Raw genomic sequence first — 56,140 nt, forward strand, 5'->3', positions numbered from 1 at the left:
TACCCACCCGCACACCGACCTGACCAAGCACTACTAGTGCCCCGGCAGGCAACGTTCGCCCCGTCGCGGGGCAGGCGGGACTTTGCGGACACCCCCTAGGGACGTCAGTCGCCTCCGAGGGAGTCCAGGAACGGCTCGATCGCCGCGCGCCAGGCCTCCGGCTGGTCGTAGTGGACCAGGTGGCCGGCGTCGGCGACCTCCGCGTACTGGCCGCGGGGCAGGACGCGGACCATCTCCTGGGCCTCGGCCCTGCCCAGCTCGCCGTCGAGGCCGCGCACCACCAGGGCCGGGCACCGGACCTGGGCCAGCTCCTCCCAGTGCGCGTCGTACACCCACGTCTCGCGGGAGCGGAGCATCTGCTCCGGGTCGAAGACCGGGCGCCAGCCGTCGGGGGACTCGGCCATCACCTCGGCGTAGAACTCGCCGCGGGCCGGGTTGGGCCGCTCCACCCAGGGGTCGTCCTCGCCGAACCACTTGCGGACGTCGGCGAGCGTGGCGAAAGGCAGCGGCCAGGACTTGAACCACTGGTCCCACTCGCGCTGCGAGGCGACACCGAGCGCGGAGGCCCGCATGTCGCAGATGATCAGGCCCCGGACCAGATCGGGGCGCTTGGCGGCGAGCTGCCAGGCGGTCAGCGCGCCCATGGCGTGGCCGATGAGGACGACCGGGGCGAGGCCGAGCTGTTCGAGGGCGGCCTCGGCGTCGTCGACGTAGGCGTCACGCGTGAAGGAGCCCTGGGGGGGCTTGTCGCTGCGGCCGTGGCCGCGCTGGTCCAGGGCGACCGCCCGGTACCGGCCGGACAGCCAGCGGGCGGTGGACGCCCAGTGCGAGGCGCGGCCCATCAGGCCGTGGAGTAACAGCACGCCCGGGGAGCCGTCCGGTACGTCCCGCGCCGGATCGGATCCTGCCGGATCGGTCTTGGGCGGGTCGCCGAACTCCCAGGCCGCGAGGCGTACGCCTCCCCTCCCGGTCACGTCGATGCGTCGCGCCATGTCCTGGCACCCCCCAAGCTTCGCGCGGACCGTGCCCTCTCGGGCCGGTCGGTCCTGTGAACCGTGTTCTGCCTGTTGTGCCTGTCGCCGTTCCTTGTGGTTCCTGTCGGTGTGCACATCCCTGTAGCGCACATTCCGGTTCGTTCGTCACCGCAGGTTATCGAATAGCCATTCGATGAGGCCGTTCTCGCGGACAACACCCCTCGTTCGAGTGACCGCCCTCAAGGATTGATCGCCTGGACCGAGGGGAGATCTTCAACGGGAGGCGGACCGCTCGGGGAAACCGGTCCGAAGGGGATGACCCTGAGAGCTCGGGGCTCCGGGTCAGCACAGGGGAGGACAGGCCCCGGCGCCACACGGCGCCGGGGCTCTCCCCATCTGAACGGCACATCCTTCCGCCCCCTCCCCGGCCGGGTGACATCGCTGTCAGGCCACGGCCAAGAGCCCTCAGGTCATATGCCTTACGCGACAGCGTCGCACGGGAAACGGGCGAGCGCTGCCATTCGACGGACTGAATCCAGGATTCGACGGGATCACGCCAACACCACAACGGCCCCACGCACCACGCGAGTTGGCGACCACCCCGGGACCGGGTTCGCGGCCGGGCCCCCCGGGCTCAGGGCTTGGCGACGAACACGTGGGAGGCGACGTCCGACTCCAGCTCGGCCGCCTCGCCACCGCTGCCGACCAGCACACCGCCGGCCGACTCCGTCACGCTCACCACCGAGCCGGGCTGCACGCCCGCCCGCCGCAGCGTGTACATCAGCTGCGCATCCGTCTGGATCGGCTCGCCGATACGGCGCACCACGACCGTCTTGCCCTCCGCGCCCGGGTCGAGGCTGGCCAGCGACACCATGCCCTCGTCCAGGAACGGGTCGGCACCGTCCTTCTCGCCGAGCTCCTCCAGACCCGGGATCGGGTTGCCGTACGGCGACTCCGTCGGGTGCCGCAGCAGCTCCAGGACGCGACGCTCCACGGCCTCGCTCATCACGTGCTCCCAGCGGCACGCCTCGGCGTGGACCTGCTCCCACTCCAGACCGATCACGTCGACGAGCAGACACTCGGCGAGGCGGTGCTTGCGCATCACGCGCGTGGCGAGCCGGCGGCCCTCGTCGGTGAGCTCCAGGTGCCGGTCGCTGGCGACGGACACCAGGCCGTCGCGCTCCATCCGCGCCACGGTCTGGCTCACCGTCGGCCCGCTCTGGTCCAGCCGCTCGGCGATACGGGCGCGCATGGGGACCACACCCTCTTCCTCCAGCTCGAGGATGGTGCGGAGATACATCTCCGTGGTGTCGATCAGTCCGGACATACGTGCCCCTCGAATGAGATCTGCCGGAGGCTGGACGGCTCACCGGCGTGTGCGCTGGCCCTGCACCCAATTCTGCCGGATACCACCGACAACCGTGCCGCGGGAGGGAAAGCGGGGGTTACCCGGGCCCGCGGAGGGGTACAGCAGAGCCTTTCACAACCGTACGGAGCCCGCTCGCGGCCCTGCCGAGCATTTCCCGGCCGTATTGACACCGCGCTGGTCCAGACCGCACCGTGATGCGCGACACAAGCCGCCGAGGCCAGCCCGAAGGGACCCCGTATGAGCCACCGCGCGCCGGCCGGCCAGTTCCTCGACGCCGCGATCGGCCTGCTGCGGCGGGTCCGCGACGAGGAGGCCGACAGCATCGCGGCGGCCGGGACGCTCCTCGCCGACACCGTCGAGAACGGCGGCCGCCTCTTCGCCTTCGGCGCCGGGCACTCCTCCCTCGCCGCGCAGGACCTCGTCTACCGCGCCGGCGGTCTGGCCCTGATGAACCTGCTCGCCGTGCCGGGTGTCGTCGGCGTCGACGTCATGCCCGCACCGCTCGGCTCCGCCCTGGAACGCGTCGACGGCCTCGCGAGCGCCGTCCTGGACAACTCCCCGCTGCGCGAGGGCGACGCCCTGCTGATCATCTCCCTCTCGGGGCGCAACGCCCTTCCCGTGGAGATGGCCATGAGCGCGCGCGTCCTGGGAGTGAAGGTCATCGGCGTGACGTCGGTGGCGTACGCCTCGGAGACGAAGTCCCGGCACGCCTCGGGGACGTACCTCAAGGACCACTGCGATCTCGTCCTCGACTCGAAGATCGCGGTCGGCGACGCGGAACTCACCCTCGACAACGTGCCCGCCCCCTTCGCCCCCGCCTCCACGGTCGTCACCTCGGCCCTCCTCCAGGCCGTCATGGCGACGACGGCCGCCACCCTCGCCGACCGCGGCGTCGAGCCCCCGCTCCTGCGCTCCGGGAACGTCGACGGGGGCCACGACTGGAACGGGCGGGTGATGGAGCGGTACCGGGACCGGATCTTCTACCGGCACTGACAGTCGCTCACTCCTCGTCCGACAACCCCGCGAGATCCAGCGCCGCGGCGATCCGTACCGCCACGTCCTCCGCGTACATCGCGTCGGACCGCTCGAAGGCACTGCGCCCCGCGCCCCGCAGGAACGTCACGACACCCAGCGTCCGCCCCCGGCTGCGCAGCACCGCGCACAGGGCGTGCACGGCGTCCGGCGGCCACTGGCGGACCAGGGCCCACTCCCGGGCCTGCTCGGGCGAGGCGGCGCCCGCACTCGCCCGCAGCGCGCCGACCCGCTCCACGCACTGCAGGGCCGGATGCCCCTCGGCGTACCGCACGGGCAGCCCCGCGCGGTCGGCGAGCTTGCTCGGACCCGGCGCCCCGGAGGGCGTCGCGGCGACCCGCACCAGCCGTACCGGCCCCTCGGTCTCCGTGTCGGTGAGCGCGCCGCCGGCCACCCGGTCGATCAGCGCGTGGTCGGCGAAACCGGCCAGGGCGAAGTCCAGGTGGACGGTCGCGGCCTCCGCGGGGTCCTCGCACTCGGCGGCGGCCCGCGACGCCCGGTGCAGCTGCTGCGTACGGAACCGCAGCAGCGACGCCTCCTGCTCGGCCTGCTTGGCCTCCGTCACGTCCTGGAACAGCCAGCCCACGCCCAGCGGAACCGGCTCCTCCGCCAGCGGCGAGGCCAGCCGCAGGAAACCGCTGCGCCAGCAGCGCCGCCGCTCCCCCTCGGACGTACGCACCGTCACCCACACCTCGGCGGGCGCGGGCGGCGCGCCCTCCGCCAGCACATGCTGAAGCGCGCTCTCCAGCTCCTCCACGCCCTGCGCGAGCAGTTCCCCGAGCGGCCGCCCGAGCACGGACGTACGCCCCGTGCCCAGCGCCTTGGCCGCGTGCGCGTTCACCACGGCGGGCCGCAGGTCGACGTCCACCAGCACGACACCCCAGCTGGCGTCCTCGAACAGCGCCTCGCTCAACGCGATCGACCGCTCCAGATCGATCTGCGCGTGCACCTCGCTGAAGGCGCAGTACACACCCGCGGGCTTTCCGTCCGGACCCCGCACAGCCGCCGACTGCGTCCGTACGAGCACCCTCCCGCCGTCCTTCGTCAGCAGCGCGAACTCGTGCACCTGGCGGCCCGGCGCGTCCATGGCGGACAGCAGCCGCCCCTCGACCTCCTCGGCGTCCGCGCTGCGCACGGCCCAACCGGCAAGGCCCCGCCGCCCCACGGCCTCGTCCGCGCTCCATCCCAGGATCCGCTCGGCCTCGCGGTTCCAGTGCGTCACGACCCCGTCGGCGTCGAAGGCGCACAGCGCCGCGTCCATGCCGTCCAGCAGCGCGGCAAGGAGATCCGAACCATCCGAATTGTCCCGCTCGGGCTCGTCCGGCCCCAGCTCGTCGGTGGTCCCACTACGCCGGGAAGCACTCACCTGGACCCCCTGCAGGCTGCGTCCGCACGTACGGCACGCCGGTTCGCTACTTGCAATCATTCAACTGGAACGTGACCCAGCGCACACCGAGTTCCCGCAACATTGCAGGAATCGTTGTACGGCGGCGATCCCCACGTCAACGCCCGGAGAGCGGTCTGCCGCGGACTCAGTCGATCAACGACAAGGCCCCAGTACCACTCCCGCGCCGCGCGTACACCTCGATCTCGATCTTCATCCGCGGATCCGCGAGACCGCACACCAACATCGTCGCGGCCGGCCGCACCTCACCGAAGCACTTGCGCAGCACCGGCCAGCACGGTTCGAAGTCCTCCCGCTCCGGCAGCAGGTACCGCACCCGCACGACGTCCGCGAACGAACACCCCGCCTTCTCCAGCGCGGCCCCTATGTTCCGCAGACACTGCTCGGCCTGCTCCACGACGTCGTCGGAGATCGTCATGTCCGAGTAGTCGAACCCGGTCGTGCCCGACACATGCACCCAGTCCCCGTCCACCACGGCCCGGGCGTACCCGATCCGCTCCTCGAACACCGAGCCGCTGAGAATCGCCTGTCGCTGCGTCATGGGCGGAACGGTAGGTGGCCTTCGGTCATACGTCTAACGGCGTCATGGGCTCAGCGTCACGTCACACACCGAAAGGAGGTCACTCGCTCCCCGACCGAGAGGTCGCCGAGTGACCAGCCCCAGTCATCACGATCGGCAAGATCAGGGAGATGCACCCGATGACTACGTTTCCTGTGGGCGAGCAGACCCACCAGGCTGTGCTTCCTCAGCAGCCCGCTCTGGAATCCGTGGGAGCAGACACCCCTGGGAGCAGGGACGAAACGGCTCACGGACATCCCGCCGCCGGGCGGGACACCGGCAGGGAACATGGGCGAGGGGAGACCGGCGGGCGAGGCATCCCAGCCCGTCGGCGTCACGCCGAGAGCGCCGTTCCGGCGGCGCGGGCGGCAGACGGGAGTGGTGACGCTCGCGCATTGGACCAGAGCTGTCGGTCGCGTGCAGGCGGGGCGGGCGTGTGCAGGGTCTTCGTGCTGTCCAGGGACGGGAAGCCTCTCATGCCCTGTCATCCCGCCCGTGCTCGCGAACTGTTGGGCAAGGGACGGGCCGTGGTCGTCCGGCAGGTGCCCTTCGTGATCCGCCCGAGCAGTCGGCGGTGTCCTCTCGGAAAAACAGTTGAGCGGCCGAGAGCGGCTGCCTAGGGTAGCTACCACTTCAGAAGGGAGGTGGTTCGGCAGATGTATGCATACCGGACGGAAGAGGTGGCTGCGGGCTAGCAGCCCGACACCACACACAGTGCGGTGCCGGACCAGCACGTGAGCGAAACGTGCAGCCGGCCCAATCTCCAGCAGTCACCCGACCCGCGAGCCGCCGGTACGTCCGGCCGGCCCTCCTCTGGAGGACCAGGCTCGCGGGTCGTCTGCGTTTTCGGGGGGCGACGGTGGTGCGTGAGTGGCGCGACGATCGGATCGGCAGCGCTCTGCGAGGTGAGAATCCGGCCGTGATGCGGAGGCTGGACGCCGGGTTCGCGGTGATCGGCGATGTGCAGTTTCTGCCCGGCTACTCCGTGTTGCTGACCGATGATCCCTCGGTGGAGCGGCTGTCGGAACTGCCGCAGAGCAGGCGGCTGGCGTTCCTGCGGGACATGGAGCGGCTGGGGGAAGCCGTCGAGCGGGCCTGTCGGCGGGTGGAGTCGGGGTTTCGGCGGGTCAATCTGGAGATTCTCGGGAACGCCGACGCGTTCCTGCACGCGCATGTGTGGCCGCGTTACGACTGGGAGCCCGAGGATCTCGTGCGGCTGCCCGTGTGGCTGTATCCGCGGGAGATGTGGGGCGAGGAGCGGTACGCGCTCGGGGCGCGGCACGCACCGATGCGGGAGGCGATCGGTGAGGAGCTGGACCGGCTCACGGGGTGAGACGTGCGGACGGCCTCACCCGGAGCCGGGTGAGGCCGTGTGTGGGACGGATCAGCGGACGATGTCCTCGTAGCCCTCGATCTCGCGGGGGTCGCGGGAGCCGGGGCCGGTGTAGCGGGCCGAGGGGCGGACCAGGCGGCCCGTGCGCTTCTGTTCGAGGATGTGGGCGGACCAGCCGGCCGTGCGGGCGCAGGTGAACATGGACGTGAACATGTGGGCCGGGACCTCGGCGAAGTCCAGGACGATGGCTGCCCAGAACTCGACGTTGGTGGCCAGGACCCGGTCGGGGCGGCGGGCGTGGAGTTCCGCCAGGGCCGCCTTCTCCAGGGCCTCGGCGACCTCGAAGCGGGGGGCGCCCAGTTCGCGGGCCGTGCGGCGCAGCACCCTCGCCCTGGGGTCCTCGGCGCGGTAGACGCGGTGGCCGAAGCCCATGAGGCGTTCGCCCTTGTCGAGGGTTTGCTTGACGTAGGCCTCGGCGTCGCCCGTGCGCTCGATCTCCTCGATCATGTGCAGGACGCGGGAGGGGGCGCCGCCGTGCAGCGGGCCGGACATCGCGCCCACCGCGCCGGAGAGCGCGGCCGCGACGTCCGCGCCGGTCGACGCGATGACCCTCGCCGTGAACGTGGACGCGTTCATGCCGTGTTCCGCGGCGCTCGTCCAGTACGCGTCCACCGCCGCCACGTGCTTGGGGTCCGGCTCGCCGCGCCAGCGGATCATGAAGCGTTCGACGACGGAGTGGGCCTTGTCGATCTCGCGCTGCGGGACCATCGGCAGGCCTTGGCCGCGGGCCGACTGGGCGACGTAGGACAGGGCCATGACGGCCGCCCGGGCCAGGTCCTCGCGGGCCTGTTCGGCGTCGATGTCCAGGAGGGGTTTCAGGCCCCAGACGGGCGCGAGCATGGCCAGGGCCGACTGGACGTCGACGCGGATGTCGCCGGAGTGGACGGGGATGGGGAACGGCTCGGCGGGAGGCAGGCCCGGATTGAAGGCGCCGTCGACGAGCAGGCCCCAGACGTTGCCGAAGGAGACGTGCCCGACCAGATCCTCGATGTCGACGCCCCGGTACCGGAGTGCGCCGCCCTCCTTATCCGGTTCGGCGATCTCCGTCTCGAACGCGACGACTCCCTCGAGCCCGGGTACGAAGTCGGACATCAGGCGGCTCCTCGTGATGTAAGCGACAGATGGTGTGATGTGGGGTGGGACGAACGAACCATGTGTCAGTCAGCTTGCGAAGCGGGCGGCCGTCCGGTGGATCCACGGTCGTGCGCGGCGACTCGCGGTCCCGGCCGGTCTCCCCTGTGATGCCCCGTGCGGCTGACGGTCACCCAACCGGAACGGCACGGAAACGATATCCCCGAGTGCCACCGTTGGGGAGAGTTCACGGCACTCAGTGCCAGTCAGTGACGAAGGACACCGTCCGTACGGCAAGATGACCGGGTGACCGACCGCGACGCCGTCCCCTTCGACCTGGCCTCGATGCGCAAGCAGTACCGGGCCGAGGGCCTCTCCGAGACCGAGCTGGCCGCCACCCCCGTCGAGCAGTTCGCGCGCTGGTTCAAGCAGGCCGCGACGGACGGCGGGCTGTTCGAGCCGAACGCCATGGTCGTCTCGACGGCCGACGCCGAGGGGCGGCCCAGCGCCCGCACGGTGCTGCTGAAGCACTTCGACGAGCAGGGCTTCGTCTTCTACACGAACTACGACTCCCGCAAGGCACGTGACCTGGCGGAGAACCCGTACGTCTCGCTGCTGTTCCCCTGGCATCCGATGGCCCGGCAGGTCATCGTGACCGGGGTCGCGCGGCGTACCGGGCGGGACGAGACGGCGGCGTACTTCCGCACCCGGCCGCACGGCTCGCAGCTGGGTGCCTGGGCCAGCGCGCAGTCCTCGGTGATCGCCACCCGCGCGGACATCGACGGGGCGTACGCCGAGCTGGCGGCCCGCTATCCCGAGGGTGAGCAGGTGCCCGTGCCGCCGAACTGGGGCGGTTTCCGGGTGGCCCCGCAGACGGTGGAGTTCTGGCAGGGCCGCGAGAACCGGCTGCACGACCGGTTGCGGTACGTGGAGCGGGCCGACGGGAGCTGGCGGGTGGAGCGGCTCAGTCCCTGACCCTGCCGAGCGCCTGCTCCAGCAGCCCCGCCCACTGCTCGACCACCCGCTCCCGGCGCGCCGCGTCGTCGGTGAGGAGGTTGGCCAGGCCCAGGCCCCGGGCCATGTCGAGGAGGCCCTGGACGGTTTCGCGGACGCCGGGGACGGATTCGTCGACGGCCAGGAGGTCGACGGCTATGCGGTGGGTCTCGCGGCCCACGCGGGATTCGAGTTCGGTGACGCGGGGGCGGAGCTGGTCCTCGTTGGAGGCGGCCACCCAGAGGTGGAGGGCCGCGCGGAACAGCGGTCCCGTGTAGAGGTCGACCAGGGCCGCGACGACCGCGTGGCGGTCTCCGGCCGCGCCCTCCGGGAAGAGGGCGCGCAGGGCCGTGGAGCGTTCCTCGGCGACGTACTCGACGGCCGCCGTGAAGAGGTCCTCGCGGGTCGGGAAGTGGTGCTGGGCGGCGCCGCGGGAGACGCCGGCGCGTTCGGCCACGACGGAGACGGTGGAACCGGCCCAGCCGTGTTCGGCGAGGCAGGCCACGGCGGCTTCCAGGAGCCGCTGCCGGGTGGCCCGGCTGCGGTCCTGCTTGGGGACTCGCTCCGCGCGGTCGACCGTGCTCACACCGCCCATGTCCTCACACCACCCATGCCGGATCCCGTCGTTCGAGCAAGGCCGTCATCCCCTCGCGGGCCTGCGGGGAGGAGAACAGCCGGGCCGAGAGCGCGGTCAGGCCGGCCGCGTCCCGGTCGAAGGCTTCCAGCACCCTAGCCGTGAGCAGCCGTTTCGTCTCGGTCAGGGCGTCGGGGGCTGACTTGCGCAGGCCGTCCAGGATGGGAGCCAGTGCGGTGTCGACGTCGTCGGCGTGAGTGGTGAGCAGGCCCGTACGGGCTGCCTCCGCCGCGTCGAACCGTTCGCCGGTGAGGTAGTAGCGGGCCAGCGCGCGCGGGTCGGTGCGCGGAAGCAGCGGCAGGGAGATGACGGCGGGGGCGACGCCGATGCGGACCTCCGTGAAGGCGAAGGTCGCCTCGGTGGAGGCGACGGCGATGTCGCAGGCGGCCAGCAGGCCGAGGCCGCCCGCGCGGACGTGGCCGGTGACCCGGGCGACGACCGGCTTGGGCAGTTCGACGATCTGCCGCACCAGACCGACCAGGGCTTCCGGGGGCGGGGGGTCGCGGAGGTCGGCGCCCGAGCTGAAGGTGTTGCCGGTGTGGGTGAGGGCGACCGCGCGGACGCCGGTGTCCTGGCCGGCGTCCGTGAGCGCGTCGGCCAGTTCACCGACGAGGGCCGCCGACAGGGCGTTGCGGTTGTGGGGTGAGTCGAGGGTGAGGGTCTCGACGGCACGCGCGAGTGCCCGGCTGACCAGGGTCATGCGCGCTCCCTGAGCTGTCGGCGCCGGATCTTGCCGGGGGCCGCCCGGGGGACGCCGTCGATGAAGGTGACGTGCCGGATCCGCTTGTAGGGGGCCACGCGCTCGGCGACGTACATCATGATCTCCGCCTCGGAGAGGTCGGTGCGGGCCGGCTGGCGGACGACGTACGCGTGCGGGATCTCGTTGCCGTCGTCGTCGCACGTGCCGATGACGGCGGCGTCGGCGATGCCCGGGTGGGTGAGCAGCGGCGCCTCCAGCCCGGCGGGGGCCAGGGCGGCGTCGTGGATGGGCAGTTCGACGAGCGGGACGTCTGCGTACTCGCTGCGGAACATGGTTCCTCCTCGCGCACGGGCCGTCTCAGTACGATGAGCAACTGGAACCCGGGCGGACAGCCGCCGTACGACCCGCACGGCGGGCAGCCGTACCCGCCGCCCCCGCCGGGGCCCTACCCGCCGCCTCCGCCCGGCCCTACCCGCCGCCTCCGCCCGGCCCTACTCGCCCTCGCCCGGCCCCTTCACACGGCTGCGGCGGCTGCGGCGGCTGCGGGCGCATTACGGGATCACGGCGCGGGGGGTATCGGTGTGCTAGTGCCCCGGCACTAGGTCTGTTCGGGCCTAGCCGTCGATGTCGAGCGCCGTCCCGTACAACCGGTCCACGTACAACCGGACGACCACCCGCCGTTCGGCCACCTGCTGCTCCAGGAACGCGTCATCGTCCTCCGGCCTCGCCCCCTTCGGGATGATCCCGAGCAGCTCCCGACCGACCTCGTCGCCGGGAACCGTCGTAACCTCGGAAACCTCCGCCTCGCCCTCCGCGACGGCGAACGACCACACGTCACCGCCCTGCACATGCAGCGCCGCGCGCGGATTGTGCCGCAGCTGCCTGACCTTGACGCGGCCGGCCGTCGTCGAGAAGCGCACGATCCGGGCGTCGGGGTCCCAGCTGTAGACCATGGTGGTCAGATGGGGCCGACCGTTGCGCTTGACGGTGGCGAGAGTGCCGAACTGCTGCTTGCCGAGAAGGCCGGAGAGGGCTTCGTCGGACAGCGGGCGGGGTGCGGGACCTTGAGTCACGATCAGGTCAACTTCGCCTCCCCGCGAGGAAATTTCGCGGTCGGCGTCCGAGCGCCAGCAGCACTCGGACCGAGGCATAGGGTGGCTCGGCAGGGGGTGGCGTGAACATGGAGAACGCGATGGTGGCCGTCCCGTCAGGGCGGGTGACGCTGTCGGACCGGCGGACGCAGCGGAGTTGGGCCGTCGAGGTCGCCGCCTTCCGCATGTCGGCGTTCCCGGTCACTCAGGCCTGGTACGCCCAGGTCACCGGTGCGCGGCCGAGTGCGGCTCGCGGTGACCGGCTGCCCGTCGAGAGGGTGTCGTGGTGGGACGCGGTGCGGTTCTGCAACGCGCTGTCCCGGGCGGAAGGGCTGACGCCCGTGTATCGCCTGTGCGGTGAGTCCGAGTCGGTCGACCGGGACGTCTCCGGTGACGGGTACCGGCTGCCGAGCGAGGCCGAGTGGGAGCACGCCTGCCGGGCCGGCAGCGGTGGGCCGCGGTACGGGGGGCTCGATGAGATCGCCTGGTATCGCGGCAACTCCGAGGAGCGGATCCATCCCGTGGGCGGCAGGCAGCCCAACGCGTGGGGCCTCTACGACATGCTGGGCAACGTCTGGGAGTGGTGCTGGGACGTCTACGACGCCGAGGTCTACGGCACCTACCGGGTGCTGCGGGGCGGCGGCTGGGCCGACGAGCACTGGAGTTGCCGTGCTTCGGTCCGGCGCCGTAGTCATCCGACGTTCCGGATCGACGACGTGGGATTTCGTGTGGCGCGGGCATACCAGCCGCGGTGAACGCGTCCCGTCGCCCTAGCCCTCCAGCCCCGTACCCTCCAGCGCCGCCGTCTTCCGGCGGCCGCGGCCGACCTGGGTCCGTACCGCTCCCATGCTCGCCGCGATGACGAGGGCGATCGCGGCGGCCTGCATGGCGATGAGGGCCTGGCCGAGGAGGAGGAAGCCGGCCGTCGCAGCGATGGCCGGTTCCAGGCTCATCAGGATCGCGAAGGCGGAGGCGGGCAGGCGGCGCAGGGCGAGCAGTTCGAGGGTGTAGGGCAGGACCGAGGAGAGCAGGGCCACCGCCGCGCCCAGGCCCAGCGTCACCGGGTCGACCAGCTTCGTGCCCGACTCGGCGATGCCGAGGGGCAGGAACAGCACCGCCCCCACCGCCATCGCCAGCGCCAGGCCGTCCGCCTGCGGGAAGCGGCGGCCCGTACGGGCGCTGAAGATGATGTAGGCCGCCCACATGGCGCCGGCACCCAGGGCGAAGGCCACTCCTGTGGGGTCGAGGCCGCTGAAGCCGCCCCCGCCGAGGAGGAAGACGCCGGCGAGGGCGAGTGCCGCCCAGACGACGTTGATCGCGCGGCGGGACGCCAGGACCGAGAGGGCGAGTGGGCCGAGGACCTCCAGGGTGACCGCGGGGCCCAGCGGGATACGGGCGACGGCCTGGTAGAAGAGGCCGTTCATGGCGGCCATGGTGATGCCGAAGACGACGACCGTGCCCCAGTCGGTGCGCGAGTGTCCGCGCAGCCGCGGGCGGCAGACCAGCAGCAGGACGACCGCCGCCACGAGCAGCCGCAGCGCCACCACCCCGAGGGCGCCCGCCCTCGGCATCAGCATCACGGCCAGCGCGCCGCCGAACTGCACGGAGATCCCGCCCGCGAGCACCAGGCCCACCGGCCCGAGGGAGCCCAGCCGGCCCGGCCCGGCGGCCGGTGCGGCGGCAGCGGCGGTTGTCGCGGGCTGGGGCGTGGTGACGCTGTCAGGGGTGGTCACGGGGCGGTCCTGTGCTCGGCTCGGCTGCGCACTCGGGCTGCGTACGTGCACCGTCTTGCACGTTCGCGTACATCCCGATGCACTGTCCAGTCCAGAGTAATGGACTCGGTCAGGCGCGTAAACCGCTTATGCCACTGTCTCGGAATGCGGGCTCTCAGCGGCGGGCGAGGTACAGGTTCAGCGCCTTGTACAGCAGCCGGTTGAGCGGGAAGTCCCACTCGCCGAGGTACTCGACGGCCTCGCCGCCGGTGCCCACCTTGAACCGGAGCAGACCCAGCAGGTGGCTGGACTCGTCCAGCGTGTCGGTGATGCCGCGCAGGTCGTAGACGGCGGCGCCCAGTTCATGGGCGTCCGTCATCATGCGCCACTGCACGGCGCTGCTCGGCTGGACCTCGCGCCGCCGGCTGGTGGAGGCGCCGTAGGAGTACCAGACGTGGTCGCCGACGGTCAGCATCGTCGCGGCGGCCAGCACCTCTCCGTCGTGGTACGCGAGGTAGAGCCGCATCCGGTCCGGGTGCTCGGCCGTGAGCGCGCTCCACATGCGCTGGAAGTAGGGCAGCGGGCGGGGGATGAAGCGGTCCCGCTCGGCGGTCTCGGAGTACAGCTCGTGGAAGGCCGGCAGATCCTCGTAACCACCGCGCACGACCTTCACGCCGGCCTTGTCCGCCTTGGTGATGTTGCGCCGCCACTGCTGGTTCAGGCCGCCGCGGATGTCGTCCAGCGACCGTCCGGCGAACGGCACCTGGAAGACGTACCGGGGCTGTCCTGCGGCGAAGCCCTCCTCGCCGCCGGGTTCGGTCTGCCGCCAGCCCATGCGGCGCAGGGTGTTCGCGACCTGGTGGGCACGCGGTTCGAACGACGTCGCCCGCACGTCGCGCAGCCGCCGGGCGGCCGGGTCCGCGATCGCCGCCTTGACCGCCTCGGCGCTCCAGCGGCGCACCACGACCGGCGGGCCCATCCGCACAGCGAAGGCGCCCCGTAGCCGGAGGTGGGCGACCATCGGCTCCAGCAGACGTTCGAGGCCGGGCTCGTGCCAGTCGATGAGCGGGCCCTCGGGCAGGTACGCCAGGTACCGGGGCAGCCCGGGCAGCTTCGGCCCGGGCAGCGGGCGCAGCAGCACCAGTCCGGCTCCGACGAGCTGCCCGGCCTCGAACCAGCCGAGGCTCTCCGCCCGCCAGTCGGGCTTCACCTCACCCCAGGACGGGATCTGCGTGTGACTGGCGGAAGGGCGGGCCGCGACGAACGCGAGATGCTCGTCACGGGTGATCGGCTGGACGCGGACGCTCATGCGCGGGCTCCTTCGAGTGGCTGGTGCCGCGAGCCTAGGAGCGGCTCCGCCCCTCCCCCGGCTCAGACACTCGGTTTGCGGCCGTCCCGTGGCCCGAACGCCTCAAGCGCGTCCACATCGCTCGCGCGGGCGTTGAGGTAGTAGTCGGCCCAGGCTGCGGTGTCCGGATACGCGCACTCGGCGATCAGCCGCGCGGTCGCCGTGGGGATGTCGTACGGCGTGACGCGGAGATCGGTGCCCGGGCCCAGCAGGCACCAGTGCGCGCCGGGGCGGCCGTACGGCATGCCGACGCTGCCCGGGTTGACCACCAGGCGGCCGTGGGCCAGACGGGCGTAGGGCATGTGGGTGTGACCGCACACCACCGTGCGGATGTCGTCGTCCAGGCCGGTGAACACCTCCGTCCAGCGGGCCGGGCGGGAGTCGACCAGGACGATCTCCTCGTCGTCGCGGGGTGTGGCGTGGCAGAAGAGGACCTTGCCGTGGCCGGGGACGGTGAGGGTCAAGGACGTGGGCAGGGAGCCGAGGAAATCGACCTGGTCGGCAGTCAGTCGGTGTGCCGCGTACGGGGTGATCGCGACGGGGAAACGGTCCTGCTCGCCCCTGGCGATCTCGACCAGCTCGCGGTCGGCGTTCCCCGCGACCCACAGCACACGGTCGCCCTGCGCCCGCAGCAGCTCGATGGCCTCCCCCGGTTGCGGGCCGGCCGCGATGTCGCCGGTGAGCACGATGTGCTCGGCGGCGGCGACGTCCGGCTCGGCGAGCACGGCCTCCAGGGCGGGGAGGACGCCGTGGATGTCGGACAGTACGGCCACTCGCCCCGCTTCAGCGCTCGACCCCCGGGTCATTGCCTGCTCCTTCCTCCAGTGCCGCCGCCAGCACCTCCGCCAGGTGCCTCCCCCGCACGCCCGCCAGCTGCTCCAGCTGCGTGCGGCAGGAGAAGCCGTCCGCCAGGACCACCGTGCCGTCCGGGACGTCCCGCACCGACGGCAGGAGCTGTTCCTCCGCGCACGCGGTGGACACCTCGTAGTGGCCCTTCTCGAAGCCGAAGTTTCCCGCGAGACCGCAGCAGCCGCCGCTCAGTTCGCCGGAGAGCAGAGCGGCTTGACGCAACCGGCGGTCGGCGGCGTCGCCCAGCACCGCGTGCTGGTGGCAGTGGGTCTGGCCGGCCACCGGGCGGTCCACGCGCGGCGGTGCCCAGTCGGGGGCGTGGCGTTCGAGCGTCTCCGCGAAGGTGAGGACCTTGGCGGCGAGGCGGGCCGCGCGCGGGTCGTCGTGCAGCAGCTCGGGGACGTCCGTGCGGAGCGCCGCGGCGCAGCTCGGCTCCAGGACCACGACCGGGGCGTCGGTCTCCAGCACCGGTTCCATCAGGTCGAGCGTGCGGCGCATGACCGCTCGGGCGCGGTCCAGCTGCCCCGTCGACACGTACGTCAGTCCGCAGCAGACACGGCCACGGCCCCGCAGCAGGGACAGCGGGTCGAGCGCGACCGTCCTGCCGTCGCCCACCGGCGGTTTCGCCAGATGCACGGTCGGCGGAAGCGCCACGCGCAACCCGGCCGCCTCCAGCACGCGGACGGCGGCCTGCCCGACGGACGGCGAGAGGTACTCGGTGAAGGTGTCGGGCCACAACACGACGAGATCGCCGCGCCCGGCGGCGGAGCCATCCCCGGCGGACGCGTCGGGCCTGCCGGACCCACCACCGCCGGCAAGCGGGCCGGACTCGGCGCCCGGGCCGGACTCGACAGCCGAGTCACCCCCGACGGCAGCCCTCTCCCCCCGCCGCCGCTCCCACCACCGGCTGAACGTCCGTGTCGCCAGCCGCGGGATCTCCCGCTCCGGGGCGATGCCGCCCAGCCGTTTCGCCGCCCAGGCGAAGGGGCGCATCCGGGCGAGGATGTTGACCAGCGGTGCCGTGCGCGTACGGGTCACGGCCCGGAGCCACACCGGCAGCCGGCCCATCGCGTAGTGCGCGGCCGGGCGGCGTCGGCCGGCGTAGTGGTGGTGGAGGAACTCCGCCTTGTACGTGGCCATGTCGACCTCCACCGGGCAGTCCGACCGGCAGCCCTTGCAGGACAGGCACAGGTCCAGCGCGTCCCGCACCTCCGTGGAACGCCAGCCGTCGGTCACCACCTCACCCGCGAGCATCTCGTGCAGCAGCCGGGCACGCCCGCGCGTGGAGTGCTCCTCCGCGCCGGTCGCCCGGAAGGACGGGCACATGACGGAGGAGCCGGACACTGATGTCGTACGGCACTTGGCGACGCCCACGCAGCGCCGCACCGCCGCCGAGAAGTCACCGCCGTCCAAGGGGTAGCCGAAGGCGACGTCGACGGGCTCACGGGGCAGGACGGAGAAGCGCAGGCCGGCGTCCAGGGGCGCGGGGCGGACCAGCATGCCGGGATTGAGGAGGTCGTCGGGGTCCCACACCCCTTTCACCCGCTCGAACAGACCCACCATCTCCCGCCCGTACATCTTCGGCAGCAGCTCGGCCCGCGCCTGCCCGTCCCCGTGCTCCCCGGACAGCGAACCGCCGTGCGCCACCACCAGCTCCGCGAGCTCCTCCGAGAAGCGCCGGAAACGGGCGATGCCGGGCTCCGTCAGCAGGTCGAAGTCGATACGGACGTGAATGCAGCCGTCCCCGAAGTGCCCGTACGGCGTGCCGCGCAGCCCGTGCGCGCCGAGCAGCGCGCGGAAGTCCCGCAGATACGCCCCGAGCCGGGCGGGCGGCACCGCGCAGTCCTCCCACCCGGGCCACGCCTCCCTCCCGTCCGGCATCCGGGTCGCCGTACCGCTCGCGTCCTCCCGGATCCGCCACAGCGCGCGCTGCCCCGCCGGGTCGGTGACCACCAGGGCGTCCACGACATCGGCCGCCCGCACGATCGCCTCGGCACGCGCGCGTGCCTCCCCGTCCGACTCCCCGCCGGTCTCCACGAACAGCCAGGCGCTGCCCCGCGGCAGCGCGGCCGCGGACGGCACCAGGTCCGCCGCCATGCCCTCCACCGTCAGCGGGCCGAAGGGCAGCAGCCCGGCCGCCGCCTGGGCCGCCGCGCTCTCGTCGGCGTAGCCCAGCACGGCCAGCGCACGCGCGCGTGGTGCTTCGACCAGTCGTACGACCGCCTCCGTCAGCACGCCCAGCGTGCCCTCCGAACCGCAGAACGAGCGGGCCACGTCGGCGCCCCGCTCGGGCAGCAGGGCGTCCAGCGCGTACCCGGAGATGCGGCGGGGCAGCTCCGGGAAGCCCGTGCGCAACCGGGCCAGTTCGCCGTCCACGAGCTCCCGCAGGCCGTCCGGCGCGCCGGCCCAGCCCTGCCCGAGCCGCAGCCGCCGCCCGAACGCGGTGACCACGTCCAGCTCGCGCACGCTGTCCGCGGTCGTCCCCCACGCCACGGAGTGCGAGCCGCAGGAGTTGTTGCCGATCATGCCGCCGAGCGTGCACCGGCTGTGCGTGGACGGATCCGGCCCGAACCGCAGCCCGTGCGGAGCCGCCGCCTCCTGGAGCCGGTCGAGCACCAGCCCCGGCTGCACGACGGCCGTACGCGCCTCGGGCTCCAGAGCGACCAGCCGGTTCATGTGCCGGGTGAAGTCCAGCACGACACCGGTGCCGGTGGCCTGCCCGGCGATGGACGTGCCCGCGCCGCGGGCGACGACGGGTACGCCGTGCTCCCGGCAGACGGCCAGCACGGCGGCCACGTCGTCGGCGTCCACGGGCGCGACGACCCCACGAGGGACCCTGCGGTAGTTGGACGCGTCCATGGTGACCAGCGCCCGGGAGGTGACATCGAACCCGACCTCGCCCCGGACGGCCGCCCGCAACTCCGTCTCAAGTTTGGACATGCCTCCACTCAACACCGTCTCACCCGACGGACGACGTTTCGCCCGTGTTTCTGTGAACGGCTACGCTCCCCTTCGTGGCTGAGATCCGGATTCCCTCTGACATCAAGCCCGCGGACGGTCGTTTCGGCGCGGGTCCCTCCAAGGTGCGGACGGAGGCGCTGGACGCCCTCGCCGCCAGTGGTACCTCCCTCATGGGCACCTCCCACCGCCAGGCCCCCGTCAAGAACCTGGTCGGCAAGGTGCGCGAGGGCATCCGCGAGCTGTTCCAGCTCCCCGACGGTTACGAGGTGGTCCTCGGCAACGGTGGCTCCACCGCGTTCTGGGACATCGCGACGCACGGTCTGATCGAGAACAAGTCGCAGCACCTCAGCTTCGGCGAGTTCTCCTCCAAGTTCGCCAAGGCCGCGGGGCTCGCGCCCTGGCTGGCCGAGCCGGACGTCATCTCCAGCGACCCGGGCACGCACCCCGAGCCGGTCGCCGAGGCGGGTGTCGACGTCTACGCGTTCACCCACAACGAGACCTCGACCGGTGTCGCCATGCCGATCAAGCGCGTGGCCGGTGCCGACGAGGGCGCCCTGGTCCTGGTGGACGCCACCTCCGGCGCCGGCGGCCTCCCGGTCGACATCGCCGAGACGGACGTCTACTACTTCGCCCCGCAGAAGTCCTTCGCCTCCGACGGCGGCCTGTGGATCGGCGTGTTCTCCCCGGCCGCGATCGAGCGCGCGGAGCGCGTCCACGCGTCCGGCCGGCACGTCCCCGAGTTCTTCTCGCTGCCGACGGCGATCGACAACTCCCGCAAGAACCAGACGTACAACACCCCGGCCCTCGCCACCCTGTTCCTCCTCAACGAGCAGCTGGAGTGGATCAACGGCCAGGGCGGCCTGGACTGGTCGGTCCGCCGCACCGCCACGTCCGCGCGGACGCTGTACGGCTGGGCCGAGGACGTCAAGTTCGCGAACCCGTTCGTCACCGACCCGGCCAAGCGCTCCCAGGTCATCGGCACGATCGACTTCACGGACGAGGTCGACGCCGCCGCCGTCGCCAAGGTCCTGCGCGCCAACGGCATCGTCGACACCGAGCCCTACCGCAAGCTCGGCCGCAACCAGCTGCGCGTCGCGATGTTCCCGGCGATCGACCCGGCGGACGTCGAGGCCCTCACGAAGTGCGTCGACTACGTGATCGAGAAGCTCTGACCTCTCTCGCGTACGTGACCGAGGGCGCCCCGCCTGTGCGGGGCGCCCTCGCTCGTACTCAGGCAGCCGTTCCCCTCCCGAACACCTCGAACAGCCGGGTCAGGCTGTCCTCCGCGTAGCCTTCCGCCGACGCGCGCCGGAACGCGCCCAGCACCGCGGCGGGCAGGGCGGGGTCCACGCCCGCGTCCCGCGCCGTGTGCACGACGTGCTCCATGCTCGCCACGGCCATCGAGATCCGCTCGACGTCGCCCGAGTGCCGCCCCGCCTCGATCCGCGGCGTGTAGAAGTCGAGGAACTGGCCCATCCCGCCCAGCGTCTGCGCCGCGTACGGCGTGATCTCCGAGGCGCTGATGCCGTTCGCGTCCGCCAGCGCCAGTGTGTGCAGCCAGGCGGTCAGGGCGGTCCAGAAGAGGTCCATCTGGAGCTGGTAGTAGAGCGCGGCCAGGCCCGGGTCCTCCCCGCGGTAGTCGGTGCCCGTGATGACCTTCAGAACGTCCTCGTACCGCTCGAAGAGGTCCCGCGGGCCGCTGTAGAAGGTGTCGAAATCCGGCGAGCCGATGCCGGACGGCGGTGTCTGGACTCCGCCGGTGAGGTGACGCGCCCCGTGCTTGACCGCCCAGGCCGCTCCCTCGCGGGCCCTCTCCGGGGTGTCCGAGCTGAGGTTGACCAGGACGCGGCCCGCCAGGGCCGGTGCGGCGGGCTCCAGGATGGCGTACATCGCGGCGTAGTCGGTGAGGCTGAGCACCACCACCTCGCCTGCCGCCAGCGCCTCCTCGACGGTGGTGGCGCGCACCGCGCCCCTGGCCACCAGCTCGTCGGCGCGGCTCGCGGTGCGGTTCCAGACGGTGACGTCGTAGCCGGCGTCCAGGTAGGCACCGGCCATCGCGCGACCCATGGGGCCGAGACCGATGACGGTGACGGACGACACGCCGGACGAGGGCTGCACAGCAGAGGAATTCACAGAGGACGGACTCACAGAAATCTCCCCGAGGATCACTGAAACGATGACTAGAACGAACGCTCTATCCAGAGAGGAACCTAGCACGACGACTAGAGCGATCGCTCTAGCTCGGTAGAGTGGTGGCGTGAAGACCAAGGCCCCGCACGACCTCGAGACCGCCGGCACCCGCGAGCGGATCGTCCGTACGGCCTCACGCCTGATGCAGCGCCAGGGCTACGAGGGCACCGGCATCAAGCAGATCTCCCGCGAGGCCGGGGCGACGCTCGGCTCGGTCTACCACTTCTTCCCCGGCGGCAAGCAGGAGCTCGGCACGGCCGCGGTGCGGCTCGGCGACGAGGAGTTCACCGAGCTGTTGCGCGAGTCGCTCGACGCGGAGCCGGACCCGGCGAAGGCCCTCGTCGCGCTCACCGCCTCACTCGCCCAGGGGCTGCGCGAATCCGACTGGCTCGACGGCTGCCCGGTCACCTCGACCGTCGTCGGCACGGCGGTCGGCGCCCCCGGCATTCACCAGGCGGCGGCCGAGGCGTTCGCCCGCTGGCGGGCCGTGGTCGCCGAGAAGCTGGTCGCCGCGGGGTTCGCCGAAGCGGACGCGGAGGATCTGGCCCACACGGTGATCGCCACGCTGGAGGGAGCCGAACTGGCGTCCCAGGTCGCCCGCAGCGAGACCCCGCTGGAGGCGGCGGGACGGCATCTGGCGCGTTTGGTCGCCTCGTACGGAGGCAGCGTCCGCACGTGACCACGCAAGGGGCGCCCGGCATGTACCGGGCGCCCCTCATGTCACGTCAGACGATGCTCACGCAGGCACGCTCAGACCACGGACCCCAGGATCCCGCGCAGGGTGTCGCCGACCGCCGCGACGGCCGACTGGGGTGTGCTCGGCGTCTTCTGCGCCGAAGCCTGCGGCTTCGGGTCGGGCAGCTTCTTGCAGACCGCGTCGGCCACGCCGCTGCCGTGCGGCACCTTGCCGCTGGTGAGGTACGTCGCCAGGTGCTTGTCGAGGCAGGCGTTGCCGCTCAGCGTGATGCCGTGGTTGCCGCCGCCCTGCTCCACGACCAGGCTGGAGCCGCGCAGCAGCCGGTGCATGGTGACACCGCCCTGGTACGGGGTGGCCGCGTCGTCCGTCGCCTGGAACAGCAGCGCCGGCGGGAGCTTGGTGTTGGAGACGTTCACCGGCTTCAGCGACTTCGTCGGCCAGAACGCGCACGGCGCGTTGTACCAGGCGTTGTTCCAGGCCATGAACGGCGCCTTCTCGTACACCGCCCAGTTGTCCTTGCGCCACTGCTTCCAGTCGCGCGGCCAGGACGCGTCACGGCACTGCACCGCGGCGTAGACGCTGTAGCCGTTGTCGCCGGAGGCGTCGATGGCGGCGATGTTGTCGTACGCCTTGACCAGCGCAGCGGTGTCGTGCTTGTTGACGTACGCCGCGAACGTCTGGGCGAGGGTGGGCCAGTAGGCGTTGTTGTAGCCGCCGGGTATGAAGATGTCCTCCAGTTCGGAGGCGCCCGCCTTGCCGCCCGCCGGCTTCTTGGCCAGGGCCGCCCGCATGGCGTACCACTTGGCCTCGATCTTCGCCGGGTCGGTGCCGAGCTTGTACGTGGAGTTGTACTTCGCGATCCACGCCATCAGCGCCTTGTGGCGCTTGTCGAAGGCGTAGTCCTGCTTGATGTTGGCGTCGTACCAGACCCCGGTCGGGTCGACGATCGAGTCCAGCACCAGGCGCCGCACCCGCTCGGGGTACAGCTTGGAGTAGACCGCGCCGAGGTAGGTGCCGTACGAGTAGCCGAAGTAGTTGATCTTCTTGGCGCCGAGGGCCTTGCGGATCGAGTCCATGTCCTTCACGGCGCTGACCGTGTTGATGTACGGCAGGACGTCGGCGTACTTCCTGCCGCAGGCCTGGGCGAAGGACTTGGCGCGGTCGAGGTTGGCCTTCTCGATCGCCGGGGTGCTCGGTACGGAGTCGGGTCGCACGGGGTCGAAGTGGCCCGGCTTGCAGTCCAGGGCGGGCTGGCTCTTGCCCACGCCGCGCGGGTCGAAGCCGACGACGTCGTACTGGGCGGCGACCTCCTTGGGCAGGGAGGACGCGACGAAACCGGCCAGCGTCAGGCCACTGCCACCGGGGCCGCCGGGGTTGACCAGCAGCGGGCCCTGGTACTTCTTCGCGGTGTGCGGCACGCGGGACAGCGCCAGCGTGATCTGCTTCCCCTGCGGCTTCGCGTAGTCGAGCGGCACCTTCACCGACGCGCACTGGAGCGTCGGGTAGTCCTCCGTGCCGCACTTCTTCCAAGCGACCTTCGCGGCCTGGGCGGTGTTCGCGGAGGGCGACGCGCTGGCGTTGGCGGGGACGGCGGTGAGTGTCCCGGCCAGTACGACAGTCGCGCCGCACAGGACGGCTGCGCTTCTTCTCATGGAGTTCTCTCAAAACGGTGAGGGGGGTCAGGAACGTGTGTCACACGGTCCGTGCCGCATCGTTTCGGAAGAGCACGCCATGCCAGTACGTAATCGACAAAGATTTGACCAAATCGAGTCATCCCCTGCGCCCAAATCCTCTGAAAGGAAGGGTAGTTGGACTATCCCGTCCCTAGCAGGCCATGAGCCCGAGAGGGGGGCCGCATGAGGCCTGCGGTCCGGTCCTGCCCTCCCTCCGCCGCCTCGCCGGCGCACCGGGTCTCCGTCTTGGTGTTCTGGGGCCCTGACAGGACAGTCCAGACGATCCCTTGGAGCCCCTGCCGCTCAGTGCGGGACGTGTAGCACGAGGAACTTTGGCCATCGCGAAGCTGACGGCCCCTCGGCCGGGCACGTGCGATTCACCGAGGAGGCTCGAACAGGTGGAAGTGGAACAGGGTCACGTCAGAACGCGTCAGGGGCCTCGATGAACGGGATGAGCCATTCCGCGCAGGGCTCGCGGCAGGGGAGTTCACGTCCGGCGGGTGGAGGGCTGGGGAGGCAGCATCACGTCTCCACTGCGTTTGAGTCGCTGCCAGGGAAGTCGGTAGCCGTTGATCGCGGTCAGGCAGGCCTGGGTGAGGACCAGATACATCACCTGGCGGTAGACGACCTGCTGAAGAGGAAGCGCCCACAGGTGCCGGAGCCTCTCGCCGTCGAGATGGAAGGCGTACACGGCGCAGACGGCCTGCACCGCCAGCACACCGCTCCAGGCCAGCACGGTGGTGCGCGGGTTCCCGAACACCAGGCCGTAGAGGGCCAGTAGGTCGATCAGCGGGGCGAGCAGGGGGGTGAAGATCTGGAAGACGGCCAGCAAGGGCAGACCGAGGCGGCCGAAGTGGCCGGCATGGCCACGCTCGAGCAGCGCGTGACGGTGCTTCCACGTGGCCTGCATCGTGCCGTAGCTCCATCGGTAGCGCTGGCGCCACAGTTCCCGCAACGAGGACGGTGCCTCGGTCCAGGCGAGTGCGTCCGGCGCGTAGCGGACCTCCCACCCGGCCCGGTGCAGGGCCATGGTGATGTCGGTGTCCTCGGCGAGGGTGTCCGCACTCATCATTCCGGCGTCCCGCAGGGCCTCGGCGCGGAATGCCCCCACAGCACCGGGGACGGTGGGCAGACAGCGCAGCAGGTCGTACATGCGGCGGTCGAGGTTGAAGCCCATGACGTACTCGATGTGCTGCCACCGGCCGAGCAGCCGCCGGCGGTTGCCGACCTTGGCGTTGCCTGCGACGGCGCCGACGCGGGGGTCGGCGAACGGCTGGACGAGGCGGCCGACGGTCGAGGGGGCGAAGACGGTGTCGGCGTCCAGCATGACGACCAGGTCGTGGGAGGCCCGCAGGAGGCCGGTGTTGAGGGCGGAGGGTTTGCCGCCGTTGGGCCGGCGGATGACGGTGACGTTCGCGAGGGCGAGTGACTGCGCGATGCCGGCGGTGCCGTCGCGGGACCCGTCGTCCACGACGATGATCTCGACGGGGTGGTCGCTCGCAGCGAGGGAGCGGAGCGTCTTGGCGATGCACAGCTCCTCGTTGCAGGCGGGTATCACGACGCTGACGGGCTGGGTGACGGGCCCGCGTCGGCCGCTGTGGGAGCGCCGTTGACGGCGGGCGTGGTGACGGGCCAGGACGAGCAGGAGCACACATCGTGCGAGGACGAGCGAACCGACCACCAGCAGCAGCACGCCGACGGCCGACACCGCTGCCCCCGACACCGCCACAGCGGCCACGAAGATGCGGCCACTCCACCGGTCCGCCGTATCGACGGGGCTGGTGAAACTGTCGGTGCCGACGAGATCGGCGAGAGTGGTGAAGCGATAGCCCTGTGCCTTCAGCCGGGGGATCAGGGTCTTGAGGGCTTCGACGGTCTGTGATCTGTCCCCTCCCGCGTCGTGCAGGAGGAGGACCGCACCCCTGCCCGGCGCGCTCGGTGTGGCAGCATCGGCGATCGCCCGGGCGCCCGGCCGACGCCAGTCGTTGGTGTCCTGGTCGATGAACGCCAGGACGTAGCCCTTCTCGCCCAGGCGCTGGGCCACGGACCACGCCCTGGCGTCGAGGGCGGAAGGGGTCGAGGAGTAGGGCATCCGCATCAGTGACGTGTTGATGCCTGCGGCCCCTGCGAGGGCGAGTTGGGTCAGCGCCAGCTCACGGTCGACGGCGCTCGCGGACTGGGTGGTCAGGTCCCGGTGGGAGAAGGTGTGCACGCCGATCTCGTGTCCGGAGCGGACCACACTGCGCAGAACTCCCGGGTGCCGGCTGGTCTGTTGCCCGGTGACGAAGAAGGTGCCGGGCGTGCGGTGGTGGTCGAGAACGGACCGTATGCGGGGCGTCCAGGTGGGGTCGGGGCCGTCGTCGAAGGTCAGGACGACGGTCTTGTCCGGTGTGCGATACGTCCGCAGGTGATCGTGGGTGGTGTCGACGATCGGGCCGCCGTCGGCGATCCTGCGGGGGACGCCGGTGGCCGGTCGTCCGCCGCGCCCTTCCTGGTCGCCGGCGAAGCCCCTGGTGGTGTACCCCTCGACCAGGAGCACCGAGGCGACGAAAGCCAGCAGGACGAGGGGAACGAGGATGCGGAAGCGGTGCCGGGGCGACAGGGGTGCTCGCGTCCGCCGCGGGCCGGGCGACCTCGGTGAGCGGCCGGGTGACCGGTCAGGGCGCCGCCGCATCAGGGGGCCTCGGCCACCGATGGGTCGGGGGGCGGGGGTTCGGCCACGGCACCGGGCGGTGCCGAGGGGATGGCCGCCGGCCCTGTGGGCTGAGGGGCGGATGGCGGCGTTGACGCCGACGGCTCAGGTGCCGGTGGGGCGGGTGCCGGTGGAGCGGGTGGCGGCGCTGGCGCCGGGGGCTGTGGCGGCGCTGGAGCCGGGGGCTCAGGCGCCGGTGGAGCGGGTGGGGCACTGCTCGGCGGAGCAGGTGAGGGCAAGGGCGGAGGCGAGGCGGGAGTGCTGCCCGTGCCGGGTGCAGGGGCGGGAGCGGGAGGGGCATCGGTGACCGTGGGCTGCGCCGGTAGGAGTGGCGCTTGTGGCGTTGGTACCTGTGGTTCTGGTGTGTCAGGAGGTGCCGGTGCGCTGTTCGGTGGGTTCCCGGGCACAAGGGGCGGAGCAAGGGGAGGGCCGGGCGCGGTGAGCTGCGGAACGATCAGGGTGCTCGGGCCGACCGCGCCCGAAGGGCCGTCCGGCGGTGCCAGGGGCGTCCGGCCCGGGGTGCGGGATTCCGGTGCGGCAGGCGCCGCTATGTCACCGGGCAGGATCGTCCCCGGCGCAAAGGGCGTTGCTCCCATCAGGCTCAGCCCCAGCACCGCCATATAAGTGGCTGCACAGGCGGCCAGCCCGTAACCGGTGCGCCGCAGGTTCCGCGCACGCCGACCTGAGGTATCGACGAACACAGGGAGGCTCGGATCGCTCGATGATTCCTGTCCCGTATGCCCTGTGTTGGCACTATTAAGCACCATAAGGTTTAGAGTACGCCGCTGCGGGGCGGACCGGCATGGAATCTTCCGCACCAGCAGAAGGGCACTCCCGACGAGCACCCTGGTCAGGTACATGGCCAGGTACGCGGGTGATCCGGAGGCGCCCGGCGAGGACCGAGCGCCCCCGTCACACCGACGTCACATCGCCGTGCACCTCACACTCGGCACGGCACCGCCCCCGGGAGTACCTCCGAGGCCGAAGCTCGTCGAACCCCCCGCCGGCACGCTCCCGTTGTGCGCGGCGTTCACCGCCGTGACGGTCGCGCCGCTCTGGGTGTGCGAGGCGTTCCACATGCTGGTGACCTTCTGGGAGCCGGTCCAGGTCCAGCTCACCGTCCAGGACTTGAGCGGAACGCTGCCCGTGTTGGTCACCTTCACCTCGGCGTTGAAACCGCCGCCCCAGTCGCTGCTGACGGTGTAGGCGGCAGAGCAGGCGGCCGAACCACCGCCCGGTTCGCCCGGGCCGCCCGGGCCGGGCCCGGAGCCGCCGCCCGCGAAGCCCGGCGCCTTGACGGCCGCCAGGTACCCGTCCTTCACGGTGTCCACGGTCTGCCAGTCGTCCTTCAGGATCCCGCCCGTGTCACCGGAGTTGGGGTTCCAGGACCAGAACGTCCAGTGGAAGCTGTCGGCGCCGTACGCCGACGTCGACCGCAGGTACGTCACCAGCGCGGACAGCCACTTCTGGTCCACCGCCGGCTGGAGCGTCGTACCGAACTCGCCGAGCCACACCGGCGCGATGTTCTGCTTGAAGATGTAGCCCCAGTACCGGTCCCAGACCTCCGGCATGTTGGCGGGGAACGACGGGTCGCTGAACCACGGCTGCTGGGCAACCGACGTGGCGTAGTCGTGGGCCGAGTAGACCAGCCGGTTCGGGACGTCCAGCTGGACCGGGTGCTGGGCGACGCCCATGAGGTTGCCGCCCCACCAGCCGTTGGCGCCGTTGTACGACTGCACGCCCTCGACCATGATCAGCAGCTCGGGGTTGACCGACAGCACCGCGTTGCCCGCGCGCTGGGCGGCCAGGCGCCAGTCCCGGGCCGTGTCGCCGCAGCCCCAGCAGGCGGGGTCGCGGGGCTCGTTGTGCAGGTCGATGCCGATCACGGTGGAGTTGCCCTTGTAACGGGCCGCCAGCAACTTGAGGTTGGCGATCCAGGTCGACTCGGGGACCGACGCCGTGTACCAGAGCGCCGACTGGCCCGCCGCGTCCGGGCGGTGCCGGTCGAGGACGATCTTGAGGCCGGCCTGACCGGCGTACGCCACGATCCGGTCCAGGACCTGCAAGGACGTCAGCCCGCGCAGGTCGGTGTTCTTGCCGTCGTGGTTGATGCTGTCGGGCATGGTGCCGGGCTTGAGGATGTCGTCGCTGTAGGGCATCCGGATGGTGTTGTAGCCCAGCGACTTCATCTGGTCGATCATGCTCTTGTAGTCGCGGGCCCACAGGCCGTGGACGACGTGGTTCGCGGTCTCGAAGCCGAACCAGTTGATGCCGGCGATACGGACCGGCTGGCCGGCCGCGTCCAGGATCTGCCGGCCGCTGGTGTGCCAGTAGCCGGCGCCGGCCCGCGCGTCGACGTCGGCGTGTGCCGACTGCGTACCGGCCAGGGGTAACAGGAGCGCCGCGGCGACGCACAGCGCTCTTCGCAGAGTGCGGAACATGGCTGCTTCCTCTCGGGGGAGGCGCGGCCCCGGAACACGGATGGGAGCGCTCCCAATACGCCGCGCACCTCCCAGGAAACTGACGCACCATGAGCACGTCAAGCCTCCGGGAGGTGCGTGTTCCGCTCGCTAGCGGCTCAGCTTCTTGAACCGCCGCACCGCCAGCGGCAGGAAGATGAGCGTCAGGATCACCGGCCACACCCCGGCCATCAGCAGCGCGTGCTGCTCGACCCAGGTGTCACCGCCGACCGGCGTGCCGAACAGTTCGCGGGTCGCCGCCGCCGTGGAGGAGATCGGGTTCCATATCGCCACCCAGCCCAGCCAGTCGGGCATGAGCTGCGGGGCGACGAAGATGCTGGAGATCATGGTCAGCGGGAAGGCGACCGCGAACAGACCGCCCGCGGCCTCGGGGTTGGGCACGAGCAGGCCGAGCCACACGCCGATCCAGATCAGCGCGAACCGCAGCCACAGCAGCAGCCCGAACGCGCCGAGGAAGCCGAGGCCCCCGTCCGGCCGCCAGCCCATGGCCAACGCGGTGAGCATCATGATCACCAACTCGGCGCAGGCGGCGATGAGATCGGTGACACCGCGCCCGGCCACCACGGCGGAGGACGCCATCGGCATGGAGCGGAAGCGGTCGATGACGCCCTTGGTGGAGTCGTGGACCACGAGGGTCGCCGTGTTGATGAAGCCGAACGCCATGGTCATCGCGAACATGCCCGGCATCAGGAAGTCCTTGTAGTTCCCGCCGTCCGGCACCTTCATCGCGCTGCCGAAAACATAGCCGTACAGCAGCACGGAGAGGATCGGGAATCCCAGTTGCCAGGCGATGTTGACGGGCTGGCGCTGGTAGTGGGTCAGGCCGCGGCGGACGAGGTTCCAGCAGTCGGCGAACAGCCAGTACACACGGCCGCGGTCGCTCCGCGCGGTCAGGTCGAGGGTGGTCACGCCGCCGCCTCCTTGGCTTCCGTGCTTTCCGTGCGGTGTCCGGTCAGACGCAGGAACACGTCGTCGAGGCTGGGCCTGCGCAGCCCGATGTCCTCGACGCGGACGGCCTCGTCCTGGAGGGTCCGCGCCACCTCGGTGAGCGCCGTGACCCGGTCGGCGACCGGGGCGTGCACCCGCAACTCGGCCTCGTCCGCCTCGGGTTCGCCGTCCGTGACGCGGGCGACCACCTTCACCACCCGCGGGATCTCGGCCCGCTCGGCGACCACGACCTCGATACGGTCGCCGCCGACCAGGTTCTTCAGCCCGTCCGGGGTGTCGTCGGCGATGGCCCGCCCCTGGTCGATGACGGTGATGCGGGAGGCGAGTTTGTCGGCCTCCTCCAGGTACTGCGTGGTCAGCAGCACGGTCGTGCCGCCTGCCACCAACGCCCTTACGGACTCCCAGACTTCCCCACGGCTACGGGGGTCGAGACCGGTCGTCGGCTCGTCGAGGAAGAGGACGGCCGGGGCGAGGATCATCGACGCGGCGAGGTCGAGGCGGCGCCGCATGCCGCCGCTGTACTTGCCGACGCCCCGGTCGCCGGCGTCGGTCAGGTCGAACTGCTCCAGCAGTTCGGTCGCCCGGAGCCGGGCCCGCCTGCCGCCCAGGTGGAACAACCGGCCGAACATCTCCAGGTTCTGCCGGCCGGTGAGCACCTCGTCCACCGCCGCGTACTGCCCCGTGAGTCCGATCCGGGCCCGCACCTCGCGCGGCTGCCGGGCCACGTCCAGCCCGGCGACCGTCGCCCTGCCCCCGTCCAGCCTGACCAGCGTGGACAGGATACGGACGGCGGTGGTCTTGCCCGCCCCGTTCGGCCCGAGCAGGCCGTGCACCGTGCCCTCGCGTACCGCCAGGTCGAAACCGTCGAGGGCGCGTTTCTCGCCGTACCGCTTCTCCAGCGCCTCGGCCCGCACCGCGTATCCGTCCATGCCGCCCCTCCCGTGTGCTCGCGCCCTGCGTCCGGCATCAAACTGAGTACAGCGTACCCGATTGCGCGTACACCGTACTCAGTTTTTCTTCAGGGACCTAAGCTGGGTTCCATGGAGAGCGGCACGAGCAGGACGAGCGACACGGGCAGTACGGGCAGTACGGAGACCAGCGGCAGCGGCGACATCGCCCGCACCCTCGAACTGCTGTGGGACACCGGCCGGCGTCCCAGCCGCGGCCCCAAGCCGACCCTGACCCTGGACCGGATCGTGGAAGCGGCCGTCCAGGTCGCGGACACGGAAGGCCTGGAGGGGCTCTCCATGCGCCGCGTCGCCGCCGAACTCGGCACCGGCACCATGTCGCTCTACCGGTACGTTCCCGGCAAGGGCGAGCTGCTCGACCTGATGCTGGACCGGGTCCAGCGCCCCTCCGAGAATCCGGCCGACCTGGGCGACGGCGGCTGGCGCGCCGCCCTGGAGGCCATGGCCCGCGAGATCCTCGCCCTCTACCGCCGCCACCCCTGGCTGCTCCAGGTCAACCAGTCCCGCCCGATCCTCGGCCCGAGCGCCATGGACGGCATGGAGAAGGTCCTCGCCCTGATCCGCCCGATGGGGCTGACCGACCCCGAGCTGGTCTCCACGATCGTCATGATCGACGGGTACGTCGTCGGGGCCGCGCGCACGCAGCTCTACGAGCAGGAGGCGGAGCGCCGGACGGGCCTGACGGACACGGAGTTCTGGCAGGCGCAGGTGCCGGTGCTGGAGAAGGTCCTGGCCTCGGGCCGCTACCCGGTGATGGCGTCGCTCTCCGAGGACACGTTCGGGACCGACTTCGACCACTTCGGGTTCGGACTCCAGCGGATCCTGGACGGCTTGGAGGTACTCGTGGCGCAACGCCGGGGCGAGTCGGCCTCGTAGGCCGCCGCCCCCGGCTGCCGGCCGCGCCGCTTCCGGTCGCTGGTTGCGCCGCCTTCCGGTTGCTAGCCGCGCCGCCTCAGCCCGCGCAGACCGAGCAGGGCGGCGCAGGCCACGGCCACGGCGATGGCGCCGGTCTTCAGGTTGCCGCCGAGCCCGTCGCCGCCGGCGCCGTCGTCCCGTGCGGCCGGATTCCCGCTGCCGGAGGAGGAGCCGGAGCCACCGGGCGCGTCCTGTCCCTCCACCGAGCTGTCGGCCCCCTCGGCGCCGTACATGAGCCTCGTTCCGTCGGCGGTGTACGTGACGGACTCGCCCTGCCCGAGGAACGGCACGCCGAGCCGCTCCTTCCGCTTGATCTTCCCGCCGTTCCAGTCGTACGCGATCGCGCCGAAGTAGCTGCGGACGACGAGGTGTTCGCCGTCCGGGGAGAGCGTGGCGTCGGTGGCCTCCAGGTCGGGCACGGCTGCGACGGGCCGGAAGACGTTCGTGCCCGAGGCGGAGAGCTCGGCGGGACCCTCGTACAGGTGCCCGCCCTGCTCGTTCTTGTCGACGATGTAGGCGCGGCCGGTCTTGGGATGCACGACGAGGGACTCGGCGTCACGGGCCCCGTCGGAGTACTTCACGACGTACTGGGTGGCCCGGATCGTCTGGTTCCCCAGCGTCTTCGGTTCGGGCAGCTCGTATATCCACACGTGAGGCCAGCTGCCGCCGAGGTTGTCGCCGATGTCGCCGACGTAGATCCGGTTGTCCGGGCCGACGGAGATGGCCTCGACGTCCCGGGGCGTGCCGACGCCGGTGAGGGTGAGGCGGGCGACGGTCTCGCCCGTGCTGCTGTCGACGGCGTAGATGTAGGGGCCGTCGTCGCTGTCGTTGTGCGTCCAGTAGATGCCGGGGTGCTGTCGGGAGGCCGCCAGACCGCTGGACTCGGTGATGCGCGGGTCCTTGATCGTGAAGTCCTCGTCGCCGTCGGCGGCTGAGGCGGGCACGGCGAGGGCGCCCACGAGGAGGGCCGCGGCGAGGATGGCGAACGGTCGGCGCATGCCCCCAAGCCTGCCATCCCGGTGTGAGTGGTTGGGCTGTCGTAGATCCGGGCACGACCCGTCAGCCACTTCGGCGGGCGTTGAGCCGGGCGGCCTGGCGGGTCAGGTGTGCGCGTTCGGCGAGGTTGGGTGCCTTGTGAGCCGCCTCGACGTACAGCCGCGCCGCCGTCGCCAGGTCGCCGTCGCGCTCGTGGAGGTACGCCGCCACCGCGGCGTGGCGGGGCAGGGACTCGTCCAGCGCCGCGAGCGCCGCCAGGCCGGCGCGCGGTCCGTCGGCCTCCCCGACGGCGACCGCGCGGTTGAGCCGGACGACCGGGCTGTCGGTCAGGCGCGTGAGCTCGTCGTACCACTCGACGATCTGCACCCAGTCGGTCTCCTCGGCGGTGGGCGCGTCGGCGTGGAGGGCCGCGATGGCGGCCTGAGCCTGGAACTCGCCCAGCCGGTCGCGGGCGAGGGCCGCCTGGAGGATCCCGACGCCCTCGGCGGTCGATGCGGTGTCCCACCGGCCTCGGTCCTGCTCGGCGAGCGGAACCAGGCTGCCGTCGGGCGCCGTCCGGGCGGCACGCCGGGCGTGGTGGAGCAGCATGAGGGCCAGCAGCCCCGCCACCTCGGGGTGGTCGATCGCGGCCGCGAGCTGCCGGGTGAGTCGGATGGCCTCGGCGGCGACGTCGACGTCGCCGGAGTAGCCCTCGTTGAAGACCAGGTAGAGGACGCGCAGCACGGTGGCGACATCGCCGGGCTGGTCGAACCTTCCCCAAGCTCTCGACTTCGCTCGAGCAGGGGATAACCCAACGTCGGAGACGGTGCGCTTGGCCCGGCTGATGCGCTGCGCCATGGTCGCCTCGGGCACCAGATAGGCCTGGGCGATCTGGCGGGTGGTCAGCCCGCCGACGGCGCGCAGCGTGAGCGCGACGGCGGACGACGGCGTCAGCGACGGGTGGGCGCACAGGAAGTAGAGCTGGAGCGTGTCGTCCACCGCGGGCGCGGGCCCGGGCGCCGGCTCCTCGTCGACGCGGTCCTCACGCCGACGGCGGGCGGCGTCGGCGCGCGTCGCGTCGAGGAACTTGCGCCAGGCCACGGTGACCAGCCAGCCCTTGGCATCCCGCGGAGGGTCGGCGGTCCAGACCCGCAGCGCTTCGACGAGCGCGTCCTGCACGGCGTCCTCGGCCGCCGCGAAGTCGGCTCCGCGGCGGACGAGGATGGCGAGCACGCTCGGCGTGAGGCTCCGGAGCAGGGCCTCGTCCATCTGAGTCGTCACTCCGTGATGGTGGGCGTCACGCCGTAGAACGGGCGCAGCTCCAGCCATTCGTGGATCGGCTTGCCGCCCGCACCGGGGGCGGCCGACAGCTCCCCGGCCAGCTCGACGGCGCGCTCGTAGCTGTCGACGTCGATGATCATCCAGCCGGCGATGAGGTCCTTGGTCTCCGCGAACGGGCCGTCGGTGACCGGCGGGCGCCCCTCACCGTCGTAGCGGACCCATGCTCCCTCGGGGGCGAGGGCCTGACCGTCGACGAACTCGCCGGTCTTCTCCAGCCGGGCCGCGAAGTCGTTCATGTACTGCATGTGCGCCGAGATCTCCTCCGGGGTCCACTGGTCCATCGGCACGTTGTTGACCGGAGCCGGGGCGCCGCGGTAGTGCTTCAGCAGCAGGTACTTGGCCATGGTGTTCTCCTCGGAGCTGGTGCGGCCCATTCTGGTCGCGTTCACCCCGGGGACGGAGCCGGACGCGGGTTCTCGACATCACCGGCCGATTTTTTTCGGGATCTGTGCGTGGTCCGACTCACACCCCGTCAGACGGCTGGATCGTTCATGATGAGCGGATGCTCAGGTTCATGCCCGTCGGTGACTCCATGACGATCGGGAGCGCGGGCGAACACACGTGGCGCTACCGGATGTGGCAGCACCTGTGCCGGTCCTACTGCGGCCCCTTCACCCTCGTCGGCCCGCGCGAGACGCTCCACGACAAGCTCGCCGACGCCCCGACCTCCCACGCGTACGCCGACCCGGGCTTCCCCCGTGCCCACCTGGCCGGTTGGGGCGAGGGCTGGCTGCACATGGCGCCGCTGATCGGCGAGGCGGTGCGGTCGTGCCGCGCGGACGTGCTCCTGGTCTCCCTCGGCCTCATCGACCTGGGCTTCTACACGAACGCCGGGCAGACCGCCGACAACGTCCGGGCCTTCGCGGCCGAGGCACGGGCGGCGAACCGGCGGGTGCGGATGGTGTGGCTGCCGGTGACCCCGAACGTGCGAGCCGAATCCGACCCGGACTTCGCCGCCGAGGTCGCCCGCTTCAACGAACTGCTGGCGAAGACGGCCGCCGACCTCGACGAGCCCGGCTCGCCCGTCCTCCTGGCCTCGGCCCCGCCCTCGTACGACATCCACGCCGACACCTACGACGGCACCCACCCCAACGCGAGCGGCGAACACAAGATCGCGGCGGCCTTCGCGGAGGCGATGTACCAGGCCTGGGATCTGGGCGAGCCCTACAAGCAGTAACTCTCGGTGATCATCCGGGTCAGCAACTCCGCACAGGGCCGGGGCTCCAGGTCGTCCCAGCGCTCCGCCTCCTGCCCCAGGTAGACGGCCCGGGCGCGGGCGAGGACGGGCCGGTGCTCGGCGGGGAGCCGGTCGAGCACCCACTCGGCCGCCGCGTCCTTCGAGCGGATGGTCCCGGTGGTGAGGGTGGTCCAGATCCGGGCGAGGGTGAGCAGCACGTTGCGCGTGTCGGAGTCCAGGTCGGCCACCAGCTCCGGCACGCCGGCGACGATGGCGCGCCTGAGGTCGTCGTGCGGCACGGGGTCGAGGAGCTCGGCGGGCGGCGGCCCGTGGAGCGGGGCGTCGGCACGCAGGACCATCGTGAGGAGAGGCGCGAGGTCGGGGCTGGGTTCGGGGGCCGGGGTCACTCCGCGCTCGTAGTCCTCCCGCAGCCAGTCGCCGTAGAGGAAGTCGCAGGTGGGCGGGTAGCGCCAGGGCCGTACGTCGTCCTGTACGACGACGATCAGCTCGACGTGCCGCCGCCCGTCGACGCCGGACACCTTGAGCAACTCCTCGACCAGAGCCCGGCGTTGGGCATGCGTCGTGCGGTCCCGTACGACGGCCAGGACGTCGATGTCGCTGTGCGGGCGGAGGCCTCCGAGGGTGGCGGAGCCGTGCAGGTAGGTGCCGAGGACGGAGTCGCCGAGGGTGGTGCGGAGAAGCTGGACGAGGTGGTCGGTGCCGGGCTGCTCTGGCATATGCGCTCTTCCCCGTGTCATGGTCACCGTGCGTATCGTTGTACTGCGCGGCTGCCCACGTCCATGGGGTTGGCCGGGGAGGAGCGCCACGATGACCGTCGTTGACGACAGGATCGCCATGGCCGACGCCAACACCAAGCGCTTGGACGAGTGGTTCGAGCGGATGCCCGTCCCCGAAGGATTCAGGGTCGAGATCGTCGGGGGCAATGTCCACATGACGCCGCAGCGCGACACCCACTGGGAGATCATCCGACGGATCGTACGAACCGTCGAGGACAGGTTCGGGATGGACGTCAAGGTGTTCTCGGGCGTACGTATCGACTTCCCCGGCCATGAGAACGGCTTCTGCCCGGATGTGGCCAAGCTGAGCGCCTCCGCGGCGAAAGACGACGAGGGGCGCTGGCGTCACGAGGATGTCGAGTTCATCGCCGAGGTCATCTCCCAAGGCACGGCGGCCAACGACTACGGCCCGAAGAAGGACGCCTACGCCACCGCCGAAGTGCCCGTCTACCTCATCGCCGACCCCTACCAGGGCCGGTGCTACGTCTACACCCATCCCAAGGACGGCGACTACGCCATGAGGACCAGGGTCGACTTCGGCGTCGGCATCGACCTCACCGACACCGTGGTCGACCTGGTGCTCAAGACCGACGAGTTCCCCCGCGACTGACGACGCCGCATCAGAAACCCACGTCGGCGGGCCGATAAGCCGGCGGCCTGCGCACCCTGCTCACCCGCTCATACGCATAAGCCAGCCGCAACAACACCGGCTCGCTCCACGCCGTCCCCATGAACGTCACCCCGACCGGCAGGCCGAAGGCGAACCCGGCCGGCACGCTGATCGCCGGGTACCCGGCGAGGGCCGCCGGCGTGGACGCGCCACCGCCATGCGCGTCCCCGCGGATCAGGTCGATCTTGGCGGGCGGCCCGGACGTCGGCATCACCAGGGCGTCCAGGTCGTGCTCGCGCAGCACGGCATCGATGCCCTCGGCGCGCGACAGCCGGTGATTGGTGGCCAGCGCCTCCCGGTACTCCCGTTCGGTGAAGTCCAGCCGCTCGACCGCCTCCAGCCCGTCCTGCCGTACGTAGCGCAGCTCCCGGTCGGCGTGCGCCCGGTTGAACTCGATGAGTTCCTTCAGACTGCGCGGGTGGTCGCCCGGCGCCGCGGCGAGATACGCGTTCAGCGCCCGCTTGAACTCGTACACCTGGACCACCATCGAGCTGGGCAGGTCCTCCAGCTGCTCGGCCGTGGGAATGTCGGCCGGGTCCACGATCGTGGCTCCGGCCTTGCTGAGCAGGGAGATCGCGCGCTCGGCGATCTCGTCGGCGTGGTGGCTGTAGCCGAAGTAGACCGAGCGCGGTACGCCGATGCGCGCGCCGCGCAGGCCGTCGGCGTCGAGGAAACGGGTGTAGTCGCGGTGGTAGCGACCGCGGCTCGCCTCCGTCGCCGGATCACGACGGTCCACTCCCACGAGCGTGCCGAGCATGATCGCCGCGTCGCGGACCGTGCGCGCCATCGGGCCGACGCTGTCCTGGCTGGGCACGCCGGGGATCACCCCACCGCGCCCGACCAGCCCCACCGTCGGTTTCACTCCGACGACGCAGTTCGCCGAGGACGGGTCGATGATCGAGCCGTTGGTCTCGGTGCCGATGCCGGCGACGCACAGGCCGGCCGCCACGGCGACGCCCGTGCCGGAACTGGACTCGTTCGGGGAGCGGTCCAGTTTGTACGGGTTGCGGGTCTGGCCGCCGCGGGCGCTCCACCCGGCGTGGTGGGTGAGCGACATGCCGCCCGCCCATTCGCTCATGTTGGTCTTGCCGAGGATGACGGCACCGGCCTCACGCAGCCGCGCGGCGACCGTGGCGTCCGCCGCCGGTCTCAGCCCCTCCAGGGCGAGCGACCCGGCCGTGGTGTGCATCCGGTCGGCGGTCTCCACCAGGTCCTTCAGCAGGACGGGCATGCCGTGCAGCGGTCCGCGGGCGCGCCGCCGGCCATCCAGCCGGCGGGCCTCGCGCAGTGCGTCGGGGTTGACCTCGATCACCGAGTGCAGGAGCGGATCCAGGCGCTCGATGCGCTCCAGGTAGTGGCGGGTGAGGCGTTCGGCGTCGAGACGCCCGTCGGCCATCCGGCGGCGCAGCTCGGCGATGCCCGGTTGGTCCGGTTCCGAGAGGTCGGTGCGGGCTTGGGCCGTGGCCGTGCCGAGCCAGGGTGCGGCCGCCGCCGCGGTGCCGAGCGCGAGCACGGTGCGGCGGGTGGTGGATGACGCCGGAGTCCTCATGACCAGCACGGTAGGGGCGTGAGCTGCGCGGATTCGCTGAGGCTGTCACCCGAATCGGACCGGGTGCTTTCCCCCCGGGCCCCTTGAGGTCAACCCGTGCTTGCTTGGAGCGCACTTCAAGACGTTGGCTTGGGCGGCATGAAGTACACGCAACTCGGACGCACGGGACTCAAGGTCAGCCGGCTCGTCCTCGGCACCATGAACTTCGGCCCGCAGACCGACGAGGCCGACAGCCACGCCATCATGGACGCGGCACTGGACGCGGGCATCAACTTCTTCGACACCGCCAACGTCTACGGCTGGGGCGAGAACAAGGGCCGCACCGAAAGCATCATCGGCAACTGGTTCGCCAAGGGTGAGGGGCGGCGCGACAAGGTCGTCCTCGCCACGAAGGTCTACGGCAACATGGGCGCCGACGGCCCGGCCTGGCCCAACCACGACAAGCTGTCCGCCCTCAACATCCGGCGGGCCGTGGACGCCAGCCTCAAGCGGCTCCAGACCGACTACATCGACGTCTACCAGTTCCACCACATCGACCGGGACACGCCCTTCGAGGAGATCTGGCAGGCGATCGACGTCCTGGTCCAGCAGGGCAAGATCCTCTACGTCGGGTCGTCGAACTTCCCCGGTTACAAGATCGCCCAGGCCAACGAGATCGCCGCCCGGCGGGGCGGGACCATAGGGCTGGTCAGCGAGCAGTGCCTGTACAACCTCGCCGAGCGACGTGCCGAGATGGAGGTCATCCCGGCCGCTCAGGACTACGGGCTCGGCGTGATCCCCTGGTCGCCGCTGCACGGCGGTCTGCTGGGCGGTGTGCTCAGGAAGGAGGCCCAGGGCGGTCGCCGCACCTCCGGCCGCGCGGCCGACGCGCTCGCCGACCCCGCCACCCGCGCGCGGATCCAGTCCTACGAGGACCTGCTCGACAAGCACGGCATCGAGCCCGGTGAGGCCGCCCTGGCCTGGCTGCTCACCCGCCCCGGCGTGACCGGCCCGATCGTCGGCCCGCGCACGGCCGAGCAGCTCGCCTCCGCGGTCCGCGCGGCCGAGCTCGAGCTGTCCGAGGAGCTCCTGACCGGCCTGGACGAGATCTTCCCGGGCCCGGGCCCGTCACCGGAGGCCTTCGCCTGGTAAAGCCCCCGTCAAGGGCGCGGGGAACTGCGCGACAAGCCCCCACCGGCCCGCAGCCGAAAAGCAGCCGTCCGCAGTTCCCCCACCGCCCTACCTCCCAAGCACAGAAGCCAGGGCAACGACGAGAAACATCAGCACGAGCACACCGGCCATGATCCGGTTCCGGGTCTTCGGGTCCACGCCCCGAGCCTAACCGGCGCCGCCGAGGGGCCAGCGGGCGACCGCCTCGTAGCGGGGCTGCTCGCCCGCGACCCCCGAGGCCGGCAGATTGCTCCGCACCAGCACCAGCTCCCGCACGGTCCAGGTCCGGCTCACGAACGCGTCGAGTGCCTCCAGGTACGCCCGCACCTCGACCGCGTCCCGGCTGCGCGCCAGCGTAAGGTGCGGCTTGTACCGCCGGTGCTCCCCCATGGGCACCCCCGCCTTCCGCGCCGCCGCCTCCGCCCGTTCGGCCAGCAGGCGCAGGGTCGCCAGGTCCCCCTCCGCCCCGGCCCACAGGGCCCGCCCGCGCCCGAACTGACCGCCGCGCCGCACGGCGAGCGGAAACGGATCGGTACGGCGGGCCGCACGCTCCAGCCGGGCCGACAGCTCCGGCACGAGCCCGTCGTCGGCCTCCCCGTAGAAGGCAAGCGTGAAGTGCCACCCGGCCCGACCCGTCCACCGCAGCCCGTCCGCCCCCGGCAGCTCGCGCAACGCGTCCACGACGGCACCGAGTTCGCGGATCACCCCGTCAGGGGGGAGCACGGCGGCGAAGAGTCTCATGCCGCCACTTTTCCAGACGTGCTCCCCGGCCGGGGCCCGTCAGGCGGCCGGAGCCAGTTCCTCCTGCTGCTCCCGGGGGACGAACCGCACCCGTGGGTGACCGCGGTGCCAGCCGACCGACAGGCGGAGGTTGCCGACACGGGCCAGGATCAGGCCGATCACAGCCGCGGCGACGGCCGCGACGGCACCGCCGGCCGCGAGGCCGACCCGGGCGCCGTACGTGTCGGTGATCCAGCCGACGATCGGCGCGCCGACCGGGGAGCCGCCGAGGAAGACCATCATGTACAGGGCCATGACACGGCCGCGCATGGCCGGGTCCGTGGACATCTGGATGCTGGTGTTCGTCGTGACGTTGACCGTCATGCCGAACAGGCCCAGCGGGACCATGAGCAGGGCGAACATCCACAGCGTCGGTGTCGTGGCCGCCACGATCTCCAGCGCGCCGAAGACCAGGGCCGCCGCGATCAGCAGCCGCAGCCGGGCCGTGCCGCGCCGGGCGGCGAGCAGGGCGCCCGCGACCGAGCCGACCGCCATCAGCGTGTTGAACATGCTGTAGGCGCCCGCGCCCGCGTGGAACACGTCGTCCGCGAAGGCCGAGAGGTAGACGGGGAAGTTGAAGGCGAAGGTGCCGACGAACCCGACCAGGACGATCGGCCAGATCAGCTCCGGGCGGCCGGTGACATAGCGCACGCCTTCGCGCAGCTGCCCCTTGCCGCGCGGGGCCCGCTCGACGACGTGCAGTTCGCGGGCGCGCATCAGCAGCAGGCCGGTGAGCGGCGCGATGAAGGACAGGCCGTTGAAGAGGAACGCGTAGCCGGTGCCGACGCCGGTGATCAGTATGCCCGCGACGGCGGGGCCGACCAGGCGGGCGGACTGGAAGTTCGCCGAGTTCAGGCTGACCGCGTTCTGCAGCTGCTGCGGGCCGACCAGCTCGGAGACGAAGGACTGCCGGGCCGGGTTGTCGACGACCGTGGCGAGACCGACCGCGAAGGCGGCGACGTACACGTGCCACACCTGGACATGGCCGGTGAGGACGGCGACGGCGAGGGCGAGGGCGGTGAGGGCCATCGACGACTGTGTGACCAGCAGGGTGGGCCGCTTGCGCAGCCGGTCGACGAGGACACCGCCGTAGAGGCCGAAGAGCAGCATCGGCAGGAACTGGAGTGCCGTCGTTATGCCGACGGCCGCGGAGGAGCCGGTGAGGCTGAGGACCAGCCAGTCCTGGGCGATGCGCTGCATCCAGGTGCCGATGTTGGAGACGACCTGTCCCATGAAGAACAGGCGGTAGTTCCTCACCTTCAGGGAGGAGAACATCGAGGACTTGCGCGGGCGGGTGTCGGAGGTGGGCGGGGAGTCGTGGGGATCAGGTGCGGGGACGGAAGCTGCTCCGGGTCCCGTACTCAAAAGGGTTCGCCTCCTTGCGACGACTACGGCTTACAGATGCGCGAGTTTCTCCAGCACGGGGGCGGCGGCGCGCAGTTTGGCCCACTCGTCCTCGTCGAGGTTCTCGACCAGGGTGGCCAGGAACGCGTTCCGCTTGCGGCGGCTCTCCTCGAGCATCGCCTCGGCCTGCTCGGTGCGCGTCACGACCTTCTGGCGCCGGTCCTCGGGGTGCGGCTCCAGACGGACCAGCCCCTTGGACTCCAGCAGCGCCACGATGCGGGTCATCGAGGGCGGCTGGACATGCTCCTTGCGGGCGAGCTCGCCCGGTGTGGCCCTGCCGCACAGGGACAGGGTGCCGAGCACCGACATCTCGGTGGGGCTCAGCGACTCGTCGACCCGCTGGTGCTTGAGCCGACGGGAGAGCCGCATCACGGCGGAGCGGAGGGAGTTCACGGCGGCTACATCGTCGCCATGGCTGAGGTCCGGCATGTTCTTTAGCGTAACTCATTACTCTCGCTAAGGACTACCGTGACACACACGATCGACCGTGACCCTGGCCACTGAAGCGTGACATCACTCATATGGGTGATCCAGCGGCGGAACGTGACACACCGCACCGAAGGGTGCCGGGACCCTCATGACCATGGGGACCAGCGTGCTCAGCCTGCGAATAGACCACGAGCTGCTCGAACGGCTCCGGCACCATGCGGCGAAAAGGGGAATGAGCGTCCAGGACTACGTCGTCCGGACGCTCGTTCGAGATGACTTCGACGAGCGGTTCCAGACCGCCGTCGAGGAGACGGAGAAGTTCTACGGGTCCCGTGATCCCTTGGTCAAGTGATCACGGGTCCGGATCGGCTCAGGTCAGGCCCAGCGCCGGCATCAGGTAGTAGAACGCGAACACCGCCGCCACCGCGTACATCGCCGTCGGCACCTCCCGGCCCCGTCCGGCCGCCAGGCGCAGCACCACGAAGGTGATGAAGCCCATGCCGATGCCGTTGGTGATCGAGTACGTGAACGGCATCATCACCATCGTCACGAAGGCCGGGATGGCGATCGTGTGGTCCGCCCAGTCGATCTCCTTGACCGAGCCGGCCAGGATCAGGAAGCCGACCGCCAGCAGGGCCGGGGTGGCCGCCTGGGAGGGCACCATCGTGGCGACCGGGGTCAGGAAGAGGGCAGCGGCGAAGAGGCCACCCGTGACGACGTTCGCGAGGCCGGTGCGCGCACCCTCGCCGACGCCGGCCGTGGACTCGACGAAGGCGGTGGTCGCCGAGGAGGAGCTGGCACCGCCTGCGGCGACCGCGAGGCCGTCGACGAACAGCACCTTGTTGATGCCGGGCATCTGCCCCTGCGCGTCGGTCAGCTTCGCCTCGTCGGAGACGCCCATGATCGTGCCCATCGCGTCGAAGAAGCACGACAGCAGCACGGTGAAGACGAACAGCACACCGGTCAGCACGCCGACCTTCTCGAAGCCGCCGAACAGGCTGACCTGCCCGACCAGTCCGAAGTCGGGGCCGGCGACCGGGTTGCCGGGCCACTTCGGGGTGGTGAGACCCCAGCTCGGCACCTTGGCCACGGCCTCGATGACCACGGCCACGACCGTCATGGCGACGATCGAGATCAGGATCGCGCCGGAGATCTTGCGCACGATCAGGGCGAGCGTGAGCAGCACGCCCAGGATGAAGACCAGCACCGGCCAGCCGTTGAGATGACCGTCGCCGCCGAGCTGGAGCGGGACGGTGGTCTGGGCGGCGTCCGGGATACGGGAGACGAAGCCGGCGTCGACGAGCCCGATCAGCATGATGAACAGGCCGATGCCGATGGAGATGGCCTTGCGCAGCCCGTAGGGGACGGCGTTCATCACGCGCTCGCGCAGCCCCGTGGCGACCAGCAGCATGACCACGAACCCGGCGAGGACCACCATGCCCATCGCGTCCGGCCAGGACATGCGCGGGGCGAGCTGGAGGGCGACGACGGAGTTCACACCGAGGCCGGCGGCGAGCGCGATCGGCACGTTGCCGATGACGCCCATGAGGAGGGTGGTGAGCGCGGCCGTGAGGGCCGTCGCGGTGACCAGCTGTCCGTTGTCGAGCTGGTGACCGTACATGTCCTTCGCGCTGCCGAGGATGATCGGGTTCAGCACGATGATGTAGGCCATCGCGAAGAAGGTAGCGAGGCCGCCCCGGACCTCACGGGAGAGCGTGCTGCCCCGCTCGGAGATCCGGAAGAAGCGGTCGAGTGCGCCGTACGTGGGCCCGGCTCCCGGCTGTTCAGGGGCGGGGACCTTGGCGGGAGCCGAGGAGGACATGTGTTTGGTGTTTCCTACGAAGAGAAGTGGTCAGACACAAACCGTTTCAGTATGAACATATAAGGGCCGCATCGCACATCTCCGCGCGTAGACCTGATCGCCTCGTAAGCTGTCCCCATGGCGAAATGGACCCCCAGACACGAGGCGCCGGAGCCCCTGGAGGGCCCCGTGGTCGCCACCGTCACCGGCGGCACGATCCTTTGGTTCGTCCTCTTCCTGGTCCAGCTCCCCTTCTACGGCTGGTTCGACGACCACGGCCACACGTGGTGGCTGTGGACCTGCCTGGCCGGCGGCGGCCTGGGGCTGATCGGTATCTGGTACGTCCGTAAGCGCGATGCCGCGATCAAGCGGGCCGCGGCACAGGAGGACCTGCCGGCGACTCCCCCGGCCGGACAGGGCGTCTCCGACTGACCGTCGCGCGGATGCCGGTCGGCTGAAGCGCTCCACGTCATCGCCCCTGCCCGACGGCGACGAGTGTGATCTGCGCGAGCCACGACGTCACGGCCGTGGTGGGCGGGCGCCCCGCGCGGGGCAGCGCTCGACGGGGCACGGACCACCCCGGCGCCGCGACGCCGGACCCGCGGCCACCGACCGGAAGCGACGGCCGCCGCCCTGTCTGATCGGGCCGGGCCCGCCCGTCGCGCGGACGGCTGGATCGCTCGTGCCTCTGCGGCGCTTCCGGCTGCTCCGTCGACGAGAAAGGCGGCGCCCGCGTCCCTACGCTCTAAGGAGCGGGAACATCACCCGACCGGTGAGGAGCGCAGCCATGACGACGCAGAACAGTTCGGCCGAGGCCGACCGGGCTCTGAAGGCGAAGCACCGGGCGATGTGGGCGCAGGGCGACTACCCGTCCCTGGCCGCCGAGGTCATCCCCGGTCTCGGGGCGGTCCTGGTCGAGGCGTGCGGGGTGCGCTCCGGTCAGCGGGTGCTGGACGTGGGCGCCGGCACCGGCAACGCCGCGATCCCGGCGGCCCTGGCCGGCGCGGACGTGGTCGCCTCGGACCTGGCTCCGGAACTGTTCGAGGCCGGGCGGCGGGTGGCCGAGCAGCGTGGTGCTCACCTCACCTGGCAGGAGGCCGACGCCGAGGCCCTGCCCTTCGGCGACGCCGAGTTCGATGTCGTGCTGTCCTGCGTCGGGGTGATGTTCGCACCGCACCACCAGCGGGCCGCCGGCGAACTCGTCCGGGTCTGCCGTCCGGGCGGCACCATCGGCCTGCTGAGCTGGACGCCGCAGGGCTTCATCGGCCGGATGTTCGCCACCATGAAGCCGTACGCGCCACCGCCCCCGCCGGGCGCGCAGCCGCCCCCGCTGTGGGGAGACGAGGACCATGTGCGCGCGCTCCTGGGCGACCGGGTCACGGACGTGCGCGCCGAGCGGCGGACCGTCCGGGTCGACCGCTTCGAGACGCCCGAGGCGTTCCGCGACTACTTCAAGGAGCGCTACGGCCCCACGATCACCGTCTACAAGAACATCGCCGGCGATCCCGAGCGCACCGCCGCCCTGGACCGCGACCTGGCGGACCTCGCCCGCGACGGCGGCCTGGGCACTGGCGGCGGCGGGACCGCCCTGGAGTGGGAGTACCTGCTGCTCACCGCGCGCCGGGCGGGCTGACACCGCGCGTGGCACCAGGGTCCGACGGTGGTCCGAGGGCGTACAACTGCCGTACGACCAGGGCACGACGCCCGTCCTTCCCAGGTCGGATCTTCCCCGCATTCGGCAGGTGAAGCGGCAAATCCGCACGTACCGTCGAATGCATGACGCATCTCGACGCGGGTGCCCGGTCCGACTCCGCGCGGCCTGCGACGATCACCTCACGCGAGACCGGCCTGACCACGGCTCAGGTCGTCGAGCGGGTGGAGCGCGGCCAGGTCAACGACGTGCCGGTGCGCAGCAGCCGCTCCACCGTCGACATCGTCCGCGCGAACGTCTTCACCCGCTTCAACGCGATCATCGGCGTGCTCTGGCTGATCATGCTGGTCGTCGCGCCGATCCAGGACAGCCTGTTCGGCTTCGTGATCCTCGCCAACACCGGTATCGGGATCGTCCAGGAGTGGCGGGCGAAGAAGACGCTGGACTCGCTCGCGCTGATCGGCGAGGTGCGCCCCACCGTCCGCCGGGACGGGGCCTCCGGCGAGGTCAGCACCTCCGAGATCGTCCTCGACGACCTGATCGAGATAGGGCCCGGTGACAAGGTCGTCGTCGACGGTGTGTGTGTCGAGGCCGACGGGCTGGAGATCGACGAGTCGCTGCTCACCGGCGAGGCGGACCCGGTCGTCAAACGCCCCGGCGACCCGGTGATGTCGGGCAGCTTCGTGGTCGCGGGCGGCGGGGCCTTCCAGGCCACGAAGGTCGGGCGGGAGGCGTACGCCGCGCAGCTGGCGGAGGAGGCGTCCCGGTTCACCCTCGTCCACTCCGAGCTGCGCTCCGGCATCTCCACGATCCTCAAGTACGTCACGTGGATGATGGTCCCGACCGCGATCGGCCTGATCATCAGCCAGCTGGTCGTGAAGGACAACGCCTTCAAGGACTCCGTGGCGCGGACGGTCGGCGGCATCGTCCCGATGGTCCCGGAGGGGCTGGTCCTGCTCACCTCGGTCGCCTTCGCCATCGGCGTCATCCGGCTGGGCCGCAAGCAGTGCCTGGTGCAGGAGCTGCCCGCGATCGAAGGACTGGCCCGGGTCGACACCGTCTGCCTCGACAAGACCGGCACCCTCACCGAGGGCGGCATGGACGTCACCGAGCTGCGGCCCCTCCAGGGCGCCGACGAGACGTACGTACATCAGGTGCTCGGCGCCCTCGGCGCGTCGGACCCCCGGCCGAACGCATCCCTCCAGGCGATCATCGACGCCTACCCGGCCGTCGAGGACTGGCGCTGCACCCAGGCGCTGCCGTTCTCCTCCGCCCGCAAGTACAGCGGCGCCGCGTTCGCCGAGGCCGGCGGGGAGAGCAGCACCTGGCTGCTCGGGGCGCCGGACGTCCTGCTGCCCGACGACGATCCGGCCCTCGCCGAGACCGAGCGGCTGAACGAGCGGGGCCTGCGGGTGCTGCTGCTCGCCCGGGTCGACCGGGACCTCGACGACCCGGAGGTGGCCGAGGGAGCGAAGCCCGTCGCGCTGGTGGTCCTGGAGCAGCGGCTGCGGCCGGACGCGGCCGACACGCTGCGCTACTTCGCCGACCAGAACGTGGCGGCGAAGGTCATCTCCGGTGACAACGCGGTGTCGGTCGGCGCGGTCGCGTCCAAGCTGGGGCTGTCCGGCACCACCGTGGACGCGCGCCGGCTGCCCGCCGAGCAGGAGGGGATGGCGCGGGCCCTCGACGACGGCACGGTCTTCGGGCGGGTCACCCCGCAGCAGAAGCGGAACATGGTGGGCGCGTTGCAGTCCCGCGGGCACACGGTCGCGATGACGGGCGACGGGGTGAACGACGTCCTCGCCCTGAAGGACGCCGACATCGGCGTCGCGATGGGCTCCGGCTCGGAGGCGACCCGGGCGGTCGCGCAGATCGTGCTGCTGAACAACAGCTTCGCGACGCTGCCGTCGGTGGTGGCGGAGGGCCGCCGGGTCATCGGCAACATCACGCGGGTCGCGACCCTGTTCCTCGTCAAGACGGTCTACTCGGTGCTGCTGGCGATCCTGGTGGTCTGCTCGCAGGTCGAGTACCCGTTCCTGCCGCGCCACCTGACCCTGCTGTCGACCCTGACGATCGGCGTCCCCGCCTTCTTCCTCGCGCTCGCGCCCAACAAGGAGCGCGCGAAGCCGAACTTCGTGCGGCGGGTGATGCGGTACGCGATCCCGGGCGGGGTGGTGGCCGCGGTGGCGACCTTCGCGACCTACCTGATCGCCCGGCAGCACTACACGGGCGCGGGCGCGCTGGACGCGGAGACCAGCGCCGCGACGCTCACGCTGTTCCTCATCTCGATGTGGGTCCTGGCGATCATCGCCCGCCCCTACACCTGGTGGCGCATCGCGCTGGTGGCGGCGATGGCGGGGGCCTTCGTGCTGGTGCTCGTCGTGCCGTGGCTCCAGGACTTCTTCGCGCTGAAGCTGGTCGGCGTGACGATGCCGTGGCTGGCGGTCGGTATCGCGGTGGTTGCGGCGGCCACCCTGGAGCTGACGTGGAGGGTGGTGGACCGCCGCTTCCCGGCCTAGGCCTGTCCCAGGCTCCGGCCGCGGTTACCTGACGTCGACATAGTCACCTGTGGCGTTGACCGCCGGGGTCGTCGTGGTGCCCGCGAAGCTGAAGCGCCAGTAGCCGTCGTACGTCGCGGTGGCGGTGGCCTTCAGGTTGCCGTACTGGTCGGAGTACACCGTCTTGACCGTGGTGTACGTGCTGGTGCCGGCCTTGCGGAACTGGAGCTTGACCGGCTGGTTGGTGTAGCCGTGGTAGGCGTTGTCCTCCCAGTTGGCGCGGGACAGCTTGCCGGTGGACGTGATGGTCTTGCCCTTGTAGACGGGCTCGGGACCGGCGTTGACGGTCAGCTTGGAGTAGCGCTGGACCTTGACGGTGCCCAGGCCGCCCTGCTCCTTCTCGTCGCCGTTCTTGGTGACGGCGAGGGCGCCGGCGCCCCAGGTGCCGGCGTCGGAGTTGAACAGGTCGCCGTTTGCCGGGCGGATGGCGATGACGCCCTTGCAGTTGAGGACGGTCGACGAGGCGGCGGTGCAGGTGGCCGGGTCGTCGCTGATGAAGACGTTGTCCGCGGTGTCGGTCGAGGAACCGTGGTAGATCAGCGGGCCGGTGGCGAAGTTGTCCGAGCTGGTGTCGAGGTCCGCGGCGTGCGTCACGGTGTAGGTGACCGGGAAGCTGACCACGTTCGTGGTGCCGACGACGATGTTCTTGCCGCTGTTGACCTTCATGTCGGAGAAGGTGACGTCGAGGGTCGACGCGGCGGTGGTGCTGCCCGAGTCGGCGTCGGCGGAGGCGGAGCTGAAGGCCGCCTTGCCGGACGGCGCGTCGGCGGCCTGCGCGGCCGGAACGACGAGGGCGGAGAGGGCCAGGGCGCCGGCGACGGCGGCCACGGTGGCTCGGATGTGCATGTGTTCCCCAGGTGGAGAAGTGATTCCAGGAGTGAGTCTGTCGACTCACACGCGATCAGATCCACGAGCCCGGGAACAGGTTGTACGCCCCGTTCCGGTTTTGCCGCCACATCCCCAATGTTTGACCCGGCCATGAGACTTGGGACAGGAGACATACGGAACCGCCGGCCCGGGAACGGATTCCGGGACCGGCGGTGTCGTCCGTGTCGTGCGGGACGGTGTTATCGCACGTCGACGAAGTCACCCGTGGCGTTCACGGCCGGCGTGGTCGTCGTGCCCGCGAAGGAGTAGCGGAAGTAGCCGTCGGTGGAGGCGGTGACGGTGGTCTTCAGCTCGCCCGTGGAGTTGGACTTGATGGTCTTCAGCGTGGTGTAGGTGTCCGAGCCCTTCTTGCGGAACTGGAGCTTCACCGGCTGGTTGGTGTAGCCGTGGTACTTGTGGTCTTCCCAGTTGGCCCGGGACAGCTTGCCGGTGACGGTGATGGTCTTGCCCTTGGCCACCGGCTCCGGGGAGGCATTGACCGTCAGCTTCGAGGCACGCTGGACCTTGGCGGTCTTGTAGGCCTCGCGGATGACGTAGTCACCGTCGTTGCCGACCGCGGCGGCCCACACCTTCCAGGTGCCGGCCAGGATGTTGCTGTAGAGGTCCACGGCCGGGTCGGCGATGAGCGTCACCTTGCAGGTGGCGGTGGTGGCACTGGAGTTGGTGCAGTCGCCGACGAACTCCTGGTCCAGGCTCTCCGGGACGATCGCCCCGTCGGCGTTGTCCGGGTCCGTGCCGTGCCACAGGACGGGGTAGGCGTCGTAGATGCCCGCCGGGTCGGTGGCCGTCACGGAGACGGTGAAGGACTTCTTGACGGTCGTGCCGACGACGATGTTCTTGCCGCCGTTGACGGTCACGCTCGTGATCTTGGTGTCGCCCACGCCCTCGTCCGCCGGGGCGGCTGCCGCGAACGGCGTGGCCTTCGAGGTGGAGGGGACCAGCGAGGCCAGGTTCGGCATGTGGTCGTCCGCCTGCGCGGCGGGGACGGCCAGGGCGGAAAGGGCCAGGGCACCGGTGACGGCGGCCACAGTGGCTCGGATACGCATGCGTTCTCCAGGTGGAGAGGGGCCCCGGCGCTCGTCGTCGGCTCCTGGGGCCCAAGTGATCGTGGAGTCTGTTGACTCACGTGATCAGATTCGCGAGCGAGGCACATGGTTGTACGGCGAGTGAAAAATTTGTGCGGGAGTTTTCACCGAACAGCCAAACGCCACCGGGCGCTTCAGTCGAACCACCGATCCCGCGCCAGCTCCTCCGTCCGCGACGGATCCTCCAGCAGTGCCGCGACCTCGAACCGCCGCGGCCACTGTCCCGCCGCCCAGGCCAGGCCCGCGGCGACGCCCTCCAGGGTGGCGGCGTGCAGCACGTCGTCGTCCGTCAGGCGCCAGTCGATCTCCACGCCGTCGACGACGAGTTCCTCGTGCTCGATGTAGAAGGAGGGGGTACGGGGGCCGAGCAGGACCCGGACCGGGTCCGGGACTTCGTGCTCCGTGCCCTCGGAGGTGACCTGCCCCGTGACCGACTCGCTCAGGCGCCGCACCTGGAAGAGTTCGGCCAGTTCGGCGGCCCGGGACGGGCGGACCGGGAGCAGCGGGACGCCTTCCGTGAACGGCAGCAGGTCCGGTGAGTCGCACACCACGGCGTCGGCCGCGTCCACGACCTCCACCCGGCCGTCGATGACGGCACGCAGCTCGTCCGGGAGGGTCACCTGCTCCGGGTCCAGCTCGGCCAGGGCCCCGTACAGCGCGTGCAGTTGGGCGTCCGTCACCTCGCGCTCCGGGTCGGCGAGCCGGTCGAGGAGTTCGGCGGCACCGCCGGGCTCGTCCAGCAGCGCGGCGACCGACGTCCGCACACCCAGCGCCCGCAGCACCTGCTCGTCTTCAAAACCGGTCGCGTCGGCCTCCTCGTAGAGACCGCGCAGAAGCGGGTCGCCGCCGGCGGCGCGCAGGCCCGCGGGGCGGCGGCCGTCGAGGACCGGGTTCCCGCGCAGCCACCACGCCGTGTACGGCCGTACGACCTCGTGCGTGCCGTCCGGCAGCAGGACGCGCACGGGCTGGACGATCGCGTCCCGCAGGGGCGGCTGCGACAGCAGGGACAGGGCCTGGGGCCACTTGTCCTCGTCGACCAGGTCCAGATCCCGTACGGCGACGATCTCGGTGGCGACCGGCGGCACCGGGCTGTCCGGGAAACGGTCGAGGATGTCCTCCGCCCACACGTCGACCGCGTCCAGCAGGCCGGGGTCGTCGGGTTCGGCGAAGTCGCCTTCGCGTGGCTCCAGTTCGTCGGGGTCGAGGACGACGTCGGTGGCGCGGACGAGCGCGAAGTTCACCAGCACCCCGCAGGCCGCCAGCGTCTGCTCGCCCCACTTCGAGGCCAAGTCGGCGTCCGCCGCTGCCAGTTCGCCCTCGCGCATGACCTGGGCGAACGGGCCGCCGGGGAAGACGAGTTCGCAGGCCGGGGCCGGTTCGCCGTCCTCGTCGGGCAGGGCGAGCGCACCGAGCCAGGGCTCGTCACCGGGCTCCAGGCCGGCGTCCCGCACCAACGCGAGTACCGTGTCGGCCAGTTCCTCCGCGTCGAGGGCGTCCTCCTCCCACAGCGCGCCGCCCTCGTCGTCGAGCGACGCGGCGACGGCGGCCCTGACCTGCGGGGTGGTGAGCACGGCGCGCGGGGTCGCGGGCAGGGCGCCCAGCTTCTCCAGGATCGGGTGCGCGGCGTCCGGATGGGCGACCTTCAGTCCGAGCCGGGCCAGGATCTCCGGGTCGATACCGGTGGCGTCAGGGCTGGGCAGGAGAACCTGCCGGGGGCCGATCGTCGTACGGCCGTCCGCCAGCGGCACCGGCAGGCCCGACAGCCGGTCCGGGTCGACCCCGGCCAGGCTGTCGTAGAGCCGCCGCCACCAGCCGGGGTCCTTCTCCAGCCCGGCCAGCCGGTCGATCGCGTCGGTCAGCGGCACGCGGGCGACGCCCAGGGTGCGCAGCTCCGCCCGGCGTTCCAGCCCGGCGGGCAGCAGGGTGGGCAGCACCTCGGCGAGCACCCGCACCGTGTCCGCGCCCGCGCCTTCGACGACCTCGGCGTCCCGGGGCCGCAGCGACTCGGGCAGGTCCTCGTCGTCGTGCCCGCGGGGCTCGACGGCGGGCGGCAGGAAGGAGGTGCGCGGCAGCCGCTCCAGGATCGCCCGGCGCAGGGCGCCGTCCAGCTCGCCCTTGCCGAGCGGGCCGGGCACGAGGTCGATGAGACCGGCCGTCACCGGCCGCCATGAGCCGAGGAGTTCGGCGTAGGAGTCGGCCGCGCGCTCGATCAGGAAGTCGGTCAGCGGGCCGGGGGCGGCGTGCCGGCGGGTGGAGTCCAGCGGGAACGAGGCGATGAGCAGGGCGGGCACGCCGAGCGGCTCGTCGCTGGGCGTGGGGGCGTGCACGACCGGGCTGGTGCGGGGCCGGGCCGGGCTGCCGTCGGAGTCCACGGGCACGGCCCAGGTGACCGACCAGTGGGGGCGCAGCCGCTCCTCGACCGGCCGGTCGGTGAGCAGCTCGGGGGTGAGGTTGCCGTGGGCGGCGGCAGTGCGCCAGTGGGTGACGCCGTCACCGGAGTCGTCGATGACGGTGAAGGGACCGTCGGTGCGGCGGGAGATCGTCCGGGGGCTCTCGCCGTTGATCTCGACGACGACCTCTTCGAGGCCGGCGAGGGTCAGCAGGAGCGCGTCGTCGACCGCCCGCAACAGGCGCTCGGCGAGATCGGCGGCGGGGGTGTCGCGCAGCGGGAGGATGACGGCGGTGTCGTACGGGTCGGGGGCGGTGCCCTCGGCGGCGAACGGCAGCCGCAGCAGCGGTACGTGACCGTCGCGCCGCCGGATCTCGTCCCCGAGGCCGGGGCTGTGCCGGGCGGTGTCGGCGGCCAGTTCCCGGGCCTCGGCGAGGGACCAGCGGACACCGCCGTGCCGGCCGACGACGGCGGGCTCGTCGGTGACGGCGAGGACGGCGGCGAACCCGACGCCGAACCGCCCGACGGCCTGCTCGTGGGTCTCCCGCTTCGCCGACGCGCGCAGGGTGGACAGCGACTCGACCCCGGCCGCGTCCAGCGGTGCTCCGGTGTTGGCGGCGACGAGCACACCGTCACGGAGGGTGAGCCGCAGCCGCCCCGGCACCCCTGCCCGGGCGGCGGCGTCGGCGGCGTTCTGCGCGAGCTCGACGACGAGCCGGTCCCGGTAGCCGCCGAGGACGAGGTCCTCCTCGGCGTTGGCGTCCTCGCGGAACCGGGCGGGGCTGGTGGCCCAGGCATCGATGACGCCACGCCGCAGGCGTGCCGTACCGAACGGGTCGGCACCCTCGGCGGCGGGCCGCACGAACTTGCTGCTCACGTTCCTTCTCCTCATCGACGAGAGGACGAAGGTACCGCCTGGGGAGCGGGGGTGTGCGCGCCGCCCGGCCCCCGGTCAGCTCTCGGACGCGTACGTCACGAAATCCGCCCATGCGGCGGGAGCGACGGCGAGCCGGGGGCCTTCGGTGTGCTGGGAGTCGCGGACGTGGACGGTGGCGGAGGTGGTGGCGACCTCGGCGCAGGAGTTGCCGTCGTTGCCGCCGCTGTAGCTGCTCCTGAACCACGCCTGTTCGTTCACGGAATACCGGCTCCAGCCGCTGCTCCTGGTCGTCTGCCAGGACCGCGCCACCGCCGAATGGGCCGCGCGCCCGGTCCGCTTCGGCCCTCGCCAGTGGCCCCGGCTCACCTGCGCCCGCTGGTCGCGGGACCGCACAACATGCCGGTGCTCACCGACCCGGCCGAGGTCCGCAAAGACCTCGCGCTCGCCACGCTGTCCGCCATCACCCACGTCCGGCATCGGGACATCGGGGCCATACGCGGGACACACCGCACCTCATCGCCGACCCGATCGTCGAACTCATCGCACAAGGCCTGGGCAGGCACCCGGCCGCGGAACTGTGGAGGAACCTGGTGGCCGTGGGCCTCTCCTTTCCGCGAGTCGTACATCTCGGAAAAAATCCGCGACGAAGGCCGGGCCGAGGGGGAGGCCCGGCGGGCCGCCGAAGACGTCCTGGAGGTCCTGGATGTCCGTGGCATCGACGTCCCCGAAGCGGTCCGCGAGCGCATCGTCAGCTGCGATGACCCCGAGACTCTGCGCCGCTGGCACCGACGCGCCGTGATCGCCCCCTCTGCCGAGCAGATCTTCTCGGACGAGCAGGACAAGTAGTCGATCGGCGGCCGGGCACGGACACGGCTACGAGTGGCCCAGCTCCTCCGTGTCCTCGTCCGCCGCCACCGGCACCGAACCCGAGTCCGAGGCCGGGCGCAGCGGGAACGGGTCCACCCGGGTCTCGTCGATGACCGGCGGGGCCGGCTGCGGCGGCTTGGGCATGACCGCGGCCTCGGAGTGGCCGCCGCAGCCGTAGGCCAGGGAGACGACGCGGCCGTCGGCCGGGGAGAACTCGTTGGCGCAGACGCCGAAGGCCTGGCCCAGGGAACCGCCGATGCGGAGCAGGAAGCCGCAGCTCACACAGGCGGCGGGGGCCGCCTGTGCCATGGGGGTCTTGGGACCGAAGGCTTCCTCCCAGCGGTCGGCGGCGATGTGCAGGCCGTAGCGGGACAGCACCCGGGCACGGCGCACGCCGAGTTCCTCGGCCACCGCCGCGATCGAGCCGCGGGCGGGGACGGCCAGGGGCCCAGCCGTGACCTCCGCGTCCTCGGCCTCCGCCAGGGCGGCCATGTCCTCGGAGACCACGGAGTTCGGCGGCGGCTCGTCCTCGCCGGTCCAGCCGGGCTCCAGGCGCAGATCCTCGGCGTCCGTGGGCAGCAGGTCGCCCGGGCCCATGTCGCCGGGACGCAGCCGCTCGCTCCACGGCACCCACTCGGGCGCGAGCACCGCGTCCGGACCGGGCAGCAGCACCGCCTCGTCCACCGTGACGATCTTCGCCCGGGACGCCCGGGCCACCGTCACGGCCCAGCGCCAGCCCCGGTACCCGAGCTCCTTGCATTCGAAGAAGTGCGTGACAACGCGATCCCCTTCGGAGACCAGCTCCACGTGCTCGCCGACGATGCCGGGTGCCGCGGCCTCCTCGGCTGCGGCGCGTGCGAGGTCGACGGCCTCGGCGCACAGACGGTCAGGGGTGCGGCTTCGCGTTGTCGCTGCGCTCACAGGTATCGCTTCTCTCCATACGCCGTCTCACGAGTGCGCCACTCCCAGCGCCGGGGGCGGACGGAGCGGACCAGGGGACCGCGTCGACATCCTTCATCCATTTTGCGGGATGGCTGAGATACGAACGCTACCCTTCCGCCCCACTTCGCGTACACCGACGGTCCTGACCGACGGCTCCGGCCATCGTGCCGACCGGGCGCCGGCAACCCGGACAGTCACCCCACAGGCCCTATACAAGCGGTAATGGCACTACCCACAGCCATCTCGGGGCACTATGACGACGTGGCAGCCGCGAGGACGCCCCAGGCCGACACCGGGACCGGTGGGGCGAAAGGGGGCAAGGGAAGCAGCCGACTGAGCGGACCGGGCCGTTTGCGCGGCTCCCTCCGCGCGGTCGGCCGTGCCCTGCACCTGCCCTTCACCGGCACCGCACGCGGCATCCGCAAGGCCACCCACGCCCACGGCGCCGGCGAGTCCGGCCTCGGCAAGCTGATCGAGCTGCACGGCGTGAACGGCGCCGGGGACGTGATGATCACCGTCGCCCTCGCGTCGACGGTGTTCTTCTCCGTGCCGACAGACGAGGCCCGCGGCCGGGTCGCGCTGTACCTCGCCATCACCATGGCGCCCTTCACCCTCCTCGCGCCGGTGATCGGCCCGCTCCTCGACCGCATCCCGCACGGCCGCCGGGCCGCGATGGCCGGGGCGATGCTGGCCCGGGCGCTGCTCGCGCTGATCCTGTCCGGCGCGGTCGTCAGCGGCAGCATCCAGCTCTACCCGGCGGCGCTCGGCGTCCTCGTCGCGTCGAAGGCGTACGGGGTGGTCAGAAGCGCCGTCGTGCCCCGGCTGCTGCCGCCCGGCTTCTCCCTGGTGAAGGCCAACTCGCGCGTCACCCTCGGCGGGCTCCTCGCGACCGGCATCGCCGCGCCGATCGGCGCCGGACTCCAGCAGATCGGGCCGCGCTGGCCCCTCTACGGCGCCTTTGTGATCTTCGTTGCAGGGACGTTCCTGTCGTTCACGCTGCCGCCGAAGGTCGACTCCGCCAAGGGCGAGGACACCGCCCTGCTGGCCGCTGACGAGGAGCATCTGCACGGGCCGCACCGCCGTCCCGTCAAGCGCCCCGGACTGCGCACGGTCGGCCCGGCCGTCACCCACGCCCTGGCCGCCAACGCCTCCATCCGCTGCCTCACCGGCTTCCTGATCTTCTTCCTCGCCTTCCTGCTGCGCGAGCACCCGATCTCCGGCCAGAGCGCCGCCGTGTCCTTGGGGATAGTGGGCGTGTCGGCGGGCGTCGGCAACGCGTTCGGTACGGCCGTGGGGGCGTGGCTCCGGTCCCGGGCGCCGGAGATCATCATCGTGACGGTCGTGGCATGCGTGCTGGGCGCGGCGATCACGGCCGCGCTGTTCTTCGGCGCGGTCCTGGTGGCCGGCCTGGCCGCGATCGCCGGCTTCGCGCAGGCCCTGGCCAAGCTGTCGCTCGACGCGCTGATCCAGCGGGACGTGCCCGAACTGGTCCGTACGTCGGCCTTCGCCCGCTCCGAGACGCTGCTCCAGATGTCCTGGGTGCTGGGCGGGGCGGTCGGCATCGCGATGCCGCTCAACGGCACGCTCGGGCTGGCGGTGGGCGCCGCGATCGTCGGCACGGGCTGGCTGACGACCGTCCGGGGGCTGATCGGCTCGGCCCGTCGCGGCGGTGCGACACGGCCGCGCGTGGCTTAGGGGGTGTCCGTAAGGCCCCGTCGTCCGCCCGGAGGGCAGGCCCCGCAGCGTCCGGTGCGTGCTCTGGGGGTACCCCCCGGGGGGAGTGCCGGGAACGCCCGCGTACTGGTGGTAAGCGGGTGTTCGCCCGGTGCGGCGAGAGGGCTTGCCGGGCGTCGCGGGACAGGCTGGACTTTGCGGACACCCCTAGCCGTACGGGCACGCCGTACCCCGCGTGGGCGGTCCGACCGGCAGGCCCGATAGCCTTCGCCCATGACCACGTTGCAATCCGCTGTGCGACGCCGCCGCGCCGTCGCCGCCGCCGGCGTCGTATCCGCCGGACTGCTCGTCCTCTCCGCCTGTGACAAGCCGACGCCGATGGCCACCGTCACCGTGGGCCACGACTCGGTGAACTCCGAGGCCACCTGTGGCGGCGAGGGCGACGCCCTGAAGTCGTCCGACCTCACGCAGTGCCTGAAGGAC

General features: G+C 71.4%; 49 protein-coding genes and 2 pseudogenes (1 of these 51 cut by a window edge). 18 read left to right on the forward strand and 33 right to left on the reverse strand.

The window, feature by feature from the left end; genetic code table 11:
• Nucleotides 1-104: 104 nt before the first annotated feature.
• Nucleotides 105-992 carry an alpha/beta fold hydrolase gene (locus AOQ53_RS13210; protein WP_059417229.1) on the reverse strand — a complete coding sequence of 296 codons (888 nt, stop codon included), beginning with the start codon at nt 990-992 and terminating at the stop codon, nt 105-107.
• A 616-nt stretch (nt 993-1,608) separates the two neighbouring features.
• Nucleotides 1,609-2,301 carry a metal-dependent transcriptional regulator gene (locus AOQ53_RS13215; protein WP_010035781.1) on the reverse strand — a complete coding sequence of 231 codons (693 nt, stop codon included), beginning with the start codon at nt 2,299-2,301 and terminating at the stop codon, nt 1,609-1,611.
• 279 nt (nt 2,302-2,580) lie between these two features.
• On the opposite strand from AOQ53_RS13215, the gene AOQ53_RS13220 reads away from it, so the two are divergent.
• Entirely contained in the window at nt 2,581-3,336 is a 756-nt protein-coding gene (locus AOQ53_RS13220; RefSeq protein WP_059417230.1) for an SIS domain-containing protein, read from the forward strand.
• Nucleotides 3,337-3,343: 7 nt separating this feature from the next.
• Here the strand turns inward: AOQ53_RS13220 and AOQ53_RS13225 are convergent, their stop codons facing one another.
• Nucleotides 3,344-4,741, reverse strand: a complete 1,398-nt coding sequence (locus AOQ53_RS13225; protein WP_059417231.1) for a PAS domain-containing protein — start codon at nt 4,739-4,741, stop codon at nt 3,344-3,346.
• Between the two features lie 166 nt (nt 4,742-4,907).
• On the reverse strand, nt 4,908-5,321 hold the full coding sequence (locus tag AOQ53_RS13230; protein ID WP_059417232.1) for a RidA family protein: 414 nt from the start codon (nt 5,319-5,321) through the stop codon (nt 4,908-4,910).
• 158 nt (nt 5,322-5,479) lie between these two features.
• Here AOQ53_RS13230 and AOQ53_RS47365 point away from each other — a divergent pair, with 158 nt between their 5' ends.
• Nucleotides 5,480-5,959, forward strand: a complete 480-nt coding sequence (locus tag AOQ53_RS47365) for an RRXRR domain-containing protein (protein ID WP_078945288.1) — start codon at nt 5,480-5,482, stop codon at nt 5,957-5,959.
• 302 nt (nt 5,960-6,261) lie between these two features.
• A complete protein-coding gene (locus AOQ53_RS13235; RefSeq protein ID WP_408055162.1) occupies nt 6,262-6,672 on the forward strand; it encodes a diadenosine tetraphosphate hydrolase in 411 nt (136 codons plus the stop codon).
• A 51-nt stretch (nt 6,673-6,723) separates the two neighbouring features.
• On the opposite strand, the gene AOQ53_RS13240 is transcribed toward AOQ53_RS13235, so the two are convergent.
• A complete protein-coding gene (locus AOQ53_RS13240) occupies nt 6,724-7,824 on the reverse strand; it encodes a citrate synthase 2 (RefSeq protein ID WP_059417234.1) in 1,101 nt (366 codons plus the stop codon).
• Nucleotides 7,825-8,109: 285 nt separating this feature from the next.
• Between AOQ53_RS13240 and pdxH the strand changes: the two genes are divergently transcribed.
• Nucleotides 8,110-8,778, forward strand: a complete 669-nt coding sequence (gene pdxH / locus AOQ53_RS13245) for a pyridoxamine 5'-phosphate oxidase (protein WP_059417235.1) — start codon at nt 8,110-8,112, stop codon at nt 8,776-8,778.
• Here the strand turns inward: pdxH and AOQ53_RS13250 are convergent.
• The 4 genes and pseudogenes from AOQ53_RS13250 to AOQ53_RS13265 all read right to left on the reverse strand — a co-directional run bounded on the left by AOQ53_RS13250 (nt 8,768) and on the right by AOQ53_RS13265 (nt 11,203).
• Entirely contained in the window at nt 8,768-9,391 is a 624-nt protein-coding gene (locus AOQ53_RS13250) for a TetR/AcrR family transcriptional regulator (RefSeq protein ID WP_059417236.1), read from the reverse strand. The two genes, pdxH and AOQ53_RS13250, sit on opposite strands and share 11 nt — an antisense overlap.
• A gap of 4 nt (nt 9,392-9,395) precedes the next feature.
• Complete coding sequence (locus tag AOQ53_RS13255; protein ID WP_059417237.1) at nt 9,396-10,130, reverse strand: enoyl-CoA hydratase family protein; 735 nt, start codon at nt 10,128-10,130, stop codon at nt 9,396-9,398.
• Nucleotides 10,127-10,402: pseudogene (locus AOQ53_RS13260) on the reverse strand (AMP-binding enzyme); the annotation flags it as partial. The pseudogene AOQ53_RS13260 and the gene AOQ53_RS13255, both read right to left, overlap by 4 nt.
• 342 nt (nt 10,403-10,744) lie before the next feature.
• Nucleotides 10,745-11,203 (reverse strand): TIGR03618 family F420-dependent PPOX class oxidoreductase, encoded by a 459-nt coding sequence (locus AOQ53_RS13265; protein WP_059417239.1) that lies wholly within the window; start codon nt 11,201-11,203, stop codon nt 10,745-10,747.
• 107 nt (nt 11,204-11,310) lie between these two features.
• On the opposite strand from AOQ53_RS13265, the gene AOQ53_RS13270 reads away from it, so the two are divergent.
• The gene (locus tag AOQ53_RS13270; RefSeq protein WP_236711682.1) at nt 11,311-11,976 is read left to right on the forward strand and encodes a formylglycine-generating enzyme family protein; all 666 of its coding nucleotides are present in this window, start codon (nt 11,311-11,313) and stop codon (nt 11,974-11,976) included.
• Between the two features lie 15 nt (nt 11,977-11,991).
• Here the strand turns inward: AOQ53_RS13270 and AOQ53_RS13275 are convergent, their stop codons facing one another.
• The 4 genes from AOQ53_RS13275 to AOQ53_RS13290 all read right to left on the reverse strand — a co-directional run bounded on the left by AOQ53_RS13275 (nt 11,992) and on the right by AOQ53_RS13290 (nt 18,070).
• Nucleotides 11,992-12,954 (reverse strand): EamA family transporter, encoded by a 963-nt coding sequence (locus AOQ53_RS13275; RefSeq protein WP_059417240.1) that lies wholly within the window; start codon nt 12,952-12,954, stop codon nt 11,992-11,994.
• Between the two features lie 154 nt (nt 12,955-13,108).
• Nucleotides 13,109-14,242 carry a lipid II:glycine glycyltransferase FemX gene (locus tag AOQ53_RS13280; protein ID WP_059417241.1) on the reverse strand — a complete coding sequence of 378 codons (1,134 nt, stop codon included), beginning with the start codon at nt 14,240-14,242 and terminating at the stop codon, nt 13,109-13,111.
• A 62-nt stretch (nt 14,243-14,304) separates the two neighbouring features.
• On the reverse strand, nt 14,305-15,087 hold the full coding sequence (locus tag AOQ53_RS13285) for a metallophosphoesterase family protein (protein ID WP_059417242.1): 783 nt from the start codon (nt 15,085-15,087) through the stop codon (nt 14,305-14,307).
• Entirely contained in the window at nt 15,065-18,070 is a 3,006-nt protein-coding gene (locus AOQ53_RS13290) for an FAD-binding and (Fe-S)-binding domain-containing protein (RefSeq protein ID WP_059417243.1), read from the reverse strand. Before AOQ53_RS13290 ends, AOQ53_RS13285 begins: the two co-directional genes overlap by 23 nt.
• Nucleotides 18,071-18,144: 74 nt before the next feature.
• Between AOQ53_RS13290 and serC the strand changes: the two genes are divergently transcribed.
• Complete coding sequence (gene serC, locus AOQ53_RS13295; RefSeq protein ID WP_059417244.1) at nt 18,145-19,263, forward strand: phosphoserine transaminase; 1,119 nt, start codon at nt 18,145-18,147, stop codon at nt 19,261-19,263.
• A gap of 58 nt (nt 19,264-19,321) precedes the next feature.
• Here serC and AOQ53_RS13300 read toward each other — a convergent pair whose 3' ends face one another.
• Nucleotides 19,322-20,191 (reverse strand): NAD(P)-dependent oxidoreductase, encoded by an 870-nt coding sequence (locus AOQ53_RS13300; RefSeq protein ID WP_269085447.1) that lies wholly within the window; start codon nt 20,189-20,191, stop codon nt 19,322-19,324.
• A gap of 157 nt (nt 20,192-20,348) precedes the next feature.
• Between AOQ53_RS13300 and AOQ53_RS13305 the strand changes: the two genes are divergently transcribed.
• Complete coding sequence (locus AOQ53_RS13305; RefSeq protein WP_059417246.1) at nt 20,349-20,960, forward strand: TetR/AcrR family transcriptional regulator; 612 nt, start codon at nt 20,349-20,351, stop codon at nt 20,958-20,960.
• 71 nt (nt 20,961-21,031) lie between these two features.
• On the opposite strand, the gene AOQ53_RS13310 is transcribed toward AOQ53_RS13305, so the two are convergent.
• The 5 genes from AOQ53_RS13310 to AOQ53_RS13335 all read right to left on the reverse strand — a co-directional run bounded on the left by AOQ53_RS13310 (nt 21,032) and on the right by AOQ53_RS13335 (nt 29,700).
• Nucleotides 21,032-22,630, reverse strand: coding sequence for an alpha/beta hydrolase (locus AOQ53_RS13310; protein ID WP_059417247.1), 1,599 nt, complete (start codon nt 22,628-22,630; stop codon nt 21,032-21,034).
• 508 nt (nt 22,631-23,138) lie between these two features.
• Nucleotides 23,139-25,325 (reverse strand): bifunctional polysaccharide deacetylase/glycosyltransferase family 2 protein, encoded by a 2,187-nt coding sequence (locus AOQ53_RS13315; RefSeq protein ID WP_059417248.1) that lies wholly within the window; start codon nt 25,323-25,325, stop codon nt 23,139-23,141.
• A gap of 941 nt (nt 25,326-26,266) precedes the next feature.
• The gene (locus AOQ53_RS13325; protein WP_059417250.1) at nt 26,267-27,784 is read right to left on the reverse strand and encodes a cellulase family glycosylhydrolase; all 1,518 of its coding nucleotides are present in this window, start codon (nt 27,782-27,784) and stop codon (nt 26,267-26,269) included.
• A gap of 129 nt (nt 27,785-27,913) precedes the next feature.
• Nucleotides 27,914-28,732, reverse strand: coding sequence for an ABC transporter permease (locus AOQ53_RS13330; RefSeq protein ID WP_059417251.1), 819 nt, complete (start codon nt 28,730-28,732; stop codon nt 27,914-27,916).
• Complete coding sequence (locus AOQ53_RS13335; RefSeq protein ID WP_059417252.1) at nt 28,729-29,700, reverse strand: ATP-binding cassette domain-containing protein; 972 nt, start codon at nt 29,698-29,700, stop codon at nt 28,729-28,731. Before AOQ53_RS13335 ends, AOQ53_RS13330 begins: the two co-directional genes overlap by 4 nt.
• Before the next feature lie 111 nt (nt 29,701-29,811).
• Between AOQ53_RS13335 and AOQ53_RS13340 the strand changes: the two genes are divergently transcribed.
• Nucleotides 29,812-30,615: a TetR/AcrR family transcriptional regulator gene (locus AOQ53_RS13340; RefSeq protein ID WP_059417253.1), complete on the forward strand. Its 804-nt coding sequence runs from the start codon at nt 29,812-29,814 to the stop codon at nt 30,613-30,615.
• A gap of 62 nt (nt 30,616-30,677) precedes the next feature.
• On the opposite strand, the gene AOQ53_RS13345 is transcribed toward AOQ53_RS13340, so the two are convergent.
• From AOQ53_RS13345 to AOQ53_RS13355, 3 genes are all read right to left on the reverse strand, one after another.
• Complete coding sequence (locus AOQ53_RS13345; RefSeq protein WP_059417254.1) at nt 30,678-31,652, reverse strand: hypothetical protein; 975 nt, start codon at nt 31,650-31,652, stop codon at nt 30,678-30,680.
• Nucleotides 31,653-31,713: 61 nt separating this feature from the next.
• Nucleotides 31,714-32,898 (reverse strand): RNA polymerase sigma factor, encoded by a 1,185-nt coding sequence (locus AOQ53_RS13350; RefSeq protein ID WP_059417255.1) that lies wholly within the window; start codon nt 32,896-32,898, stop codon nt 31,714-31,716.
• Nucleotides 32,899-32,906: 8 nt separating this feature from the next.
• The gene (locus AOQ53_RS13355) at nt 32,907-33,314 is read right to left on the reverse strand and encodes a YciI family protein (RefSeq protein ID WP_059417284.1); all 408 of its coding nucleotides are present in this window, start codon (nt 33,312-33,314) and stop codon (nt 32,907-32,909) included.
• A 158-nt stretch (nt 33,315-33,472) separates the two neighbouring features.
• Here AOQ53_RS13355 and AOQ53_RS13360 point away from each other — a divergent pair, with 158 nt between their 5' ends.
• Nucleotides 33,473-34,147: a GDSL-type esterase/lipase family protein gene (locus AOQ53_RS13360; protein WP_059417256.1), complete on the forward strand. Its 675-nt coding sequence runs from the start codon at nt 33,473-33,475 to the stop codon at nt 34,145-34,147.
• On the opposite strand, the gene AOQ53_RS13365 is transcribed toward AOQ53_RS13360, so the two are convergent.
• The gene (locus tag AOQ53_RS13365; protein WP_059417257.1) at nt 34,135-34,884 is read right to left on the reverse strand and encodes an aminoglycoside adenylyltransferase family protein; all 750 of its coding nucleotides are present in this window, start codon (nt 34,882-34,884) and stop codon (nt 34,135-34,137) included. The genes AOQ53_RS13360 and AOQ53_RS13365 overlap by 13 nt on opposite strands.
• Before the next feature lie 91 nt (nt 34,885-34,975).
• On the opposite strand from AOQ53_RS13365, the gene AOQ53_RS13370 reads away from it, so the two are divergent.
• The gene (locus tag AOQ53_RS13370; RefSeq protein WP_059417258.1) at nt 34,976-35,554 is read left to right on the forward strand and encodes a Uma2 family endonuclease; all 579 of its coding nucleotides are present in this window, start codon (nt 34,976-34,978) and stop codon (nt 35,552-35,554) included.
• 10 nt (nt 35,555-35,564) lie between these two features.
• On the opposite strand, the gene AOQ53_RS13375 is transcribed toward AOQ53_RS13370, so the two are convergent.
• Nucleotides 35,565-37,163: an amidase gene (locus tag AOQ53_RS13375; protein ID WP_059417285.1), complete on the reverse strand. Its 1,599-nt coding sequence runs from the start codon at nt 37,161-37,163 to the stop codon at nt 35,565-35,567.
• Between the two features lie 138 nt (nt 37,164-37,301).
• On the opposite strand from AOQ53_RS13375, the gene AOQ53_RS13380 reads away from it, so the two are divergent.
• Nucleotides 37,302-38,294, forward strand: coding sequence for an aldo/keto reductase (locus AOQ53_RS13380; RefSeq protein ID WP_059417259.1), 993 nt, complete (start codon nt 37,302-37,304; stop codon nt 38,292-38,294).
• A gap of 186 nt (nt 38,295-38,480) precedes the next feature.
• Here AOQ53_RS13380 and thpR read toward each other — a convergent pair whose 3' ends face one another.
• From thpR to AOQ53_RS13395, 3 genes are read right to left on the reverse strand one after another with little or no spacing between them, the layout of a single operon-like run.
• Nucleotides 38,481-39,053 carry an RNA 2',3'-cyclic phosphodiesterase gene (gene thpR, locus AOQ53_RS13385; protein WP_059417260.1) on the reverse strand — a complete coding sequence of 191 codons (573 nt, stop codon included), beginning with the start codon at nt 39,051-39,053 and terminating at the stop codon, nt 38,481-38,483.
• Nucleotides 39,054-39,092: 39 nt separating this feature from the next.
• A complete protein-coding gene (locus tag AOQ53_RS13390; RefSeq protein ID WP_059417261.1) occupies nt 39,093-40,457 on the reverse strand; it encodes an MFS transporter in 1,365 nt (454 codons plus the stop codon).
• Nucleotides 40,458-40,487: 30 nt separating this feature from the next.
• Complete coding sequence (locus AOQ53_RS13395) at nt 40,488-40,925, reverse strand: MarR family winged helix-turn-helix transcriptional regulator (protein WP_020273509.1); 438 nt, start codon at nt 40,923-40,925, stop codon at nt 40,488-40,490.
• A 154-nt stretch (nt 40,926-41,079) separates the two neighbouring features.
• On the opposite strand from AOQ53_RS13395, the gene AOQ53_RS13400 reads away from it, so the two are divergent.
• On the forward strand, nt 41,080-41,277 hold the full coding sequence (locus tag AOQ53_RS13400; protein ID WP_059417286.1) for a ribbon-helix-helix protein, CopG family: 198 nt from the start codon (nt 41,080-41,082) through the stop codon (nt 41,275-41,277).
• A gap of 18 nt (nt 41,278-41,295) precedes the next feature.
• On the opposite strand, the gene AOQ53_RS13405 is transcribed toward AOQ53_RS13400, so the two are convergent.
• The gene (locus tag AOQ53_RS13405) at nt 41,296-42,747 is read right to left on the reverse strand and encodes an NCS2 family permease (protein WP_059417262.1); all 1,452 of its coding nucleotides are present in this window, start codon (nt 42,745-42,747) and stop codon (nt 41,296-41,298) included.
• A gap of 117 nt (nt 42,748-42,864) precedes the next feature.
• Between AOQ53_RS13405 and AOQ53_RS13410 the strand changes: the two genes are divergently transcribed.
• The 3 genes from AOQ53_RS13410 to AOQ53_RS13420 all read left to right on the forward strand — a co-directional run bounded on the left by AOQ53_RS13410 (nt 42,865) and on the right by AOQ53_RS13420 (nt 46,896).
• Nucleotides 42,865-43,158: a DUF2530 domain-containing protein gene (locus AOQ53_RS13410; RefSeq protein WP_078945290.1), complete on the forward strand. Its 294-nt coding sequence runs from the start codon at nt 42,865-42,867 to the stop codon at nt 43,156-43,158.
• A gap of 355 nt (nt 43,159-43,513) precedes the next feature.
• Complete coding sequence (locus AOQ53_RS13415; RefSeq protein ID WP_059417264.1) at nt 43,514-44,359, forward strand: class I SAM-dependent methyltransferase; 846 nt, start codon at nt 43,514-43,516, stop codon at nt 44,357-44,359.
• A gap of 143 nt (nt 44,360-44,502) precedes the next feature.
• On the forward strand, nt 44,503-46,896 hold the full coding sequence (locus AOQ53_RS13420; protein WP_059417265.1) for an HAD-IC family P-type ATPase: 2,394 nt from the start codon (nt 44,503-44,505) through the stop codon (nt 46,894-46,896).
• 24 nt (nt 46,897-46,920) lie between these two features.
• Here AOQ53_RS13420 and AOQ53_RS13425 read toward each other — a convergent pair whose 3' ends face one another.
• From AOQ53_RS13425 to AOQ53_RS46150, 4 genes are all read right to left on the reverse strand, one after another.
• Nucleotides 46,921-47,781 (reverse strand): hypothetical protein, encoded by an 861-nt coding sequence (locus AOQ53_RS13425; RefSeq protein ID WP_059417266.1) that lies wholly within the window; start codon nt 47,779-47,781, stop codon nt 46,921-46,923.
• 221 nt (nt 47,782-48,002) lie between these two features.
• Nucleotides 48,003-48,869 carry a hypothetical protein gene (locus AOQ53_RS13430; RefSeq protein WP_059417267.1) on the reverse strand — a complete coding sequence of 289 codons (867 nt, stop codon included), beginning with the start codon at nt 48,867-48,869 and terminating at the stop codon, nt 48,003-48,005.
• 173 nt (nt 48,870-49,042) lie between these two features.
• Nucleotides 49,043-52,189, reverse strand: coding sequence for a sacsin N-terminal ATP-binding-like domain-containing protein (locus AOQ53_RS13435; protein WP_059417268.1), 3,147 nt, complete (start codon nt 52,187-52,189; stop codon nt 49,043-49,045).
• A gap of 60 nt (nt 52,190-52,249) precedes the next feature.
• Nucleotides 52,250-52,432 carry a DUF397 domain-containing protein gene (locus tag AOQ53_RS46150; RefSeq protein ID WP_059417269.1) on the reverse strand — a complete coding sequence of 61 codons (183 nt, stop codon included), beginning with the start codon at nt 52,430-52,432 and terminating at the stop codon, nt 52,250-52,252.
• On the opposite strand from AOQ53_RS46150, the pseudogene AOQ53_RS46155 reads away from it, so the two are divergent.
• Nucleotides 52,431-53,020 (forward strand): annotated as a pseudogene (locus AOQ53_RS46155) (hypothetical protein); the annotation flags it as partial. The gene AOQ53_RS46150 and the pseudogene AOQ53_RS46155 sit on opposite strands and share 2 nt — an antisense overlap.
• A 27-nt stretch (nt 53,021-53,047) precedes the next feature.
• Here AOQ53_RS46155 and AOQ53_RS13450 read toward each other — a convergent pair.
• The gene (locus AOQ53_RS13450; protein ID WP_059417270.1) at nt 53,048-53,962 is read right to left on the reverse strand and encodes a DUF3027 domain-containing protein; all 915 of its coding nucleotides are present in this window, start codon (nt 53,960-53,962) and stop codon (nt 53,048-53,050) included.
• 282 nt (nt 53,963-54,244) lie between these two features.
• Between AOQ53_RS13450 and AOQ53_RS13455 the strand changes: the two genes are divergently transcribed.
• Both AOQ53_RS13455 and AOQ53_RS13460 read left to right on the forward strand, forming a co-directional pair.
• Nucleotides 54,245-55,678, forward strand: coding sequence for an MFS transporter (locus AOQ53_RS13455; RefSeq protein ID WP_059417271.1), 1,434 nt, complete (start codon nt 54,245-54,247; stop codon nt 55,676-55,678).
• Between the two features lie 252 nt (nt 55,679-55,930).
• On the forward strand, nt 55,931-56,140 hold the 5' end (the start) of the coding sequence (locus AOQ53_RS13460; RefSeq protein ID WP_174523279.1) for a DUF2771 domain-containing protein. Its footprint extends 264 nt past the window's final position; the window shows 210 of its 474 coding nt (coding positions 1-210); it begins with the start codon at nt 55,931-55,933; its stop codon lies off the right edge, out of view.

The sequence above is a fragment of the Streptomyces azureus genome (genome assembly GCF_001270025.1).
Classification (GTDB): Bacteria; Actinomycetota; Actinomycetes; order Streptomycetales; family Streptomycetaceae; genus Streptomyces; species Streptomyces azureus.

Coding starts and splice junctions, on each gene's coding strand:
- AOQ53_RS13325 (WP_059417250.1), bottom strand. CDS start 27,784: ATGTTCCGCACTCTGCGAAGAGCGCTGTGCGTCGCCGCGGCGCTCCTG.
- AOQ53_RS13430 (WP_059417267.1), bottom strand. CDS start 48,869: ATGCGTATCCGAGCCACTGTGGCCGCCGTCACCGGTGCCCTGGCCCTT.
- AOQ53_RS13230 (WP_059417232.1), bottom strand. CDS start 5,321: ATGACGCAGCGACAGGCGATTCTCAGCGGCTCGGTGTTCGAGGAGCGG.
- AOQ53_RS13255 (WP_059417237.1), bottom strand. CDS start 10,130: ATGACCCTGGTCAGCCGGGCACTCGCGCGTGCCGTCGAGACCCTCACC.
- AOQ53_RS13415 (WP_059417264.1), top strand. CDS start 43,514: ATGACGACGCAGAACAGTTCGGCCGAGGCCGACCGGGCTCTGAAGGCG.
- AOQ53_RS13335 (WP_059417252.1), bottom strand. CDS start 29,700: ATGGACGGATACGCGGTGCGGGCCGAGGCGCTGGAGAAGCGGTACGGC.
- AOQ53_RS13270 (WP_236711682.1), top strand. CDS start 11,311: ATGGAGAACGCGATGGTGGCCGTCCCGTCAGGGCGGGTGACGCTGTCG.
- AOQ53_RS13220 (WP_059417230.1), top strand. CDS start 2,581: ATGAGCCACCGCGCGCCGGCCGGCCAGTTCCTCGACGCCGCGATCGGC.
- AOQ53_RS13405 (WP_059417262.1), bottom strand. CDS start 42,747: ATGTCCTCCTCGGCTCCCGCCAAGGTCCCCGCCCCTGAACAGCCGGGA.
- AOQ53_RS13365 (WP_059417257.1), bottom strand. CDS start 34,884: ATGCCAGAGCAGCCCGGCACCGACCACCTCGTCCAGCTTCTCCGCACC.
- AOQ53_RS13360 (WP_059417256.1), top strand. CDS start 33,473: ATGCTCAGGTTCATGCCCGTCGGTGACTCCATGACGATCGGGAGCGCG.
- AOQ53_RS13410 (WP_078945290.1), top strand. CDS start 42,865: ATGGCGAAATGGACCCCCAGACACGAGGCGCCGGAGCCCCTGGAGGGC.
- AOQ53_RS13435 (WP_059417268.1), bottom strand. CDS start 52,189: ATGAGGAGAAGGAACGTGAGCAGCAAGTTCGTGCGGCCCGCCGCCGAG.
- AOQ53_RS13375 (WP_059417285.1), bottom strand. CDS start 37,163: ATGAGGACTCCGGCGTCATCCACCACCCGCCGCACCGTGCTCGCGCTC.
- AOQ53_RS13355 (WP_059417284.1), bottom strand. CDS start 33,314: ATGGCCAAGTACCTGCTGCTGAAGCACTACCGCGGCGCCCCGGCTCCG.
- thpR (WP_059417260.1), bottom strand. CDS start 39,053: ATGAGACTCTTCGCCGCCGTGCTCCCCCCTGACGGGGTGATCCGCGAA.
- AOQ53_RS13235 (WP_408055162.1), top strand. CDS start 6,262: ATGCGGAGGCTGGACGCCGGGTTCGCGGTGATCGGCGATGTGCAGTTT.
- AOQ53_RS13420 (WP_059417265.1), top strand. CDS start 44,503: ATGACGCATCTCGACGCGGGTGCCCGGTCCGACTCCGCGCGGCCTGCG.
- AOQ53_RS13350 (WP_059417255.1), bottom strand. CDS start 32,898: ATGGACGAGGCCCTGCTCCGGAGCCTCACGCCGAGCGTGCTCGCCATC.
- AOQ53_RS13215 (WP_010035781.1), bottom strand. CDS start 2,301: ATGTCCGGACTGATCGACACCACGGAGATGTATCTCCGCACCATCCTC.
- AOQ53_RS47365 (WP_078945288.1), top strand. CDS start 5,480: ATGACTACGTTTCCTGTGGGCGAGCAGACCCACCAGGCTGTGCTTCCT.
- AOQ53_RS13380 (WP_059417259.1), top strand. CDS start 37,302: ATGAAGTACACGCAACTCGGACGCACGGGACTCAAGGTCAGCCGGCTC.
- AOQ53_RS13425 (WP_059417266.1), bottom strand. CDS start 47,781: ATGCACATCCGAGCCACCGTGGCCGCCGTCGCCGGCGCCCTGGCCCTC.
- AOQ53_RS13400 (WP_059417286.1), top strand. CDS start 41,080: ATGGGGACCAGCGTGCTCAGCCTGCGAATAGACCACGAGCTGCTCGAA.
- AOQ53_RS13345 (WP_059417254.1), bottom strand. CDS start 31,652: ATGCGCCGACCGTTCGCCATCCTCGCCGCGGCCCTCCTCGTGGGCGCC.
- AOQ53_RS13285 (WP_059417242.1), bottom strand. CDS start 15,087: ATGACCCGGGGGTCGAGCGCTGAAGCGGGGCGAGTGGCCGTACTGTCC.
- AOQ53_RS13250 (WP_059417236.1), bottom strand. CDS start 9,391: ATGGGCGGTGTGAGCACGGTCGACCGCGCGGAGCGAGTCCCCAAGCAG.
- AOQ53_RS13340 (WP_059417253.1), top strand. CDS start 29,812: ATGGAGAGCGGCACGAGCAGGACGAGCGACACGGGCAGTACGGGCAGT.
- AOQ53_RS13210 (WP_059417229.1), bottom strand. CDS start 992: ATGGCGCGACGCATCGACGTGACCGGGAGGGGAGGCGTACGCCTCGCG.
- AOQ53_RS13290 (WP_059417243.1), bottom strand. CDS start 18,070: ATGTCCAAACTTGAGACGGAGTTGCGGGCGGCCGTCCGGGGCGAGGTC.
- AOQ53_RS13315 (WP_059417248.1), bottom strand. CDS start 25,325: ATGCGGCGGCGCCCTGACCGGTCACCCGGCCGCTCACCGAGGTCGCCC.
- AOQ53_RS13370 (WP_059417258.1), top strand. CDS start 34,976: ATGACCGTCGTTGACGACAGGATCGCCATGGCCGACGCCAACACCAAG.
- AOQ53_RS13310 (WP_059417247.1), bottom strand. CDS start 22,630: ATGAGAAGAAGCGCAGCCGTCCTGTGCGGCGCGACTGTCGTACTGGCC.
- AOQ53_RS13280 (WP_059417241.1), bottom strand. CDS start 14,242: ATGAGCGTCCGCGTCCAGCCGATCACCCGTGACGAGCATCTCGCGTTC.
- AOQ53_RS13240 (WP_059417234.1), bottom strand. CDS start 7,824: ATGTCCGACTTCGTACCCGGGCTCGAGGGAGTCGTCGCGTTCGAGACG.
- AOQ53_RS13395 (WP_020273509.1), bottom strand. CDS start 40,925: ATGCCGGACCTCAGCCATGGCGACGATGTAGCCGCCGTGAACTCCCTC.